Genomic DNA, 42,109 nt, shown 5'->3' with positions numbered 1-42,109 from the left:
GCCATGCATTTTCCCTCGGGCCGGGAAAGTCGGGACGGAACCGGCCTCGAAAAACGAAAGGAAAAGCAATGGCAATTCCAAAGAACACGATCTGCGTCTGGTATGACAAGGACGCCGAGGCTGCCGCCCGCTTCTACGCCGAGACTTTTCCCAACAGTTCGGTGGCTGCCATTCATCGTGCACCCAGCGACTTCCCGTCCGGCAAGGCGGGCGATGTGCTGACCGTCGAATTCACGGTCGCAGGCATTCCCTGCCTCGGCCTCAATGGTGGCCCCATGTTCAAACACAACGAAGCCTTCTCCTTCCAGATTGCCACGGACGACCAGGAGGAAACCGATCGCTACTGGAACGCCATCGTCGGCAATGGCGGCCAGGAAAGTGCATGTGGCTGGTGCAAGGACAAATGGGGCATCTCCTGGCAGATCACCCCGCGCGTATTGACCGAAGCGATGGCTGCTGGCGGCGATGAAGCAAAGCGTGCGTTTGACGCGATGATGGACATGGGAAAGATCGATGTTGCGGCGATCGAGGCTGCTCGCCGCGGTTGACGGCCGGTTTTAGCGCGCCGCCTGCTTCCAGACGTCGCAGATCGCCTCGGTGAAGGGCGCAAGGTCCAGGCGTTCGCGATGGATGGCAAGGGCCGCGGCGCCGAGCCGCGCCCGCAGCGCCGGGTCTTCGATCAGGCGCCGCAGGGCCTCTGTCAGCGCGTCGACATCGCCGGGCGGGACCAGCAGTCCCGACTGCTCATCGACAATGATGTCTTCGACTGCGCCCACCGGGGTCGTCACCACTGCAAGGCCGGCCGCCATGCCCTCGATCACCGAAACCGGAAGGTTTTCGGCGAAGGATGGTAAAGCGAGGATGTCGGCCGACGCGATCAGCGAGGCGACCTCATCCGGACCAACCCAGCCGGGCAGGCTGACCCGTGTGGCAAGCGCCAGCGCCGCCGCCTTAGCCCGCATCGCCTCCACTTCGCCGTCGCCTGCGATCGTCGCCCGCCAGCCTTCGATCGAAGAGAGCTGTGCAAGTGCCTCGATCAGTTGCGGCGTGCCTTTTCGTTCGCCGACGCGGCCGAGGAAAAGGACATGCATCTGCTCGCCCCCACCGCGATGCGGCAGCGACGGCGTCTCCGTTGCATTCGGCACGATGACGATCTTGTCGGCCGTGCCAGGTGCCCTGGCCGTAACGAAATCACGCCAGATGCGCCCGAGCACGATGACGCGGGCGGCATGCTCGAACAGGCTGCGGATGCGCCGGCTGAGGAAGCCGCTTTCGGTCCAGAATGTCTGATATTGCGACCCGTGCAGGTGCAGCACATAGGCCATGCCGAGCATCCGGGCACAGGCGGCGATGACCAGTTTGCGATAAGTGCTGCCATGGCTCGACAGGTTGATATGCACCACATCCACGCGCCCTGCCACACGCGCTGCGACCATGCTTAGGCAGACGCCCGCCATGGCCAAGACCGAAAGCGCGGTCGGCCCGGAACCGCGGCTGACCAGGAATTGCGCCTCGATATCGCGGCCGCTTCGCCGGTCGAGCTCGCGTTTCAGCGCGCCCATGATCCGGTCGATGCCGCCCTGTCCGGATGTGCCAGAGGGGACGGTAACCAGAACATGCAGGGGTCGAGAACTGGAACGGCGTTGCGGCATGGCTGTTTCACTAGCATGCCCCCGGCGCGCGGCAAAGCGGAGTGCAGCGGAAAGCGGGGAGGGCGGCGGCAACTGCGATGACCTCGTTCGTGCGATTTCGAGCCGGATTCGCCCTTCGCCGAGATTCCGCTATATTTCGCGTGGCGGTGAAGCTAAGCAGGATCGACGATCCAAGGATGATCCCTTGCTGCTGCGCTCCACCCTGATCTACGCTCCGGCGATCCTTCTGACGCGCATTTCGGCGCTGCTGCTGCTGGTCGTCGCCACGCGACTGATCGACCAGACGGAATACGGTCTGCTGACGCTGGTGGTCACTGTCGGCGAGATGACCGACGTTGCCGTCACCAACTGGCTGCGCATCGCGCTGCTGAGACTTGGCGGCAAAGGCGATATCAGCCGCGGCAGCCTCGCTTTGGCCGGCCGGGTCCTGATCGGCACGACGGTGCTGGCGCTCGCCATCTCCGTCGCCGCCTCCGCAGTGGTCGTGCCTGAGCGCTGGATTGCCTTTGCGATTGCTGTCTGCGCCTATCTCGTCGCTGGCGCCGTCGGTCGTTTTGCGCTCACCGTGCTGCAGATGCAGCAGCGGCATTCCGCCTATTCCATGTTCGAATTCCTGCGCGCGGTTCTGCAGCTTGTCTTGCCGGTCGCGGCGATCTTCGTCTTCGAAAAATCCTTCCTCGTGATGTCGCTGGGTTCGAGCCTGGGGGCGCTGATCGCCGGCATCCTTGCCGGCGCCATGGCCTCGCGCAGGATCGTCGCCGGTCCGCCGCGCTTCACCCATCGCGAATTCTTTGCGCTGGGTGTGCCGCTGATCCTCATGGCGCTGGTCGGCTTCGGCCTCAACAATGCCGAGCGCATCTTCCTGAAACTGTTTCACGATGCCGGCGCGGTGGCGACCTTCGCCGCGGCCTATGCGCTGGCGCGCCAGCCGATCGACATGGTCGCCAATGCCGTCAACATGGGCGCCTTCCCGGAAGTGGTGAGCCGCTTCGACGACGAGGGGCCTGCCGCAGCAGGCAGGCTGCTGTCGCAACTGATGGCGCTGCTGATCCGCCTCTGCCTGCCGGTGGCGGCGCTCCTTGTGGCGCTGGCCGGCGATATCGCGGCGCTGGTCCTGCCCGCCGGTTATCGAACCGATGTCGACAGACTTTTCCTGATCATCGCTGCGAGCGTCATTGCGGCGAACCTCACCAGCTTCGTCTACGGCACGGTCGTGCACGCGCACAAGCGGCCATGGCTGCTCATCATCGCCAATGCGGTCGGCTCAGCGGCAACGATTGTCCTGTCGCTTATCCTGATTCCATCGATGGCGGCGGTCGGTGCGGCCTTCGCACTTCTCGGCGGCTCGATCGCCAGCCTCATCGCATGCATCACCATCAGCCACCGGCTGACGCCTGTGCCGGTGCCTTGGCGGGATGTCGGCATCTCGCTGCTGATTTCCGCCACGATGGGCGTCGTGGCGATATTCGTTGCCAATGTGATGGGGGCCGCACCCGCTATAGTAAGGTTGGCAGCCGGCGGGATCGCCGGAGGCGTCGTTTTCATCGCGCTGAATGCCGTGTTCCACAGGCAGGCAACGGTCAGGATTGCCGGTACCCTGCGGATGCGGCTCAGACGCTTCGCATCCTGACCAGGAAAGGCTCTATTCAACGCCTCGGTCGCTGCCGCCATTCCTGCCACAACAGAATGGCGTAAGCCGTATTGGTCTCGTAGTAGCGAGGCCAGAGCCGGCGCGGCTCCTGCGCCGCCCGGAAAAGCCATTCGAAGCCTGCATTCTGGACCATTCTCGGCGCCCTGGCGACCTTGCCGCCATAGACATCGAAGCTGCCACCGACGCCCATGACGAAATTCGGTGTCAGCCCATCGCGGTTCTTGCGCAAAAAACGCTCCTTGCGCGGCGTCGGCATGGCGACGAACAGGCAGTCGGCGCCAGATCGATTGATCGCCTCAAGCACCTCCGGTTCGTCCTCGGGCGTGAAATAGCCGTTCCGCATGCCGGCGACGATAAGTTCGGGGTGATCCTGTTTGAGCCGGTGCTGCACGGCCTCCAGCACCACCTGTTCCGCACCCAGCAGATAGGGGCGGAAGCCGCGGGCAGCGCAGAGGCCGAACAGGCTGGTCATGATGTCGATGCCCGCCACCCGTTCTGGAATGGCGAGGCCGCAGAGCCTTGCGCCCCAAACGACGCCGGTGCCGTCTATGTTGATCATATCCGCAGTGGAGACATCGTCGCGAAGCTCGGGATTGCTGCGCATGTTGACGAGCTTGGCGACGTTGACGACCGTATGATGCAGTGGCTGCTTCAACGTCATCGCCTCTTCGGCAATGGCAAGTGTTTCCGCCATCGTCAGTGCATGCATCGGCGCTCCCATGAATTCCAGCCGCCGAGAAGCGAGCAGGACATGCTGCGACCAGCCGATGCTATGGACGTTCATTCCGCCGCCTCCGGCATCGACGAAGCGCGCGACCTGCTGCCTTCGATGCGGGCATCAGGCTTGCGCGCCTTGCGCCAGGTCCAGAGACCGCGCGTGTCGATCAGTTTCTTGTCGCGCAGGGCTTCGGGGTCGATGAGATTGAACTGCCGGTGATCGACCAGCAGCACGACGACATCGGCCTGGTCGATTGCCGACAGTGCGTCGGCGAAGACGATGCCGCGGCCCTCGAGCTCGCGCGGCAGCGCCCGGACATTCGGTTCGGCGGCGACGATCTTGATCTCCGGTACCTCTGAGAGAAGTTTCACCACTTCGACAGCCGGGCTTTCGCGCAGATCGTCAATGTTCGGCTTGAAACTCAGTCCCAGGCAGGCGATGGTCTGCCGGCGATTGCCGCCGAGCAGAGCAAGAATGTCCCGCACCACGGCATGCGGGCGCTCCGAATTGATGTTGCGCGCCAGATTCATCATCGGCGATTTCTCCGGCGCGGCATCGATGATGAAATAGGGGTCGATGGCGATGCAATGGCCGCCGACGCCCGGGCCAGGCTGCAGGATGTTGACGCGCGGATGCCGGTTGGCGAGGTCGATCACCTCCCATACATTCAGCGACAGATGTTGGCAGACGGCTGCGAGTTCGTTGGCAAAGGCGATATTGACATCACGGAACGCGTTTTCGGCGAGCTTTACCAGTTCCGCACTTTCCGCCGAGGTGATGAACAGATCGCCCGCCACGAAGCTGGAATAGAGTTCGGCTGTCCGCTCCGACGACCTGCGGGAAAGCCCGCCGATCGATCGGTCGTTGTTGATCAGCTCGGTCAGCACCTTGCCTGGCAGAACCCGCTCCGGCGAATAGGCGACCGCCACATCCGCTTCGTCGCCATGGGTGAGCGGGAAGCGAAGATCGGGACGCAGTTCGGCAAGCAGCGTGGTCATCAGGCGGGTCGTGCCGACAGGCGAGGTCGATTCCAGCACGACCATGTTGCCCGGCGCCAGGATCGGCGCAATCGCGCGCGCGGCGGCGAAGACATGCGTCACATCCGGCTTGCGATCCTCTGTGATCGGCGTCGGTACGGCGATAATGAAGGCATCGGCCGGTTGCGGCGTGACGAACGCTTGGAGCCTGCCATTCGCCACCACCTTCTGGATCAGGCCGTCGAGATCGGGCTCGACGATGTGAATCTCGCCGCGATTGACCTTCTCGACCACGGCCGGATTGATGTCGACGCCAACCACATCGAAGTCGCGGCTGGCGAAGATGGCGCAGGTCGGCAGGCCGATATATCCCATGCCGATGACGGAGACGGTCCTGATTTCAGGCATGACGCAACAGCTCCTCGACGATCCGGCTGCTCGCCCGGCCGTCGCCATAGGGATTGTGTTGTTCGGCCATGCCGCGATAGACAGCCTGGTCGTCAAGCAGCACATTGACATTGAACAGGATTTTCTCGACATCGGTACCGACCAGGCGCGCCGTGCCGGCCGCCACGCCCTCGGGCCGCTCCGTATTGCCGCGCATGACCAGCACCGGCTTGCCGAGCGACGGCGCCTCCTCCTGCACGCCGCCGCTGTCGGTCAGCACCAGATAGCTCTGCTTCTGCAGGTAGAGGAAAGCCAGATAGTCCTGCGGATCGATCAGGTGGATGTCCTGCAGGCCGCCGAGCTGAGCGTCAACCACGGCGCGAACGCTGGGGTTGGGGTGGACCGGATAGACGATCTGCACGTCGCCCCGCGTCGCCAGCGCCTTCAGCGCCGTACAAATGCGGTCGATGCCGCCGTCGAAATTCTCGCGGCGATGGCCGGTGACGAGAATCAGCTTCTTGCGGCGATCGAGGAAGGGGAACCCGCCCGGCAAGCGCCTCGCTCATCGGCCTGTCGGCGTCGATCTCCGCTGAGAAATGCATGAGCGTATCGATCACCGTGTTGCCGGTGACGAAGATCATATCCGGGTTCTTGCCTTCGGCGACGAGATTGTCGCGGGCCTGCTGCGTCGGGGCAAAATGCCAGGCGGCGATGTCGCCGACGATCCTGCGGTTCAATTCCTCAGGGAAGGGCGAGCCGATATTATGGCTGCGCAGGCCAGCCTCGACATGGGCGACCGGGATGCGCTTGTAGAACGCGGCGAGCGCCGCCGCCATCGCCGTCGTCGTGTCGCCCTGTACGATGACGACATCCGGTTTCGATTTCTCCAACACCTCGCCGACGCCGGTCAGCACGCGGCTCGTCACGTCGAACAGGGTCTGGCCTGACTGCATGATGTCGAGGTCGTAGTCGACCCTCAGGCCGGTGAGCGCGATGACCTGGTCGAGCATGTCCCTGTGTTGGGCGGTAACACAAATTTCGGTTGCAAGCCCCGTTGCGCCAAGTGCTGCGCGTGCGATCGGAAAACACTTCAACGCTTCCGGCCGCGTGCCGAAGACGATCAGCAGCCTTCGCTCTTTCGGAAGCGGGGGGTGCAAATTGAAATGCATGCTTTCGTCCTGCCACTTACAATTCGGTCAAGCTTGACTACTCGTAGATCTTGAAACTGATATTATCGGGCAGGCCGCGGGGCGACGTTCAGAGCTAATATATAGTTAATTTCGCCGGCAACGCGCCTATACGCGAGAATTTCCCCTTTCGCGCGCGTGGGTTAGCAGGAATTGTGGATGTGTTTTGAAATGGGATCGGGCCGAATTTGCACAACCTGACAATCATCAGCAAAGCCGCGGCGGCCCGTCGCTGGGAGGCCTCTCTTCAGGCTCGATTGCATGCCGTTGGCTATACAGTCTCGGTCGTCCATGCGGCACAAGCCGCGGCGGCCGGGCGACATGGATTCGACCATGTTCTGGCCATCGAAAGCCGCCGCTTCGGGCCGTCGCTCGCCAGTCTTGTAGCTCCGCTACAGACTGAGAATCTCGGAGTCGCCGAGCTCGTGATTGATCTCACTGGTTCTACGGCGGAGACAGACATACCGGTGCTGACATTCGAAATCTTCGGCTGCAACGACATTGCCGAAGGCATCACGGAAATGCTCGCCCGGCGGCAATTGCCGGAGCTCGTAACACGCTTAAATGGTGTTGCTGTCGGCCATGCGCGCCCAATGACAATAGACAATCTTTGGTTGTCGAAAATGTCGAATAATTTACTGGCGGCGGCAATTTCCTTGCTTTTGCAAAGTGTGAAGCGCTTTTTCGCCGGTCGGCTCCAGCCGGTCAGTGCTCCCGCCGTCCCGGAACGAAGCGGCGCTGGTTTCTTTTGGCACTACGCGCCCTTTGCCGCCCGAATGCTGGCCGATCGAATCGCTCGGAAGATAAGGCGTCGCAAGCGGCCATTCTACTGGCAGGTGGCCTATCGGCAGACCGGCGCAGCGGGTGTCGCTGAGACCCGCCGGCTCGACGGTTCGCCTTTCACTGTCCTTTCCGACGATGGAGAGAGCTTCTACGCCGATCCGTTCATGTTCGCACACGGCAACCGGTATTATCTGTTCGTCGAGGAATTCCCCTATGCGTCGGGCCGCGGCGTCATCTCGGTTGCGGAATATAGCGCGGACGGGCGTTTCGGTACGCCACGCGTCGTGCTCGAAGAGCCGCATCATCTCTCCTACCCGCAGGTGTTCGAGGAGGGCGGCGAGATTTTCATGATCCCGGAAAGCAGCGCCGCTCGCGAGCTCGTCCTCTACCGCGCCGACGTCTTTCCTGATCGTTGGGCGCGCGACACGGTGCTGCTTGCCGACATCGATATCAATGATGCGACCCTGTTGCGATCAGAACATCGCCATTGGCTGTTCGGCACGGAAAAATTCGGGCCGGGCAGTGCCTCGGACACCTTGATGGTCTACTCCGCTCCGGCTTTGAGGGGACCGTGGCGGCCGMATGCCCTCAACCCGATCGCCATCGATCGCGCCGCGGCCCGGCCTGGTGGCGCCYTCGTCCGGCGCGGCGGCAGGCTGTTCCTGCCGGTGCAGGACGGAACGCATGCCTATGGCGGCGGGCTCGGCCTCATGGAGCTGCTGCGGCTGGACGACGAGGACGTCGCGTTCGGCCCGCCCGCGCCGATCGGTCCGGGCGATGCCTGGGCACGCAACGGCATTCACACGCTCAATCGTGCGGGCAATATGGAAGTGGTCGACAGTGCCGGCTGACTATGCGGTCGCGGACAACGAGGCTGACGGCCGTTCCTTTGCCCCCTTCGGCTCAAGGCCGGAGTCCGGCTGGCGCCGGTAGGCGATCAACAGCACGAACAGCATGGCGATCTCAGGGGTCTTCGAAGACAGCGTGTTGTTGGAGAGCGCGGCGATGATGAAGATGATCGTACCGACCCAGGCGGCGAGGGGCGCCCCGCGCAGCAGGCGCGCAAAAATCCAGACGACCAGGCCTGTGAAGAACAGCGCCATCGGCAGGCCGAACAGCATGGAGATCACCACCGGCGTGCTTTCGATGAAGGGCAGGTGCACCTTGTTGTTGACGATATACATGAGGTCTTTGACCGGCATGCCGAAGATCAGCTGCGACCAACTGGCATAGCCGAACACCCTGTAGATCGTCACGCGCGCCATAAAGTTTTCGTCGAACAGCGTGCTGCCGAAGCGGTCCATCAGGCCTGCAGCGAACATCACCGCCAAAAGCGCTGCCCCGAGCGGGATCGTCAGCAGAATGACGCCGAATTTCGCCTGCCTCTGGTGACGGTGCGACAGGCGCGGCCAGCGGGTGAAAATCAGCAGGATGAAAATCTCGACGCAGGTCAGCAACAGCGCCGTGCGGGCGCCGGAAGCGGCGCAGCCGATGAACAGCACCAGCACCATCAGGAGCCGCACCCACAGCCGCCAGCGCGTCAGTGCGGCGAAGCCGATCGCCGCGGCGCAGAGCGCGCCGAGCGCCAGCGGATGCATTGTCAGGCCGACCGGCCGGAAGACCAGCTCCACCCGGTCATAGGGCATGATGCGATGGTGGGTGACCGCTTCCGTGATGCCGATCACGGCGCTGGCGACCAGCATGATGACGGTGATGTCGCCGAGCAGCCGGCGCATGGACGCGGGCAGCGTCAGCGTGATCAGGCCGGCAGCGCCGGCGACCAGATAAGTATCGATGACGAAGCCGCTCGACCCGGCGCGGCCCGTGACGAACAGATAGGCGATGATGGCGATGAGCAGCAGCATGTAGACGAGCACGGCCTTGAACAGACCGACCTCGCTGCGCTCCAGCCGGAAGGGGCGGCTGAACAGGGCCAGCGGCAGCAGCAGGAAGATCGCATCCGTGCCGAAATGCAGTTTCTGATAAAACGGTCCGCTCTCGCCGGTATAGCCGACGAACATGTTCATCACTTCGGGCGAGACGTTGAACCTCAGCTGGAAGGCGAAGGCGGCGAGCAGGAAGATCGCGAAGGCCAGCGTATCACGCCGGCTCGCGTCGCGAGGCGCCGATCGTTCCGGCATGGCGCTCGAATAGGTCATGTCGTCCCCGGCGAGGCGTTGCAGCGAGACCGGCTCGAAGGGCCGGACTTGTCCACCTCTACTAAAGCGCCAAAGGGGTTTGCAAACAAGAGCGGCTGGGAAACAACGCCGCCGATCGCCCGTTGCAGCCGGTCGGTGGCTCCTATCGTTGCGAATTCGGCGCAGGTTTTCCCGTTCCAGCAAGATGGGTTGCCGTCATCGTTCCAGAACGGCACATCGGCGCCGAATCGTCATGCCTGTTTGCGTCCGCGACCCGGCGGCGCTATCGTCGGGCGGGCGATCCAGATTGGAACAACTGTGATGGTGTTGTGCCTGAATAATGCGGATGGGGGCGAAATCGCATGTCGCATGCCCCAGAATAGAGCGGCGGATCCGCAGTTTAACCAGAGCGGCCGATTTCTTGCGGCATGTGCTACGCAGTGGTGTACAAAACGTTAAAGTCAGCCGTGTAGTGTACGAGGCGTTGATCCCATGGCCCGAGTGTTTTCAGACCAGTCGAACACATCGCAGGCGAATCCGGCGGCTCGGCCGTTTTCCCGTAGCGATTACGATACGGGCTATCGCGATCCCGGTCCGGTCATCATGCCGCGCACCGAGCCGGCATCGGAGGCGGTGACGATCGACAAGGTCGGCGACTTCCTCGAACTGGATTTCCGTCGCCTGTTCGTATGGCTGCGCAAGGGGGTTCGGACGGGTCTGGCGCTGGCATTGCTGGGCGCCGTGGCTGGCGGGGCCTTTGCCGTGCTCAGCAAGCCTCGCTACACGGTCGGCACGGATATCCTGATCAATCCCGCCAACCTGCAAGTGGTCGCCAACGACCTCTATCAGCAGCCTGGCCAGGTCGACGGCCAGGTGCTGGATGCCCGCAGCAAACTGCGCGTGCTCACGTCGGGCAATGTGCTCTCGCGCGTCGTCGATGAGTTGAAGCTGACCAACGATCCCGAATTTTTCGACCCGAAGCCGAGCCTGGTCTCGGAGCTTCTTGGCCGGCCCGCCGCCAAGCCCGATCCCAAGCTCGCGGCACTCGACAGCCTGCAGAACCGGGTCAGCACGCTTGCCGACGATACCTCTTTCGTCGCGACACTGTCGGTATCGGCCGAGACCGTCGACAAAGCCATTGCGATCTCCAAATCCATGGTCAAGGCTTTCCAGGATGAACTGGCGAAAGCCGACGCCGAGGGTGCCAACCGTGCCGCCGCGGCCTTGGATGACCGTCTCGGCCAGCTGAAACGCGACGTGCAGGCCGCCGACGAGAAGGTCGAGGCCTATCGCCGCAGCCACAAACTGGCCTCCAGCGACGGACAGCTCGTGAGCTCCCAGTTCATGACGCAGCTCAACAGCCAGATCGTCGCCGCCCAGTCGCGGCTGATCGCAGCGCAAGCCGCTTATGACGCCGTGGCCGCTGCCGGTCCCAATGCCGGCAGTTCCGATCCGGTCGCAGCTGCGGCCCTGGTCGCGCTGCGCAACAAGGCCGGCAATCTGCAGCAGCAGCTTGATGCCATGTCCATGACCTACGGCAAGCGTCATCCGGCTCTCGTGCAATTGCATGCCGAGCTCAACGCCGCCAATGCCCAGATCAAGGCCGAAGTGAACCGCATCCACGAAGCGGCGAAATCGACGCTCGACAAGGCGAAGTCGGGGCTTGATGGCCTGAACGCCAAGATGGACGATCTCAAGGGCAATGTCTTCAGCGACAGCGAATCCCAGGTGGCGCTGAGGGAGCTGGAGCGCGACGCTTCGTCGAAGACGGCCGTCTACGAGAGTTTTCTCGCGCGTGCACACCAGATCACCGAGCGCGAGCAGATAGACACCACCAATGTCCGGGTGATTTCGACCGCCGTGCCGCCGGCCGGCCGCTCATGGCCTCCGCGCACCAGCATCGTTGTCGGCGTTGGTTTTATCGCGGGCTTCATGCTCGGCTTGCTGTTTGCAGTCATCCGCGGCATTTTCCGTGATCTGCGCGAGCCACCGTTCCGGTCTGGCGAATTTCGCGCGTGACGGCCGAGAGCCGAAAGCGCCTCGTCTTCCACACGCCGAGCCTCAGGGGCGGCGGCGCCGAGCGCGTCTTCGTCCTCATGGCCAATGAAATGGCCGCGCGCGGCCACCACGTGACTTATGTGACCTGGAATGCCGAAGGTCCGAATACCGAGTTGCTATCGGGCCTGGTCAAGCTGGCGGACCTCGGCATGGCGATAAGAGGCGAAGGTTTTGGCAAGCTGCCGACTCTGCGTGGTCTCCTGCGAACTGCCGCATTCCTCAGAAGGGCTCGGTCCGACGCGGTCTACAGCGCGCCGGACTTTGCCAACCTGATCATTGCACTTGCACTGCGGCTTTCGGGGAGCTCGGCAAAATTCTTTCCAAGCTACCACGCTGCCTCGGCCCATCCGCGCATGGCGCTTGGCGCCCATGTTTCGATTTGGCTATCGAGGCTCGTCGCGACCCGTGCCGACAAGGTCATCGCGGTGTCCGAAGGTGTCGGCCGCGATCTGGTCGCCCGCGGTTTTCGATCGGAAAGAATCGTGGTGATCAACAACCCTCTGCCACCACCGACGCCGCATGCCGGTGTCGTCTACTCGTGGCGGATGGCGCTCCTGGCCATGGGGCACGGGCCGGTGATCGCCTGCATCGGCAGGCTGGTGCCGGTCAAGGATCATCGCACATTGTTTCGTGCCTTTGCCCGGCTCTGCGCCACGTGGCCTGCGCGCCTTGTCATCTTCGGCGATGGCCCGCTGGAAGCGGAGCTTCGCGCCTTCGTCGGGGAGCTTGGCATCGCCGACAATGTGCTGTTTGCCGGATATGTCAACGATCCCGCGGCCTGCTATGCGGTTGCTGATCTGGTGGTGCTGTCGTCGCTCACGGAAGGTTTTGGCAATGTGCTCATCGAAGCCATGGCTGCGGGCGTGCCCGTCGTCTCGACCGACGCGCCACATGGGCCGCGCGAAATCCTCGAGAATGGGCGCTATGGTGCGCTGGTGCCTGTCGGCAATGCCGAGGCGCTCGCTGCGGCCATGGACGAGGCGCTTGCCCGGCCGGTGGACGCCGACCTTCTAAAGCGCCGGGCGGCCGATTTTGAGGTGACCGCGATCGGTGACCGCTACGAGGCACTGTTGTAGCGCCTCCGATGGAGTTGCCTCAAATCACCGTTTTGAAATACTCGATCGTCTTCTTCAGCCCTTCGCGCAGCGGGATCTTCGGCTCCCAGTCGAGCACCTGCTTGGCGCGCGAAATGTCGGGGCAGCGCTGCAGCGGATCGTCCTGCGGCAGCGGGCGGTAGACCATCTTTGATTTTGAGCCGGTCAGTTCCAGCACGATCTCCGCCAGTTCCTTCATGGTGAATTCGCCGGGATTGCCGATATTGACCGGATAGGTCACGTCGTCGGGCGCGTCCATCAGCCTCATCATGCCTTCGATCAGGTCGTCGCGGTAGCAGAAGGAGCGGGTCTGGTTGCCGTCGCCGAAAATGGTGATGTCCTCGCCACGTAGCGCCTGGACGATGAAATTGGAGACGACACGGCCGTCGGCCTTGTTCATGCCGGGGCCGAAGGTGTTGAAGATGCGCATGACGCGGATGTTGACGCCGCGGCTGCGGTGATAGTCATACATCAGCGTTTCGGCGCCGCGCTTGCCTTCGTCGTAGCAGGAGCGGATGCCCATCGTGTTGACATTGCCCCAATAGGCTTCCCTCTGCGGATGCACCAGCGGGTCGCCGTAGATTTCCGAGGTCGAGGCCTGCAAGACCTTGGCGCCGGTTTTCGAGGCGAGCTCGAGCAGGTTCATCGTGCCGATAATGCTCGTTTTGAACGTATAGATCGGGTCGCTTTGGTAATGTACCGGCGAAGCCGGGCAGGCGAGATTGAAAATCTCGTCGAACTTGACGTCGACCGGGTCGATCACCGACTGCTCGATGACGGCGAAACTCGGATTGCCGCGCAGATGGATGATATTGTCGACGGCGCCGGTGAAATAATTGTCGAGGCAGGTGACGAAGAAACCGCGTTCGATCAGCCGGGTGCAGAGATGCGAACCCAAAAAGCCCGCGCCGCCGGTAACCAGAATTCTCTTCATGTCAGACCATCCCCCAAAGCCGTGTCCCTTCCGGCCCATAGAACCTGAGTCGGGTTTCTAAATGGTGTCCGCGACGGATTTCGGCGCGCCGGTGATTTTTCACAAGCGCTGACGCAATCACAGCAATATCACTGCTGCTATCGCAACTTCAAACTGGAGGGAAGGGGAAACAGGCGAAGCCTGAACAGCTTGGTCGGAGTGGAGTGATTCGAACACTCGACCCCCTCGTCCCGAACGAGGTGCGCTACCAGGCTGCGCTACACTCCGAACTCAAGTTGGCGCGTTCTATAGACCAGGCTTTTCGTTTCGACAAGCCATATCGGCAAAAAAAAAGAGGAATTCTCGCTCTGATCGTAAGTTTATGAAAAATATGAAAAAACTCTGGCTTGGCGGATATTCCGGCCGAGATCGGACTGCGCAGTAAACCCTGCGCAGCGAGCCTCAAGCGTCCACCAAATTCACCTTGTTGAAATGCGCCAGCGCCTGGTCGACCCGATCATGCAGCGTGAGTTGGCCCTCAAACAGCACGCCCGCCGTCTGGCAATATTTGCTCACCAGGTTCGGTCTTTCGGTAGCGATCAGAAATGTCAGATTGTTCCGATTGTCCTCAAGATACTTGGCGCATTTCCGGCGGAATGTCATGTCGCCGCCATCCATGCTGTTGTCGACCAGGATGAATTCAAAGTCCATGGCGAACAAAAGGCTGATGCCGAGACGCGCTTTCATCTCGCCGTTATAGTTGCGCAACGGGCCGTCGAGATATTTGCCAAGGTCGGCGAATTCGCGAACAAATTCGTGAACCCGGTTGAAATTACGCCCATAGAGATCGCTCAGGAAGCGAATGTTCTGGCGGCCGGACAGTCTGCCGGAAATAACGCTGTTGCTGCCCCAGGGCCAGGAAATTTCGCCGCGGCGGACAATCGAGCCCTCGCTCGGTTTTTCATTGCCGGCAGCCATACTGATGAAGGTCGTCTTCCCCTGGCTGGGAGGCGCTAAAATCCCGAGGCTTTTTCCCGGTTCTACCGCGCCGCTGAAATTGCGAATGAGCCAGTTTATCTCGCCCTTGCGGTTGCGATAGGCTTTGCCGACATTGTCGAAGACGATCATAGTTCTTCCTCGTCGTCTTCGTACCGTGATCTGAGGATTTCCTTGCGCCACACGTGCTCGACAGTGAGTGCAATCAGCATAAACGCTGCGGAAAAGGAGGCGAGATAAGTGGGGCTATAGACAGATGTATAGTCGAGATAGGAATTTTCGCGGATAGCCTCGACGCAATGCAGGAATGGGTTCCACCAAACGAAACTGAGAATGTTCGGCGGCAGTTGCACCGGCACGAAGAAAATGCCGGATGCCAGGTAGAGCGGCAGCGCCATCAATCTCCACAGGCTGCGCCACAGCGGCCACAACGCTCCCACGGTCGCATTGAACATCGACATCGCGATGCAGAAAAAATAAACCATCAGCAGCGCAATAACCATGCGCTGAAAATTGACCACCACCTGCTCGCCGACGATGATCTGGACGGCGGCCAGGAACGTGGTCAGGATGAGCAGCCAGATGGTGAATTCCAATGTGGTTCTCGCCACAACCGCATCCATCGGCCGGATGGCGCCGAATTCGAAAAGCGGCAGGTTGGTGACAATGCCCTTCATGCCTTTGGCAATCGTCGCGCGGATGGCGCGGCAGGCAATGATCCCCGTCAGCAGGAAGAGGATGGAACTGTCGCCGAACATGGGATTGGAGTCCTTCACGACCAGGCGGAAGAACAGATAAATGCCGATAAACGCCGACGGCTCAACCAGTGTCCACACATACTCGAACGGGGTATCGCCGAACCTCAGGGCAGCTTCGCGGAAAATCAACGCCACGATGATACGGGCATTGTTGACCGCTCCGTGCAGAATGTTCACACGAATGGGTGCCGAATCAGACCGATGAGCACTCATCTGAAAGTTATTCCTGTCATGTCGGAGTGATCCGGGCGGCAAGCCGCCCGGCCTGCATTAAGCAGACTTTCGTTGGCAAGCCAACGATTCGTCCGCCTGGAGTCTCTTGTTTTGTCGCAGGTTCTTGTCGGAAAACCGTGGGACACTTTTCCGGAACCTGCTTAGATTGCGTGATCGCGGAACGAGCGGAACAGGAACTGGGCGATCAGCCAGATCGCAAATAGCGTGACGAAGCCGACGAAAGTATTGAGCCACCTCAGCGGATAAAGCGCAATCTCAGGACGGATCGGTTCGACAAAGGTCGCGAAGTACCGCTCCTGCTTCTGTGCTTCTGAAAGCGCTGCTTCGAACGCTGCCAGCGACGTCGTATAGGCCTTTGTGGCGAAGTCCTGGTCGATCGTCAGACCTTCGAACTTGTCGACCACTTCAGTGACGTTCGCGTCATTGGAGTCCGTGGTGGTAACGGCGCCGGTCCTGTTGGACTTGTTGATTCGCCCTTTCTGGAACGCGATCTGGTCCTGGAGAGCATTGATCTGCTTCTGCAGCGTGCGCGCGGACGGTGAATCCTTGCTGACACTTTCAAGCAGGGTCGCGAGCCGGGTTTTCAGGTCGCTCATTTGGTTTTCCAGCTTCTGGGTGAGCTCTGCATTGCTCTTCACCAGGATCGTGGGATCGATGACCTCCACCTTCGCGCGCAGTTTGCTCATCTCGTCACGCACCTTGCGCAGCCGGTTCTCCGAGCGCTCGACCTGCTTCGACGCGACAGACGTCATCTGCTGCCGATTGCTCTCCGAGAGGTCGTTTGTGAGCTTTTCCGAAACCTTCAGCACCGCGTCTGCGACCGCTTTGGCATCGTCGGCGCTAAAGGCATAAGTATAGAGCGTGATGTTTCCCGAAGTCGAGTTGAAGCTCACCTGGATCATGTTGTCCCAGTAGCTGTTGAACTTTTCCAGGGGCATATCGGCTGGGATTCGATAGTAGAAATCGACGTTGTTGCCGGAATAGTATTGCCGAAGATCGATGCCAAGCTGCTCCTTCACGTCGCGGATCAGCTGTATCGAGCTGATATAGCTCGTGACGATATAGGAATCGTTGTTCTGCACCGAACTGCCGAACAGTCCGGAAAGGCCGAAGCTCGCGATCGAAGACTGGTTGGAGCCGCGCACGGAGAAATCAGTCTCGACGACATATTGCGGACTGGCGATGAACAGATAGTAGAAGCCGATGCCGCTGCCGGGGATTGCCACCATCACCAGGAAGGAAAGAAAAGTCCAGGAGAGGTGCAGCCTCTCCGCCAGTGAGCGCCGCTTTTTCTGCGGTTCGTCTCGGAATACCTCAGTCTCAACCGGCTCGGGGGCGATCACATAGTCGTCAGACTCGGAAGGCGCCAGCGGTGCCTCGGCTTCGGCCTCGCCAGGTTTCCGACGCTCAATCCTGCGGCGGATACGCTCTTCACGCCGCTCTTCTTTGGTTGCGGGGAACTTGATTGGTTCTTTTGCGCCGCCCTGATCGACGTCCAACGATTCCACAACTGCCATACTATCTGCCGACTTTCTTAATAGCGCGACTCACTTGATCTTAATGGCCGACGAGCAGAGCTCAGCCTCTTCAAAGCCTCAGATCCTCGCGGATTCCATTGTCGCACGCGCTCAGCGGCATGGTCAATTGCCCGCGTCCACGGTAGCCACCCCCGCGGTAGCCTGAAGCTATTACTTTTTCATTGTGCCAACAATATGGTTTCAAACACATTACGGTTGCCGTCATTAACAGAAAGCGACCGGTCGCATTCCCGGCAACGTATTGTAAGGAACGGCTGAATTGTATATGCGCTTCTCCATAAGCCTTGCTTCGGCCTCGTGCGTCGAAGCCCCGAAAGGAGAATTCAATGACTGAATCCAAGGAAATCAAAGTGATAGCCGAGATCGGCTGCAATCACATGGGCAGCATGGACACCGCCAAGGAATTGATCCGCGTCGCTGCCAAGGTCTGCGGCGCCCATGTGGCCAAGTTCCAGAAGCGTAACAATCGCGAGCTTCTGACGCCGGAAGAGTACAATAAGCCGCACCCTGTGCCGGCCAACGCCTACGGCAACACCTATGGCGAGCATCGCGAATTCCTCGAATTCTCTGTCGGCCAGCACAAGGAACTGCAGGAAGAATGCCGCATGAACGGCATCGACTACTCGACCTCCGTCTGGGACCTGACGTCCGCGCAGGAAATCACCGCGCTCAAGCCCAATCTGATCAAGCTGCCGTCGGCCACCAACCAGCACTATGTGCTGCAGGATTATCTCTGCAAGAATTTTGACGGCGAAATCCACGTCTCGACCGGCATGACCACCCATGATGAGACCGATCGCCTGGTGTCGTTCTATGAAGAGCGCGGCCGCGGCAAAGACCTCGTGCTTTACGCCTGCACCTCCGGCTATCCGGTTGCGTTCCAGGACATCTGCGTGCTCGAAATCAACCGCCTGCAGGAGCATTACGGCGATCGCGTCAAGTCGGTCGGCTTCTCCGGCCATCATCTCGGTATCGCCGCAGATGTCGCAGCCATGACCGCCGGCATTATCGGCCGCAACATCTACGGCAAGGGCGATTTCGAATGGGTTGAGCGCCACTTCACCCTCGACCGTACCTGGAAAGGCACCGACCACGCCGCCAGCCTTGAGCCGGATGGCATGCGCCGCCTGTGCCGCGACCTCAAGAACGTCCGTCTCGCCGTCGCCTACAAGGACACCGAGATGCTCGACGTCGAGCTCGTGCAGCGCAAGAAGCTCAAGTGGACGGAGGAAAAGCACGGCGGTCAGATCCGGCAAGCGTCCTGATGCATGTCGTCGCAGTGATCCCCGCCCGCGGCGGTTCCGTCGGCCTGCCTGGCAAGAACGTCAGGCCGATGAACGGAACGCCTCTGGTGGCCCGAACCATCCAAGCCGCGCTCGACAGTAGAACTGTCGGCGCGGTCTATGTTTCTTCGGATGGCGAGGACATCCTTTCGGTCGCGCGCCAGGCCGGCGCGCAGGCCATCAAGCGTCCCCCTGACATTTCGGGTTCGACCGCAAGTTCCGAATCGGCGCTGATCCATGCGCTCGACGTGATCGCTGCCGCCGACGGCCGCGATCCGGATATCCTCGTCTTCCTGCAATGCACCTCGCCCTTCACCACCGGCGCCGACATCGACAAGGTGGTTGAGACGGTGACGCAGGAGGGCACGGATTGCGCCTTCAGCGCCGTCGAGGATCATGGCTTCATCTGGAAGATCGAGCCGGACGGCACCGCAGCCGGCATCACCCATGATCACCGCCTGCCGCGCCAGCGCCGCCAGGACATGGCCAAGCGTTATCGCGAAAACGGCGCTGTCTATGTCATGCGCGTCGCCCCGTTCCGCGAAAAAGGCAATCGTTTCTGCGGCGTGACGAAAGTCGTGGCAATCGACGCGCCGACGATCGAAATCGACAGCAACGAAGATTGGCTGATTGCGGAAGCCTTTGCCAGGGTGCTTGAAGCGCCGGCGAAACGGGARATCCCCAAAGGCCCGTTCAAGGCATTGGTCACGGATTTCGACGGTGTCCATACCGACGACCGCGTGGTCGTCCACCAGGACGGCACCGAGGCAGTTACCTGCAGTCGCGCCGACGGCATGGGCATCGAGAGGCTGCGCAAGGCCGGCCTGAAGCTGCTGATCTTGACGAAGGAAACCAATCCCGTCGTCCAGGCGCGCGCCGCCAAGCTGAAGATGGAAATCTACGGCAGCGTCGAGGGCAAGCTGGAAAAACTCGATTCCTGGCGCCAGGCAAACGGTCTCGATTGGCGCGATATCGTCTATATCGGCAATGATATCAATGATATGGATTGTCTGAAAGCAGCCGGTCTCGCCGCAGCGCCTGCCGATGCCCGGGCGGAAATCCGCGACCTTGCGCATCTCGTCGTCGACCGTCCCGGCGGCTACGGCGCGCTGCGGGCATTGAGCGACTATCTTCTGGACAATCGCATGATCTGACGGCGCGGCCGTTTTTTCTCCTGAATTGGCAGGAAGGGGCTTGAAAATATTTCATAGTTCCTGCTCCTTTCGCGCCACTCGGCTGTCATGAAATCAATGGATCCTTTCTGTTAGATGCGCGTCCTCGCCCTTGCTTCCTACGATTCCTTCCTGAATTCGGCGCGGCTGATCTCGCCTTATTACGAACAGGCGGGCGCCACGGTGGACTTGGCGCTGGTCAGGGCGCGGGTTGCGACGCAGATAGAAAGCGGCCAGATCGATGCTGCCGGTCTGGACGGCAAGGTGCGCTGGGTCAGCATTGAGGAATTGTGCAGTTCAGGCGAGATCGCTCGCTACGACATTGTGCTTTCCTGCCTCGAAGGGCTTTCGACCCGCCGGTTGCTGCATCGGGTCAAGGCTTTGGGCACGAGCCGCCCGCTCGTCGTGTCGATCTACCCGGGTCTCGTGCTGCGCTTCGGCTATGACGGCTTTTCCATGCGCGCCTCAAGTGATTTCCTCTGGCTCAACAGTCCGGATGACTGCCGGGACTACCAGCTGATGTGCAGGAGCTATGGCAATGACGGCGCCAATGCCCGCGTCTTCGGCGTCGCGCCGGTGCTGCAGACCATCGAGCGCGCGCCCAATGGAGCGGCCGGTCCGGCCGTCTTTTTCGAGCAGGCCATCATTCCCCGCTATGAAGCCGAGCGGATGTTCCTCGCCGAGCAATTGGTAGCACTCGCCCGCCGCTATCCGGCTCAAAAAATCCTCGTCAAGCCGCGCACCGTCGATGGCCAGGCGACGCTGCATCAGACATGGCACCCGATCGCGCCGCTGATCGACAAGGCCGCCCGCAAGGCCGGCGGCTGGCCGGCCAATCTGGAAATCACCTCTGAACGCGCCGACCGGCTGCTTGCGAGCGCGGGCCACTGCATTACGGTCAGCTCGACCGTGGCCGTCGAAGCTGTCTATGCCGGCGTGCCGACGGTGATCATCTCCGATTTCGGCGCCCACGATGATTACGGGCTGCAGTATTTCTACGGCTCAGGCCTGACTGTCTCGTTTGCCGACTTGTCGCTTCCCTTTGCCGGCAGGGCCGATCCAGACTGGCTTGCTTCGCATGCCGCCGATCCGCGGACGACGGTGGCGGCACTGGTCATCGAGACCATCGAGGCGGCGCGCCGTCCTCGGCCGCCGATTGCCGACGAACTGCTGGCGCCGGAACATTCGCCCGCCTTGCGGGACTATCTGATGAAGAAACACGGCACCGACAGCGTTCTCGGCCGGCAATACCAGAAGCCGCCACTCAAGCGGCTTTTGGGGTTGCAAGCGGTGTCGAAGGCGCTCCGTCGCTGGCTGGTGCGCTGACGCAAAGCGTTGCAGCTTTCAGCGATGGATTGCCGGCGCCAGCCTTTGGGCGGCCTCAGAGTTTGACGTCGGGATAGAACAGCCGGAAATCGCGTTCGTAGCGCTTGAACACCTTCTCGCGCAGCTCGTCGGTGTAGAAGGTCTTGACGTCGTCCTTCTTGTCGGTGCGGCGAACGTTGATCGACGGCAGGTCGCCGAAGGGCTTCAAACCGCGCTCTGTCATCACGTCCTTCAGCCTGGCCCAGTCTTCGCCCATCTTCTCGAGATAGCCGACAAACTGTGGGATGACCGAATCATCCCTTCGCGCCAGCATGCCGGCCTGCGAGCGGAGATGCACATCCGACTTCCCGTCAGGCGTTTTCGCAACGATGTTGACGAATTCCTCAAACGGCATGCCCAGTGTCAGGCCCATCTCTTCCATCGCACCCGTCAGCGACGGATTTTCGATGATCTTATTGTTATAGCAGGCCATCAGTCTGTCGAAGGGATTGCGGACGAAAGAAAAGCAGAAGAAATCCTTGTAGAGCTTGCGGAAGTCTTGATAACCGATCAAGTCGGCCTTCTCGGCCTTGCGCCAATAGGCGTCCTTCGTTGTTCCCTTGATCGGTTTATCTTCGGGAACGTCAAGCATACGATGCGCGAGTACGAACTTGATGGAAGAATTGGCAACCTTGGGAATTCTTACATAGGCAATATTGTGTTCTTTAAGAACAATAATATTCTTCTTCACTTTATTCGGATTGGTTGCTTTATTCGAACCATCTGCCACGCGCATACTCCTTGTTTTTTGGCCGCGTGATATAGCAGCAATCCCAGAGGTGGTCCATCGCTCGCAACCGAAATTTCCCGCGGCTTTTCAGCCCGTCGAACTGACCATTGAAGCACCGGACAAATCGGGAATCTTGGTGGAGGGCGACTTGGCCGCTGTCGTGGAACAAGTTGTTCGTCGCCCACTGCCGTCGAAAATGCCGCAGTTTATTCTTCTCGAGATGAAGTAGTTCAAAAACAATCTGCGGTACAGTGAAAATCTGAACAGCCTGGAAAAATCAATGCTTTCAGTTGCATGGCAATACTAAAGTCAATCGATCGTATAGTACGTCTATATCATCAATTTCAATTCCAAAAAACGGCCGGTTATAATGTCGCAAAGGCGATTCATTTCTCGATTCTATAAGACGGGCATCTTGCATTTTTTTTGCACTGCGATATTGGAAAGTTCTGCGCCAAACGTCCCAGTGTTGATCGCTGCTCTTCGTCAGGAGGCGATCGACCTAATATCAGAGCTGATTCTGTCGAATGTGAGGTATCGTGACGTCGCTTCTGYTTTTCTGCGATTCTGACAGTCAGGTTTTTGCCGGTATCGAATATGCGCGAGCGTTTGGGGCTCGGGGTTGGGACACCACGTTCATGGTTCCCAGGAAGTCGGCCTTGGCCGCCAATGCCCAACTGGTTCTGGATTCGCTCGGCGCGCCTGTCGTGGAGGCTGAACGCAATGCGCTCGCCTATCTGGCGCTGGAAAAAGATTTTTCGGCCATCGGTCTGTTCACCAGCGGCAGCATGGTCAAGGCGGCCTGTGATGACCTGAAGAGTATTTCCAAGCTGTTTTCGGTCCGGCGTCCCGTTGTCTTCACGGCCTTCAATGGGCTGGTCTTCGAGAAGTTCGAAGAGGGCCTGTTCTGGCGGCTCGGCTGCGACATTATCGGCCTCAACGGACGGCGCGACAAAATCCTTTTCGATGAGTTCCTGCTCGGCCGCGAGAAGGAGGCGCCCAAGGCGGTCCTGACCGGCCTCCACCGCGGCAAGCCGGGCGAGCGGGTGGTGACCGAGCGTCGCAAGATGGTGTTCTGCGAGCAAATCATCGTGCCGGGCATCCGCAAGGACCGCTCGCACATGTTTTCGCTGCTGGCCAAACTGGCGGAAGCCAATCCCGAATGGGATGTCGCGATCAAGCCTCGCATCGCCAAAGGCGAAAAATCCTTCCACGCCTCGATCTATCATCCCGCCGATTATTTCGACAAACTGTCGATCCCCAACCTGACGGTCGACTATCGGCCGCTCGACATGCAACTCGCCGAAGCCTCGCTGCTTGGTACCGTCTCGTCGACGGCCGTGTTCGACGGCCTCAATCACGGTGTTCCCTTCTTCACCATCGGCAATTTCGGTGTCTCCAACAAATATGGCACGCATGTCTTCGTGCCGAGCGGGGTCATGGTCAACCTGCGTCCCGACCATAGTCTCGACAGGCTCCTGGAAATGCAGGTCTCGCCCGCCTGGCTCGACTGGGTCGGCTATTCACCCGCCTATACGTTCGATGCCATGGTCGATGCGGTCGAACAGCAGCGCGACAAGCCGCTGAGCCAGCGCAGGGCGCTGTTGTCGGAACTCGATCATACCGATGCCGTGCTCAAGCGTACCAACAAGGACGTACTCGCAGCACGGCTGGCCACCGCCGAGAAGACCCGCCAGGTTGGAGCCCTCGTCGACTATGCGCTCGCCGCGACCACCGACCAGGCGCATCTCAAGGCCATCCAGGCACTTGAACTCGCGCATGCAGATGCGCCGCGCGTGCCTTTGATCGTTCGTACACTGGCTTTGATGCTGATCGAGGCCGGCGAGCAGGAGAAGGCGCTGACGGTGATTCGCGGCGGGCTGGAACTCCTGCCGAAGAACTATTCCTTCCAACTGATCGAGGAGCGGCTGTCCGGCCGGCGTAGGCCACCCCATCAACGGCTGATGCGCTATCTCCATATCATCGCCCGCAAGTCCAAACTGGTTAAGAACTGAGCCTTCTCACGTAAAGCTTGGTGCCCGCAGACCTGTCCGAATATCGAACGGACAGGCCTGTGGTTGCGCGCCTGCGTCAAATTTCGTTGTTGCCGGCAGGACTTTGTGCCAAAGGACGGGGAGGGAGTGCGGATCCGCGCCCGGCAGGTACAGTTTCCAAAAACCGGATTGCGGAATGAGAATTCACCTTCATCTGGGAGCGCATAAGACCGCGACCACATTCGTGCAGAGCCAGCTCAGGCGCAATCTTGGTGTGCTGCAGAAGGCGGGCGTTGTMTTTCCGCCGCAAAAAACCTTCCAGGAAGGTTTTGGCCGCTATTTCAACACGCTCATCCATGCCTATCCGTTTCTGTCGGTGGCCGTTGCTCCCATGCTCGAACACCGTATGGATGCATTCCTCGCCAGGGAAAAAGCCACGTCTCTGGCGATCCTCTCGGACGAGAACCTCGCCGGCATGCTCGTCTTCAACCACCGGCAGGGCGGCCTCTATCGCAATATCGGCAATCGCATGCGGCTGATGACCTCGGTGCTCAGGAAGCACGAGGTACACTATTTCTTTGCCATCCGCTCCTATAAGGATTTCCTGCCCTCGGCCTACTTGCAGCTCGCCACCAACGGCCGGGAGCCGGACTACCAGAAATACCTGCGGAGCTTCGATGTCGAGAAGCGTGGCTGGACCGAGGCGGTCGGCGCCGTTGCGGAGGCCGTCGGCCGCGAAAATCTGACCGTCTGGACCTATGAAGCTTTCTCGCGCGATGCCCGCAGGGTCTTCGAACGGCTTGCGCCAGGTGTCGGTCTCGATCTCGAAATCGACGATTCCAACCGGGTCGTCCTGCCGTCGATGACGGTCAAGGGATTGAAGGTGATGCAGGCCCTGGAGGGCAAGTTCAGCCGCCAGGAATTGTCGAAGATCAGCAAGATGATGCGGCGCGTGAAATTCGACGAGCCCAATCCGCGGCTCGCGATCGAAGATGCCGATATGATTGCGCGTCTCCAGGCTGTCTATGGCCGCGACATCGAGGCGATCGGCCGCATGGGCATCAATTTCATCGCCTGAAGCGGCGTCTTTATCATTCCAACAAGCTCTTGATTTTGATCAAGACGGCCCGATGCGGACTCTGGAACATACGTGCAGACAGACAATCTCTGCGCGGATTTTTGGAGGCTTGATATGTATAGCAAGATCATCGTTCCCGTGGACATGGCGCAAATCGAAAAGGGCGAAAGAATTCTCAGGAAAGCAATGATGCTTAGAGGCGAGGGTGGCCGCATCGTGCTGCTCAACGTCACCGAAAATCTTCCCGGCTATCTGACCATCGAAGTGCCGGCCGACTTCACCGACCAGAATGTCACCGAAGCGACAGCGCGCCTCAAGGCGCTCGACGCAGCTTGCGGCGCCAATGCGGAAATTTCCGTCAAGGTCGGCGCGCCGGCCGATCAGATCCTGCTGCTTGCCGATGAGATCGGCGCCGACCTGATCATGATCGCTTCGCACAGGCCGAATTTCTCCAATTACCTGCTCGGCGCCACGGCCGACCGCGTCGTCCGCCACGCCAAATGCTCGGTGCTGGTGGATCGGTGATTTGCGTGGGCGCAACTGTCCCATTTTGGCGCGCCGGCCCGCAGATCGTTTACCATTCACACAGAAGTGTGGCGTGCCTGCGTCAATGGACGGGTTGATCGATCCGAGTTACCATGGTTTTCTGGATGCCCTGACTGGTACGAAACGGCATGGCGGCGATGTACGGTGTTTCCTGGCGCTATAACCGTGATGAGGTCATCGCCGATGGCATCGTCAACGGCATCGGTGTGGTTGCTGCCCTGATCGCGGTAACCGTGCTGATCTTCTACGTCACCGTCTGGGGTACGGTAGGCTCGCTTCTGGCTGCCTGGGTCTATGGTATCGGGCTGGTCGCTTCTCTCGGCTTCTCCTTCGCCTATAATCTCTGGCCGGTTGGCAAGGTGAAATGGATTCTGCGCCGGTTCGACCATTCGGCGATCTATCTGCTGATTGCGGCCACCTATACCCCGTTCCTCGAAATGGGCTTGCCCGATCCGTTGATCCTGGCCAATCTGATCGGCATATGGTGCGTCGCCATCTTCGGCATCTTTCTGAAATTCGCTTTTCCCGGGCGCTTCGACAGGCTGTCGTTGGTGCTCTATCTCGCCATGGGCTGGAGCGGCGTGATGCTTGGAGCGCGGCTTTCCAGCGTTCTGTCGCTGGCGACGATGATCCTCATCGTGACGGGTGGCGTCATCTACACGCTGGGTGTCATCTTCCACGTTTGGGAGAAGCTGCGTTTCAACGCGGTTATCTGGCATGGTTTCGTTCTTGCCGCCGCCGGCGTACATTATGCGGCCGTTCTGGTCTGTTTCACCGGCGCCCAAACCTGATTGGCGCCCGGCGCCTTGCATTCGATTTTCTTGCAGAACCTCGATTCCGGCTGGAACGGGGGCGTTTTCGCCTTTATGTCTCGAAACCCACAGCACGTCGCGCGAATGTAGCCCTCGGCTTGGGGCGACATGCGCAAAGATGTCGGCGCGGAGCGAGCGGAAGGAAAGCACTTGGCGGCGGATAGCCTGATCACGGCCAGTCTGTTCCTGCCCTTGATTGGAGCGGCATTGGCGCCGGTGCTCGTGGCCCGCCTCGGCCACCGGGCAGCATGGCTATTGGCGCTTTCGCTCGCCGCGCCTTTCGTGCTCTGCCTGGCCCAAATTCCGGAAATCGCGGCGGGCACCGTGATACGCGGCGGCTTTTCCTGGGTGCCGAGCCTGGGGGCGGATTTCACCTGGCGGCTCGATGGCCTTTCCGAAGCCTTCGCGCTGCTGATCGCCGGCATCGGCGTGCTGATCGTCCTCTATTCCGGCTTCTATCTCAAAGGTCATCCGCAACAGGGGCGGTTCTTTTCCTTCATCCTGATGTTCTCGGCTTCGATGCTCGGCCTGGTGATGGCGGACAATCTGCTGATGCTGTTCATCTATTGGGAGCTGACCTCGATCACCTCCTTTCTGCTGATCGGCTTCGACCATGAACGAAAGGCCGCCCGGCGCGCGGCATTTCAGGCGCTGCTGGTCACCGGTGGGGGAGGGCTTTGCCTGCTGGCCGGCCTGATGCTGACCGGCACGCTTGCCGGTATTGTTGATCTCTCCAGCCTGCTCGCGAAGCCCGCAGCCCTGAGTGATCAGCCGCTGATGCCCTTGGCGCTTGTCCTCGTGCTCGCCGGCGCTTTCACCAAGTCGGCGCAATTTCCCTTCCACTTCTGGCTGCCGAACGCCATGGAAGCGCCAACGCCCGTCTCCGCCTATCTGCATTCCGCCACCATGGTGAAAGCCGGCGTCTATCTTCTGATGCGGCTTTACCCGGTCTTTGGCGCAACCGGGCTCTGGCAGGTGCTCCTGCCGCTGTTCGGCGGCGTCACGCTTCTGGTGGGTGGCTCGCTAGCGCTCCGGCAGACAGATCTCAAGCTGATGCTGGCGCAGACGACGGTCGCCTCGCTCGGCCTGCTGGTCATGCTGACCGGCATCGGCAGCGAGCAGGCGGTCGAGGCTGCGGCGCTCTATCTAGTCGCGCATGCGCTCTTCAAGGGGGCACTGTTCATGATTGCCGGTGTCATCGACCATGAGGCCGGCACGCGCGACATCACCCGTCTCGGTGGCTTGCGGCACGCCATGCCGCTCACCTTCGCCGCGGCATTGCTGGCGGCCGCCTCGATGGGCGGCATGCCGCTGTTCGCCGGCTTCGTCGCCAAGGAGGAGATCTATGCGGCGCTCACGGGTGGCGGTGCGCACCTGTTTCTGCTTGCCGCCGCCATCCTCGGCAATGCGATGATGTTTGCCATCGGTTTTGCTGTCGCTCTGCCCCCATTTCTCGGCAGCCGTGTCGAAACCCCGAGGCCTGCCCATGACGGACCTCTGCTCCTGATGGCCGGCCCGATGCTGCTGGCGCTCGGCGGGCTGTTCGCGGCGCTCATCGCCGCGCCCTGGCATGCGGGCCTCATCTCGCCAATGGCCTCCGCCATTGTCGGACATGCCGTGATCCTCGACGCATCGGCGATACCACATCTCAGCCTCGCCTTCGGCCTGTCGCTGGCGACCATGCTCCTCGGCGGCGCCATCCTTGCATGTCTGGCGCCTGCGCGCGCTTTCATCGATTGGCTGCTGCAGGTGATCGGCTGGGGACCCGATCGTGGTTTTGATCAAGCCGTTGCCGGCCTTGTCCGCTTCAGCCATCGTCTGCGCCAGGCGCTGCAGCCGGGAAGCCTGGAGATCTATCTCACGACGATCTTTGCCGTGGTCGCGCTCAGCCTGTTCTGGCCAATGCTGTTGCACGGCGAATTGCCCCATTGGCCTGCCTGGCCGGTGGGCATGAAATATCGCGAAACCGGCTTCTTGCTGATTGCGGTGATTGGCCTGATCACGGTACTCCTTGCCAGAAGCCGGCTGACGGCCATCGTCGCGCTCGGCATTCAGGGATTTGCGGTCGCGGTACTTTACCTGCTGTTTGGCGCGCCTGATCTTTCCTTCACCCAGTTCATCGTCGAGACGCTGTCTGTCGTCATTCTGGCGCTGATCATGACGCGGCTCAGACTCGATATCGAGGACCGGCGCGCGCTGCCCGAGGCCGTCAAGGATGCCGGGATTGCCATTGCCTGTGGCCTTGGCTTCACGCTCTTCCTACTGAGGGCGCTGGAAGTGCCGTTCAATACCAAGCTCTCGGATTTCTTTGGCCGTACATCGAAGGTGCTGGCGCATGGCGCCAATGTTGTCAACGTCATCATCGTCGATTTCCGCGGCACTGATACGCTGGGTGAGATCGCGGTTGTGATGATCACCGGCATCGCCATCCTCGCGCTGGTGCGCCTGCGTCCGCCCAAGCCGAGCCACGCGTTCAATGATCCGGATGCCGAAGAGCGGGAACGGGAGGCAATATGAACTCGCTGATTCTGCGTACCATGGCGCCGCTGCTGACCGGGCTGATGCTGGTCTTTTCGCTGTTCGTCCTGCTTCGCGGCCACAATGCGCCGGGCGGCGGCTTCATCGGCGGTCTGCTTGCAGCGTCTGCCCTGGCGCTCTATGCGCTCGCCTTCGGCGTCGAACCCACCCGCCGGCTTCTTCGGCTGCACCCGCTGGCATTGGCGGGCACCGGGCTCGCGCTATCGGCATTTTCCGGCCTTGTTTCGGCTTTTTACGGCGTGCCGTTCATGACCGGTCTGTGGTTCCATGTCGCCGGGCTCGACCTTTCCACCGTGATGTCCTTCGATCTCGGTGTCTATCTCGTCGTGCTCGGCGCCTTCGCCAGCATCTTGCTGGCACTCGAGGAAAGAGAGGACGGTTGATGTCGGCGGTCGTCGCGGTCCTCTCCGGCCTGTTCTTCGCGGCCGCCATCTACCTCATGCTGGCACGGCACGTGGTGCGGATCATGATCGGCACCGTGCTGCTCGGGAATGCGGTGAATCTCCTGCTTTTCGCGGCAGGGCGGGTCACACGCGAAATCCCGCCGGTCATCGTCTCCGGCAAGGTGCTTGCTGCCGATGCCGCCAATCCGCTGCCGCAGGCGCTGATCCTGACTGCGATCGTCATCTCTTTCTCCTTCTTCGCCTTCCTCATGGTGCTGGCTTACCGCGCCTGGCAGACGCTCGGCACGGACGATGGCAACGACATGCGCGTCGCCGAGCCGCGTGAAGAAGCGATGCCGCCGGTGGAGTATTGAGGAGAATGGCGTCGATCATCTTGTCCACGACACCCCCCTCTGCCAGGATGAGCCGTAATACCCCCAAGATCGGCCGCCGCCGATGATCCCGGACATCGCCGCCTACACCGCCTCAACACCATCCGCCGCCTGGCTGACCATCCTGCCGGTGGCGCTGATGATCGCCGCCGGCGCAATACTCGCCACGATCCGCACGCGTCTCAGATGGCATGCTCCACTTGCCCTCGGCGCCTTGTCGCTCCTCGTCCTTCTCGATTCCATGCTCCTCCACCGTGTCGCCACCGAGGGCCCGCTGACCATGGTCATGGGCCGCTGGCTGCCACCCTTCGGTATTGCCTTCACCGTCGACGTGCTCGGTGCGTTGATGGCGCTCGCCGCTGCCATGGTCGCACTGCTGGCCGGCCTGTTTTCCCTCGCCGACATCGACACCAACCGCCGCCGCTACGGCTTCTATCCGATGCTGATGTTCCTGATGGCGGGCGTGACGGGCGCCTTTCTGACCGGCGATGTCTTCAATCTCTACGTCTGGTTCGAAGTGCTGCTGATCTCGTCCTTCGGGCTCTTGGTGCTCGGTGGTGAACCGGGGCAGCTCGATGGCGCGATAAAATACGGCCTGCTCAATCTCGTCGGCACGACGCTTTTTCTCATCGCCACCGGCTATCTTTATGCGATCTTCGGCACGCTCAACATGGCCGATATCGCCATCAAAGTCGCCAAATCAGGCAGCGTCCTGCCGCTCGGCACGCTGGCCATGCTCTATTTCGCTGCCTTCGCGATGAAAGCCGGCGCGTTCCCGGTGAATTTCTGGCTGCCCGCAGCCTATCACACCCCCGCCACCACCGTTTCGGCGCTGTTTGCCGGTCTGCTGACCAAGGTCGGCATCTATGCCATGCTGCGCATACTCCTGATGCTGATGCCGGTCGAGGCGGAGCGTCTTGGGCCTGTGATCGGCATCGTCGCCATCCTCACCATGTTGACTGGCGGTTTTGGCGCCATCGGCGTCTCGGATCTCCGCCGCATGCTCGGCTACTGGGTGATCGCCGGCATTGGCGTCATGCTGGCTGGATTGGCGCTGGGCGGGGAAGTGCCTGTTTCCGCCGCGATATTCTACATGCTGCATTCGATGATGGTCATGACTGCGCTCTATTTTCTCGCCGGGATGATCGGCCGGGCCTGTGGCAGTCTCGATGTTGCCGGCCTCGGCGGAATTTACGCCAGTGCGCCGCGGCTCTCGGCACTCGCGCTGCTCCTGCTGCTCAGCATTGCCGGCCTGCCGCCGCTTTCCGGCTTCTGGCCGAAGGCGTTGCTGGTACGCGCCGCATTGGCCTCGGGTCACAGCCTGCTTGCCGCCACGATCCTGGTATCCGGCTTCCTCATCACCTTCGCTGCGGGGCGAACCTTCCTGCTCGCCTTCTGGCGGCCGGGCTCCGCCGCAGCCGGAGCGCAGCCACGTATTCAGATTGTCGTCATTGCCATCCTCACGGTATTCTCTCTGACGACCGGCCTCTGGCCGGAGCCCTTGATCGGGGTTGCGAACCGCGCCGCCGCCGGGTTGGTCCGGCCTTCAGCCTATATCGGCTCGGTGTTTCCCGAGAGGCATCCATGAACCCTGTCATCCGCGCGTGGCGCATTTTGCGCCTGATCCTCGCTTTCTTCAGCGAATTCACTCTGTCGGTGATTCGGGTCTGCCAGCTTGTACTGTCGCCGCGTATGAGAATCCGGCCGGCAGTCATCGCTTTCCCGCTCACTGTCCGGCGTGATTTCGAGATCACCCTGCTTGCCAACCTGATCACGCTCACACCCGGCACCCTAGCGATCGATGTCAGCGATGACCGCAGCACGCTCTATGTGCATGTCATCGACTGCCCCGATCCGGCCGTTGCAGCGCGTGAGATCGCTGACGGTTTTGAACGGCTGATCCTGGAGGCTTTCGCATGAACAGCGCCGTCATCCTCGCCACCGCCATCGATATTGCGATCGTCCTTCTCATTTGCGCCATGCTGGTCACCACACTGCGCGTGGTTCTCGGTCCGACGCTCGCCGACCGGGTTCTGGCGCTCGACCAGCTCGTGGCAATCGTCATCGGATTTATTGCCGTTATTGCAGTCAGGACCGGCTTTGGTCTTTACATAGACATTGCGCTGGCGCTCGGCCTCGTCGGATTTCTCGCGACCGCCGCTTTCGCGCGCTACATCCAGGTCACGCATAATCCAGGTAAAAAGGAGGGGAAAAATGACCGGCACTGACGTCGCGACACTTCTCTCGGCGCTACTGCTGGTGGCAGGGTCGGCCTTCGCTCTGATTGCCGCCCTCGGTCTGGTGAGGCTGCCCGACCTTTTGACCCGCATGCATGCGGCATCCAAGGCGGGGACGGCAGGCTCAGGCCTTCTTCTGATTGCCGCCGCGATTCATCTCGACGATTGGCAGACCTGGGTCAAAGCATTTGCGGCCATTGCCTTTTTCGTGCTGACCGCACCGGTTTCAGCACATCTGTTGGCAAAAGCATCGCGCACGCCTGCTGCGCGATCCGATGGGGATGGCGCCTGACGTCCGTTTGGCGTGGTACCGGGGTGTGTCTTTCCGACATACTTGTCAGGGTTGTCAGTACAATATCCAGGACTCTAAGAAATTACCCCTAAAAATCCAGGGGTATTTTGATGCATCTGTGTGTAATGCAGTTAAGGCTTAGGACAAATTCTATCGGCCTGTAAAATATTTCCTTCGCAACTGTGGGCATTCCAGCGGATTAGCTCAGGTCTGTGTGATATTGCTGGGCAAACAGTGAAAAAATATATTGGACATTCAGTCGAAAAATGTTAATCCAGCCGCATAGAGCCTCAATGTTGATTCAATTCCGGAGTGTATACAAGAATCAAGGTCGGGAACTGGGCTTTTGCTCATGCAATAGAAGGATTGCCGACCCGATGAAAGTATATTTGTTTGGAATGGTTTGAGAGCGGTCAAGCAAGACGGGTACGAAGCTAGGGGTAGCGACTCGCCCGCCGGTACTGTCTCTTTGCATTGGGTTCTGTGTTTGATCGCTTCGACGGTCTCGACCGGCGAAGCAGGGCAAGTTGATCATTCAGGAGAAACAAATGAACGATGCCACCACCGCCACAGGCAACCGCGAATTGCTTGTTGAATTGACGGCAGAGATCGTCGCAGCTTACGTCGGCAATCATGTCGTACAGGCAAACGACCTCGCCTCCCTCATCTCAGACGTGCATTCCGCGCTGTCCAACACGTCGTCGCAGGAAGCTCCTGTGCCGGCTGTCGAAAAGCCGAAGCCGCCCGTACCGGTCAAGAAGTCCGTCCACAACGACTATATCATCTGCCTCGAAGACGGCATGAAGTTCAAGTCGCTGAAGCGCCACTTGATGACCCATTACGGCATGACGCCTGAAGAATATCGCGAAAAGTGGGAACTGCCGGCCGATTATCCAATGGTTGCGCCCGCCTATGCCGAAGCGCGCTCGCGCCTCGCCAAGGAAATGGGTCTCGGCCAGGGCCGCAAGAAGCGGACGACGACGGCCGCTCCCACCAACGCCGCCGCCTGACCCAAGACGGGCGATAGGATCAAAGGCAGCTCGCGGGCTGCCTTTCTTTTGTGATGATATAGGAAAAATTCCTTTATTGAATTCGTTCGCATCGGTCGAGATTCCGAACCATTTCATCGGCCGTCTTTCGGGGGCCATGCGATCCGGTCACATGAATCGGAATATAGAAGCTGTCTCGTTGACAGCGCCCTCGTCGGAGGAAGAAGGTGGTCGAGGCAGGTTATGCCATTACCTTCGCGCGCGCTTCGCTCTGAATGCGGTTGACCATCGAGCGCAGGCCATTCGCGCGCTGGGCGGAAAGATGTTCGATCATGCCGATCGATCGGAACGTGTCGAGCGCGTCGAGATTTGCGATCTCCGAAGCATGCTTGCCGGAATAGATGGCGAGCACGATCGCTACCAGACCTCTGACGATATGGGCATCGCTGTCGCCGCGAAAGGTCAGCACGGGGTCCGGGCTGCCGCTCAGCTCACTGACGAGCCAGACCTGGCTGGCGCAGCCGCGCACCTTGTTCTCAGCCGTTTTGTCGGCGTCGGGCAGGTCGGGCAGCGCCTTGCCGAGCTCGATCACATAGCGATAACGATCCTCCCATTCTTCCAAATAGGAAAAATCCTCAAGAATCTGATCGAGCGATGCCATGCTTTGGTCCTTTTCTTTATTGCCCATATAGGCGTTTGGACCGTTTTTTGAAAGCGGCAAGAAAAAAAGCGCCGCAAAGCTCTGCTTTGCGGCGTGTCGAAGGTGACGAGTTGGGCAGGGAACCTCCAGGCAGGGGAGGCGGTCGTCCAGGATCCGGCCTCAGATGTCCTTGGGGCGCGGAACCGGAATGGGGATATGACGCGGCAGATCGTCCTTGGTTTGCACCGAACCGGTCAGAACTTTGTCGGCGGCGGCGGTTTTGCCGTCGTCGGAAAATTGCGTGTCGAGATAGCTGTAGGCAACACGGGCGCCCTCCTTGGCGCGGTTGCCAAGCGTGGAAATGGTTTCCGCACCCTTGACGCAGACATCGGGCTTTTCGCTGCACATCGAGCCCATATAGGAAATGGCGCCGGCCGCAGCGCCGAGCGCGTCGGTCAGCTCGACGCCCTTTTCCTTCTGCAGCCGGTCGGATGCGCCCTGGTCAAAGATCGGCAGCAAAACCAGAACCAGCGAAAACCAGAATGCGCCGCGGATGAGAAGCCCAAACATGTTGATCGTCCTTGACCGTCTTGCCGGATCGTTCAGCCCGGTCTGTTTGCCGGGCAGATGCCGGCTTGCTTGTGGCCACACTATGACCGGCCGGCAAACAGCGCCTTCCGCCAATCACGGCAATTCGACTCGAATTCGCGGAAAATTTGAGATAACCGCATTTGAATTCAATTTTGCGTGGTTTTGATTCAAATCCGAGACGATCTTGTTAAGGAAGATGGCGGCGCCGGTCGAGGAGTCCATGGTGTTGACCCGCAAGGGGTCGCCACAATCGTTAAACTCACCCCAAAAGTTGCGAATTATTAAGCAATTACACCCCGTTAACCACGATCTCAAGAGTTCGGAAAACCTGTCTCTTTTCTGGACTTTTGGCCCTGGAACGACGGTTTCGACCGGTGTTTTTTAGCCTTTCCTTAAGCCGGCAATGCGATTTTCCGATGTGCTGAAATCAGGTTTCGGAATGAAGGCCGAGCGCATTGACACGATGGAATGACATGGCCGCAAAGGCGCTTGCCAAATGGACGGATGACCGCGGTCAAAGCGGTGCGCGTCGTCTGCCGGGCCGCGGCCAGACCAGGCTGATGCCGCTTCATGTCGCGCTCTCCGCCGCTGCAGCCTCTCTGTCGCTGGCAKCGATGATGTTCTCCGGCGTCGCCTTTCCGCTGGCTTTGCCGGCCGTTGCCGCCGTGTTTGCCACCATGCTGACGCTCTGCCTTGCCGCGCGCGAATTCGGCCTGACGCGCCACAGCCGCAGGCGCTCAGCGCCGGCTTGTCGCGCTGCCACGGGCCTCGAAACGCTCAATCTCGTGGCCGGCCTCGTCACCCGCCATGACGCGGCGGGCCTTCTGCTCTCCGCGCACGGCGCGGATCGCAAGGCGTTCGGCTTTTCCGTCGAACAGTTCGATTCGTCTGCCTATCTCGATGCGATCCATGTCGGCGGCCGCATCGCCTATCTGAGCGCCGTCGATGAATTGCGCCAGGGCGCCCGGCGGGCCACGGCCGAATTCCTGTTTGCCTTCGGCGTGGGCGAGGGAGCCTATCGCCCTGTTCGCGCCGAATTGGTTGCCGAGCCCTGCGATGGCGCCTTTGCCGGCTTCGTTGCCCATACGACCGACATTTCGGGCGAGGCGGCGCTCAAGAACGATGCGCAGGTCTGGCAGGTCGAGGCACGCTCGGCCAATGATGCGAAGACGCGTTTCCTCGCCGCCGTCAGCCATGAATTGCGCACGCCGCTTAACGCCATCCTCGGCTTCTCCGACATCCTGATCGGCGAATATTTCGGCAAGTTCGAGAACGAGCGGCAGAAGGAATATGTCACGTTGATCAACCAGTCGGGCCATCATCTGCTCGACGTGGTCAACAGCATGCTCGACATGTCGAAGATCGAAGCCGGTCGCTATGAACTGATCAAGGAGCCATTCCATATCGCCGAGGCGATCCGCGCCGTCGACGATATGCTGGCGCTGCAGGCCCGCGCCAAGGGCGTGGTGCTGACGACCCGTGTCGCCCGCGGCGTCGATGATGTCGTGGCCGACCGTCGCGCCGTCCAGCAAATCCTGATCAATCTGGCCAACAATGCCATCAAATTCACGGCCGAAGGCGGCGTGGTCGCGATCGACGCCAATTCGGACGGCCGCAATCTGATGCTCTGCGTCAGCGACACCGGGATCGGCATTCCTACGGAAAAGCTGGCGCTGATCGGCCGGCCATTCATGCAGGTGCAGAGCGATTATGCGCGCCAATACGAGGGCACCGGCCTCGGGCTTGCTCTCGTCAAGGGCCTGGTGGCACTGCATGGCGGCACATTTGACATCGCTAGCCAGGAAGGCGCCGGCACCATCATCACCGTCACCGTCCCGATGAACGGCGAGGGCGACGCCGGTGCAGAGACCTTCGAGTTTCCACCGCGGCTCAAAGAAAAGACCAACGACACCCTGACAGGAGAGAAGCGCCATGGCAGCTCAGCCCAAGCGAAAATCGCCTGACCGGAAACCCGCCGCCAAGGCGCCGGCCCGCAAAGGCCCATCGGTGGCGATGCGCGCTTTGCATTCGACGGCCGCTGGTATCGCCCGCTATCCCCGGATGATCGGCGGCACTGCCATTTTCGGCGTCGTCTTCTGCTTCGTCGCCGCCAATGCGCTCTGGTACCAGCCGCATCATCATCCCAACCCGATGCTTGCCACGCGCATGTTCGAGAGCCAGAAGAGCAAATCGGCGAGCAAGACGAGCGATGTCGCCCCTGAACCGGGTGTCACCGTCTTCCGCATCGAGCGACAGAAGGACATCGACGCCAAGGCCCAGGCCGAGAAAGAGGCAAAGCCCATGGCATCGCCGCTGGTCAGGCAGATCCAGCAGGCGCTCGCGCAGAAAGGTCTCTATGACGGTCCCGCCGATGGCATGACAGGTCCGAAGACCACGGCGGCGATTCTGTTCTTCCAGGAGACGGAAGGGCTCGACCAGACGGGCGAGGCGACGCCGGCGCTTCTCGCGAAGATCAAGGCCGGCAGCAAGAACAACGATGTCGCCGTCATCCCGGACGAACGCCCGTCCACGGATGAAGTAACGTCCAGCACCAAGGCGACCCCCGCCAAGGCCGACGGCGACGACGTCGCCGACCTGATCCGCTCCGCCGAACCCGACGCCAAGCCGGCAGCCAAGACAATCAAGGCATCGGTCAGCAAGGCGGACGCCGAGAGCATCTCGCCGGCCGCGATCATGCAGATCCAGCGGGCACTGACCAAATTCGCCTATGCCGACATCAAGGCCGACGGCGTGGTCGGCGAAGCGACGCGTTCGGCGATCCGCGCCTTCGAGAAGAGCTACAACATGCCCGTCACGGGCGAACCGTCCGAGCGTATCGTCAAGAAGCTGAAGTCGATCGGGGCGCTCTGACTTCGGTCGCCCAGCGGGAATCTCATTTCGGTTCCCAGACCTCCGATAAAGCTGACGCCATCCGAGACCTCGCAGCAAAGTCCGCGGCGACAGACGGATCATCAATCATCTCCTGTCGGCGATTTGTGCGCCCCTCTATCGGTCGGGCGTCGCCATACCTCCGAGAAGAATCAGCCCTCTTGTGCCCTCCAGCGCGAAGGCAAGCTTCACCGGATTGCTGTCCGTGAACGCACTCAAATCGGTCTTGACGGTCCGGCACACGCTGGCTTGCGAAATGTTGGGTAACGAAGGAAACTCAAAAAATGAAATGCCAGCAAAGAATTTCACAAAAATAGAATTTTTGGCTTCCGTGACTTCATCCGGAAATAATCCGGGATGACGGCCGAACACAACGTTAATTTCGGATAAAGGGCAAATTGCTGCAATTGAAACGAACGAGTTTCGCGACAAAATTCGAAATAAATTTGGGTTTCTGAATTTTCTTCCGAATAAAAATTGGGAACCCATCGTTAGATCAAGCAAATGAGCCGCACGTCAACCGCGGCCGGAGATAATGAAAGTCATGAGCTGCTGCCAGGCAGGTGCAAGCAGTCGATTGAACACGTGGAATACTTCATCCGCGGCGATGTCCTGACGCTCAGGCGTGTCGCGCTTGATGAACTCACGTTCCTGAATATCGAAATCAACAGCACCGGTCTGCCCAGAAGGAGGCGACGATGGCACACAAAATCACAACGGATCAATTCAACGGCTACGAGATCGACTCCAGCAATCAAAAATGGGTGCTCRAACCCGGCGTGAAAGTCTCCAACAATGTCGATTTCGCTTTTGTCGAAAGCGTCCTTTCGACCGGCAATACGATCGTGCTCGCGGGGCAGATCACGAATCCGTCCAATGTGGCGGTTGGACTAGAGGGCAGCAACACGACGCTGACCATTGCCGCCGGCGGTTTTCTCGACGGCGCCTTTGGCGGCTTGTCTTCGGATGGTGCCGGCCAGCAGATCACCAATGATGGCATTGTCCACGGCGGCTCCCAAGGGGTCTATTTTTCCGGCAAAGACTTCCATTTCGACAACAACGCGACTGTGTCGAGCGGTGACTACGCCATCGAAGTCCATGAAGCTGGCCACGGCCAGTTGGTCAATTCCAAGGGTGCGCAGATGTCGGGCGGGATCAGCGGCATCTTCCTGGAAACCCATGGGTCCCAGAAGACAGCCATCGTCAATGACGGCACGATCACCGGCGGCAATTTCTCGATCTACAGCGGCGGCGCAAGCGAACATGTTACCAATCACGGTCTGCTATATGGCGACGTGAGCTTGGGCCGCGGCAACGACATTCTCGATGGGCGAGGGGGCGCTATTGCCGGCATGATCGATCTCGGCGGTGGCGATGACCGCATCGATCTGCGCGAGCAAAGCGCATATCCCGCTGATGGCAACGGTCTGACCATATTCGGCGGCAAAGGCAACGACACTTACCTGGTCGACTCCTCCGACGTTCACGTCATCGAGGCAAAGAATGGCGGCACGCAAGACCAGGTCCGGTCAGCCACTTCCTACACGCTAGGTGCCTTTGTCGAGAAGCTGCAGCTGATCGGTAGCGCCGATCTGAACGGCAAAGGCAGTGACGGCTACAATGTGCTCGAGGGCAACAGTGGCAACAATCATCTGAATGGCATGGCTGGCGGCGACGATCTCGACGGCGGGCGTGGCAATGACGTGCTGACCGGCGGCGCCGACAGTGATCTGTTCATCTTCACCCAGCACGGCGGTCATGACCGTGTCACCGATTTTTCCAGCGGGGTCGACGCCATCGACCTCACGGATTTCGGTGTCGCCGATTTCGCCACCCTCAAGCAGGACCATATGCATGACGGCAAAGCCGGGTTGATGATCACCTTTGGAGCGGATCATCTGCTGCTGCAGGGCGTGCATATCGGCGATGTCGCCGCCGGCGATTTCCATCTTTGACAGGGGCCGTGGCTTCGCATAAGGCGAGGCCATGCGTGTCACGTCCGAGTTTTTCGTTTCCGCCTTGATCCGCCGGGTGTTCTCGTCCGGCGGCTTTGCCGCTGTCGAGCGCAAGGGCGCGACCGAGGCGGGCGCCATATTCATCCGCCTGCGTTCTCGCGACGGGCTGGAGCGACTCTATGCGCCCGCGCCGCAAACCGTCTTCGACGAGACCGACAGTGGCGAGCGGCGCTTCGAACTCCGTCTCGATCATGTGGACGCCGGCAAGGTCGAGGCGCTCCTCACCCGAGAGGCGAGATTCGATTCCGACCTCTGGGTGGTCGAGCTGGAAGCCGACGAGATCGGTGACCTGATCAGCCTCGTTGCCTGATTTCGGCCGCCGGTGCGGCTTCTGCCACGGCATGGTTAAGCAATAGTAAAAATGCATTGCTGCTGTTCGCCGTCGCTTGGCAATCCAGCTTGAAATGGGAGTGTATATTGAGCTTGCAGCGTTTAGGTTGTTTCAATTTGGAGCATGTAAAGCTTAATATCCACTAAGATAATCTCGGCCATTGCTTCTCGCTTCTGCATGTGAAAGCTTCCCGGCCTGTAGTTTTGCGTATTGGGAGGCGGTGTACCGCTGTCATGAAGAAGACCGTGCCGATCAATAAGAACCGGACGACGACGCTTGTCGCCGACCAGGCGGACGTTTCCTATGTCATCAACGCAAAGATCGAGACACCCGGGCTTGCCATCAATGCATCGCAAGCGCTGACGGGGCGGGAGATCCACATCAACGGCGTGGTCAAGGCCGCCAGCGATGTCGCTATCCTTATTGGTGACGGCACGCTTGCGGACAGTGATACCTATGTAAAGATCGAGCAAAACGGTTCCCTGACCAGCAGTGGCRAAGGACTGGTGGCGACCAGCGGCGGCGTGACGGTCACTGTCGTCGGAGCATTCACGTCTGACTTGATCGGCGTCACTCTCGCTATCGGTGACAATATATTCGAGAACGACGGCAAATTTACTGCGACCGAGGCTTCCGCGATCGTCAGCAGCGGCATCGGCGACAAAATTCACAATGCCGGCGACGGTACGCTGACTGCAGGGGATGATGCCATCGCCTCGACCGGCGACAACACGTCGATCACCAATGACGGTACCGCAACAATCACTGCGACCGCCGGGTCAGCGATCGTGGCTCGCGGCGCGGGCGACACGATCTACAATACGAGCGGCATCAGCGGCATCGACAATGCCATCGTCTCCTCAGGCGCCAACGCCAACATTACCAATGAGGGCAACGGCTCGATTTCCTCCAATGCCGGTCGCGGCATCTCGTCTTCGGGCGCCGGCGCCCATATCACCAACAACAACTCGATCAGCACCAAGCGCGATGGCATCTTCTCCTCCGGCTCCGATGCCGTGATTGCCAACACGTCTTCCATCGGCAGCTGGAACGCCGTGGGCATCCACTCGACCGGCAGTCATGCGACGATCACCAATTCGAGCAATCTGAACGGCGGCACCGTCGGTGTGCTTTCGACCGGTGATCGCGCCACGATCGCGAACTACGGCAATCTCAACGGCAACGATATTGGCGTCGAGATCGCCGGCAAACATAGTTCCCTTGTCACGACGGCATCGATCACCGGCGATACCGCCATCGCCATCTCCGGCAACGACGCGCATGTGACGATCAAGAACGAGATTTCCGGCGGCGGCGCGCACTCGGCGACGATCGACGTCACCGCATCAGGCGTAACGCATATCCGGAATTTCGGCGCGGTGAATTCGTCACTCTCCGGCATCGTCATGCAAGGCGGCAAGGGCAGCGAGCACATCGTCAATACCGGCTCGCTCAACGGCGATGTCAACCTTGGTGCTGGCAACGACGTGTTCAGTTCACTGACAGGTGCCGTCAGCGGCAAGGTCTCCGGTGGCAGCGGCAACGACACCTATATTACCGGCATCGATCTCGATATCCATGAGACGAAGCATAGCGGCACCGACACGGTCGAATCCAGATATAGCTACACGCTCGGCGCCAATCTTGAAAACCTGCTCCTGCTTGGCAAGGGCACGATGGACGCCACCGGCAACAATATTGCCAACCATATCGAGGGCAATGCCGGCAACAATCATCTGACCGGCGCCGGCGGCAACGATGTCTTCGTCTTCGAGACGGGCTGCCGGCAGGACATCATCACCGATTTCACCGACCACGCCGACCGGATCGACCTCAGCGGCTACCAGGGCATCGGTGATTTCTCGGATCTCAAGGGCAAGATCCATCAGGCCGGCGACGATGTTACGATCACGCTCAGCGGCAGCGACACGATCACGGTCGATCACATGCGCGTCTCGCATCTGTCGGCCGACGACTTCGTCTTCTGAGGGCTGAAAGCAAACGACCGGCCCACATTCGCGAGGGCCGGTCGTTCGGTAGGCACTTCAGTCATGCACTGCACTTATAAATAGGGGCACATCCACTTCCGCATTCCGGACATCGTGATCGCTACAGATTTCGCGCGGGTCGCTCCAGCCTGTTTGTCCCGGCCTTTGCCGGTAGCCTGGTCTTCTCGTCAACGAGTTACGCCGATCAGCATGTCGAGCATATTTATAGGCCCGGCAAACCCCGGTTGCATTGATTTGTCTCAAAATTGTCGGAAATTTCGGCCGGCTCGATCCTCGGACAAAAACGAGGTGCCGCCGTCTTTCAACGACAAGCTGCCGGCCGTGCTTGCCGCACCCGGTCACAAGGCCTCGCTATATCGAAATGCGCGGCCGGTTCCGCCGTCCGGCCGCGCATGGCAACCTGCCTGGATCACTTTAGAGGGTTCTGCTTCGGGCCGCCACTCCCGGCTCGCGCCGGAGCCGAAGCTGAAGGCCAAGGATCCTGGCTGTCGCGGAAGCGTGGTAGCAAGATTCGTCCGGCCGCAACTTGATATGCCGCAAATCTCGTTATTTTACTACGAAGACCGCAATGCGAGTGAAATCGCTCGGTTTTCGCGAACAGATCGCGGCGGCTCAGGCATCTGGTCCCCGCGGGGGATGGCCCTGGGCGACCCGCTCTTCGAAGACGAAGAGGCCGGCGTGCTTGTCGCACAGCCGGCCCTTGCCTCGTTCTGAATAAGGGGCGCAGCCGGTTCCGCCA

Annotated in this window: 41 protein-coding genes and 1 tRNA gene; 26 read left to right on the top strand and 16 right to left on the bottom strand. The window is 60.3% G+C overall.

What is annotated here, in order from left to right:
* Window positions 1-74: 74 nt before the first annotated feature.
* Window positions 75-548 (top strand): VOC family protein, encoded by a 474-nt coding sequence (locus AC1D06_RS16430; protein WP_477987038.1) that lies wholly within the window; start codon window positions 75-77, stop codon window positions 546-548.
* Window positions 549-557: 9 nt separating this feature from the next.
* Here AC1D06_RS16430 and AC1D06_RS16425 read toward each other — a convergent pair whose 3' ends face one another.
* A complete protein-coding gene (locus AC1D06_RS16425; RefSeq protein ID WP_477874026.1) occupies window positions 558-1,652 on the bottom strand; it encodes a glycosyltransferase family 4 protein in 1,095 nt (364 codons plus the stop codon).
* A gap of 184 nt (window positions 1,653-1,836) precedes the next feature.
* On the opposite strand from AC1D06_RS16425, the gene AC1D06_RS16420 reads away from it, so the two are divergent.
* On the top strand, window positions 1,837-3,282 hold the full coding sequence (locus AC1D06_RS16420; protein WP_477987033.1) for a lipopolysaccharide biosynthesis protein: 1,446 nt from the start codon (window positions 1,837-1,839) through the stop codon (window positions 3,280-3,282).
* 16 nt (window positions 3,283-3,298) lie between these two features.
* Here the strand turns inward: AC1D06_RS16420 and AC1D06_RS16415 are convergent, their stop codons facing one another.
* From AC1D06_RS16415 to wecB, 4 genes are read right to left on the bottom strand one after another with little or no spacing between them, the layout of a single operon-like run.
* Window positions 3,299-4,087 carry a WecB/TagA/CpsF family glycosyltransferase gene (locus AC1D06_RS16415; protein WP_477987032.1) on the bottom strand — a complete coding sequence of 263 codons (789 nt, stop codon included), beginning with the start codon at window positions 4,085-4,087 and terminating at the stop codon, window positions 3,299-3,301.
* The gene (gene wecC, locus AC1D06_RS16410) at window positions 4,084-5,406 is read right to left on the bottom strand and encodes a UDP-N-acetyl-D-mannosamine dehydrogenase (RefSeq protein ID WP_477874032.1); all 1,323 of its coding nucleotides are present in this window, start codon (window positions 5,404-5,406) and stop codon (window positions 4,084-4,086) included. Before wecC ends, AC1D06_RS16415 begins: the two co-directional genes overlap by 4 nt.
* Window positions 5,399-5,854, bottom strand: coding sequence for a UDP-N-acetyl glucosamine 2-epimerase (locus AC1D06_RS16405; protein WP_477987036.1), 456 nt, complete (start codon window positions 5,852-5,854; stop codon window positions 5,399-5,401). Before AC1D06_RS16405 ends, wecC begins: the two co-directional genes overlap by 8 nt.
* Window positions 5,754-6,554 (bottom strand): non-hydrolyzing UDP-N-acetylglucosamine 2-epimerase, encoded by an 801-nt coding sequence (gene wecB, locus AC1D06_RS16400; RefSeq protein ID WP_477987031.1) that lies wholly within the window; start codon window positions 6,552-6,554, stop codon window positions 5,754-5,756. The genes AC1D06_RS16405 and wecB overlap by 101 nt, the downstream gene beginning before the upstream one ends.
* 206 nt (window positions 6,555-6,760) lie before the next feature.
* On the opposite strand from wecB, the gene AC1D06_RS16395 reads away from it, so the two are divergent.
* Window positions 6,761-8,206, top strand: coding sequence for a glucosamine inositolphosphorylceramide transferase family protein (locus AC1D06_RS16395; protein WP_477987029.1), 1,446 nt, complete (start codon window positions 6,761-6,763; stop codon window positions 8,204-8,206).
* On the opposite strand, the gene AC1D06_RS16390 is transcribed toward AC1D06_RS16395, so the two are convergent.
* Complete coding sequence (locus AC1D06_RS16390) at window positions 8,207-9,514, bottom strand: VpsF family polysaccharide biosynthesis protein (protein WP_477874038.1); 1,308 nt, start codon at window positions 9,512-9,514, stop codon at window positions 8,207-8,209.
* A 471-nt stretch (window positions 9,515-9,985) separates the two neighbouring features.
* Between AC1D06_RS16390 and AC1D06_RS16385 the strand changes: the two genes are divergently transcribed.
* Both AC1D06_RS16385 and AC1D06_RS16380 read left to right on the top strand, forming a co-directional pair.
* On the top strand, window positions 9,986-11,512 hold the full coding sequence (locus AC1D06_RS16385) for a GumC family protein (protein ID WP_477874040.1): 1,527 nt from the start codon (window positions 9,986-9,988) through the stop codon (window positions 11,510-11,512).
* The gene (locus AC1D06_RS16380; RefSeq protein WP_477874042.1) at window positions 11,509-12,627 is read left to right on the top strand and encodes a glycosyltransferase; all 1,119 of its coding nucleotides are present in this window, start codon (window positions 11,509-11,511) and stop codon (window positions 12,625-12,627) included. The genes AC1D06_RS16385 and AC1D06_RS16380 overlap by 4 nt, the downstream gene beginning before the upstream one ends.
* A gap of 19 nt (window positions 12,628-12,646) precedes the next feature.
* On the opposite strand, the gene AC1D06_RS16375 is transcribed toward AC1D06_RS16380, so the two are convergent.
* The 5 genes from AC1D06_RS16375 to AC1D06_RS16355 form a co-directional block, all read right to left on the bottom strand.
* Window positions 12,647-13,579: a UDP-glucuronic acid decarboxylase family protein gene (locus AC1D06_RS16375; RefSeq protein ID WP_477874044.1), complete on the bottom strand. Its 933-nt coding sequence runs from the start codon at window positions 13,577-13,579 to the stop codon at window positions 12,647-12,649.
* A 190-nt stretch (window positions 13,580-13,769) separates the two neighbouring features.
* Window positions 13,770-13,846 (bottom strand) — tRNA-Pro (locus tag AC1D06_RS16370).
* A gap of 174 nt (window positions 13,847-14,020) precedes the next feature.
* Complete coding sequence (locus AC1D06_RS16365) at window positions 14,021-14,686, bottom strand: ABC transporter ATP-binding protein (protein WP_477874229.1); 666 nt, start codon at window positions 14,684-14,686, stop codon at window positions 14,021-14,023.
* Window positions 14,683-15,489 (bottom strand): ABC transporter permease, encoded by an 807-nt coding sequence (locus tag AC1D06_RS16360; RefSeq protein ID WP_477874231.1) that lies wholly within the window; start codon window positions 15,487-15,489, stop codon window positions 14,683-14,685. The genes AC1D06_RS16365 and AC1D06_RS16360 overlap by 4 nt, the downstream gene beginning before the upstream one ends.
* A gap of 197 nt (window positions 15,490-15,686) precedes the next feature.
* Window positions 15,687-17,063: a KpsE/RkpR family capsule polysaccharide export protein gene (locus tag AC1D06_RS16355; RefSeq protein ID WP_477874233.1), complete on the bottom strand. Its 1,377-nt coding sequence runs from the start codon at window positions 17,061-17,063 to the stop codon at window positions 15,687-15,689.
* A gap of 347 nt (window positions 17,064-17,410) precedes the next feature.
* Here AC1D06_RS16355 and AC1D06_RS16350 point away from each other — a divergent pair, with 347 nt between their 5' ends.
* The 3 genes from AC1D06_RS16350 to AC1D06_RS16340 all read left to right on the top strand — a co-directional run bounded on the left by AC1D06_RS16350 (window position 17,411) and on the right by AC1D06_RS16340 (window position 20,865).
* Complete coding sequence (locus AC1D06_RS16350) at window positions 17,411-18,349, top strand: N-acetylneuraminate synthase family protein (protein ID WP_477874235.1); 939 nt, start codon at window positions 17,411-17,413, stop codon at window positions 18,347-18,349.
* Window positions 18,349-19,521: a cytidylyltransferase domain-containing protein gene (locus AC1D06_RS16345; protein WP_477987027.1), complete on the top strand. Its 1,173-nt coding sequence runs from the start codon at window positions 18,349-18,351 to the stop codon at window positions 19,519-19,521. Before AC1D06_RS16350 ends, AC1D06_RS16345 begins: the two co-directional genes overlap by 1 nt.
* A gap of 114 nt (window positions 19,522-19,635) precedes the next feature.
* Window positions 19,636-20,865: a DUF6716 putative glycosyltransferase gene (locus AC1D06_RS16340; protein ID WP_477987026.1), complete on the top strand. Its 1,230-nt coding sequence runs from the start codon at window positions 19,636-19,638 to the stop codon at window positions 20,863-20,865.
* Window positions 20,866-20,920: 55 nt separating this feature from the next.
* On the opposite strand, the gene AC1D06_RS16335 is transcribed toward AC1D06_RS16340, so the two are convergent.
* Window positions 20,921-21,640, bottom strand: coding sequence for a sulfotransferase family protein (locus AC1D06_RS16335; protein ID WP_477874241.1), 720 nt, complete (start codon window positions 21,638-21,640; stop codon window positions 20,921-20,923).
* A gap of 533 nt (window positions 21,641-22,173) precedes the next feature.
* Here AC1D06_RS16335 and AC1D06_RS16330 point away from each other — a divergent pair.
* The 12 genes from AC1D06_RS16330 (at window position 22,174) to AC1D06_RS16275 (ending at window position 32,916) form a co-directional block, all read left to right on the top strand.
* On the top strand, window positions 22,174-23,649 hold the full coding sequence (locus AC1D06_RS16330) for a DUF6716 putative glycosyltransferase (protein WP_477987024.1): 1,476 nt from the start codon (window positions 22,174-22,176) through the stop codon (window positions 23,647-23,649).
* 175 nt (window positions 23,650-23,824) lie between these two features.
* Window positions 23,825-24,706, top strand: coding sequence for a hypothetical protein (locus tag AC1D06_RS16325; protein ID WP_477987023.1), 882 nt, complete (start codon window positions 23,825-23,827; stop codon window positions 24,704-24,706).
* 114 nt (window positions 24,707-24,820) lie between these two features.
* Window positions 24,821-25,231, top strand: coding sequence for a universal stress protein (locus AC1D06_RS16320; RefSeq protein WP_477874247.1), 411 nt, complete (start codon window positions 24,821-24,823; stop codon window positions 25,229-25,231).
* 149 nt (window positions 25,232-25,380) lie between these two features.
* Entirely contained in the window at window positions 25,381-26,043 is a 663-nt protein-coding gene (gene trhA, locus AC1D06_RS16315; protein ID WP_477987022.1) for a PAQR family membrane homeostasis protein TrhA, read from the top strand.
* Window positions 26,044-26,214: 171 nt separating this feature from the next.
* The gene (locus tag AC1D06_RS16310; RefSeq protein ID WP_477874251.1) at window positions 26,215-28,581 is read left to right on the top strand and encodes a putative monovalent cation/H+ antiporter subunit A; all 2,367 of its coding nucleotides are present in this window, start codon (window positions 26,215-26,217) and stop codon (window positions 28,579-28,581) included.
* Entirely contained in the window at window positions 28,578-28,985 is a 408-nt protein-coding gene (locus AC1D06_RS16305; protein WP_477874253.1) for a Na+/H+ antiporter subunit B, read from the top strand. Before AC1D06_RS16310 ends, AC1D06_RS16305 begins: the two co-directional genes overlap by 4 nt.
* Entirely contained in the window at window positions 28,985-29,359 is a 375-nt protein-coding gene (locus AC1D06_RS16300; RefSeq protein WP_477874255.1) for a Na+/H+ antiporter subunit C, read from the top strand. The genes AC1D06_RS16305 and AC1D06_RS16300 overlap by 1 nt, the downstream gene beginning before the upstream one ends.
* 82 nt (window positions 29,360-29,441) lie before the next feature.
* Window positions 29,442-30,965, top strand: coding sequence for a Na+/H+ antiporter subunit D (locus tag AC1D06_RS16295; protein ID WP_477987021.1), 1,524 nt, complete (start codon window positions 29,442-29,444; stop codon window positions 30,963-30,965).
* The gene (locus AC1D06_RS16290; RefSeq protein ID WP_477987035.1) at window positions 30,866-31,297 is read left to right on the top strand and encodes a Na+/H+ antiporter subunit E; all 432 of its coding nucleotides are present in this window, start codon (window positions 30,866-30,868) and stop codon (window positions 31,295-31,297) included. Before AC1D06_RS16295 ends, AC1D06_RS16290 begins: the two co-directional genes overlap by 100 nt.
* Window positions 31,294-31,605 carry a cation:proton antiporter gene (locus AC1D06_RS16285; RefSeq protein WP_477987019.1) on the top strand — a complete coding sequence of 104 codons (312 nt, stop codon included), beginning with the start codon at window positions 31,294-31,296 and terminating at the stop codon, window positions 31,603-31,605. The genes AC1D06_RS16290 and AC1D06_RS16285 overlap by 4 nt, the downstream gene beginning before the upstream one ends.
* On the top strand, window positions 31,592-31,906 hold the full coding sequence (gene mnhG / locus AC1D06_RS16280) for a monovalent cation/H(+) antiporter subunit G (RefSeq protein WP_477987018.1): 315 nt from the start codon (window positions 31,592-31,594) through the stop codon (window positions 31,904-31,906). The genes AC1D06_RS16285 and mnhG overlap by 14 nt, the downstream gene beginning before the upstream one ends.
* 548 nt (window positions 31,907-32,454) lie before the next feature.
* Window positions 32,455-32,916: a Ros/MucR family transcriptional regulator gene (locus AC1D06_RS16275; RefSeq protein ID WP_477874265.1), complete on the top strand. Its 462-nt coding sequence runs from the start codon at window positions 32,455-32,457 to the stop codon at window positions 32,914-32,916.
* A 220-nt stretch (window positions 32,917-33,136) separates the two neighbouring features.
* Here the strand turns inward: AC1D06_RS16275 and AC1D06_RS16270 are convergent, their stop codons facing one another.
* The gene (locus tag AC1D06_RS16270; protein WP_477874267.1) at window positions 33,137-33,556 is read right to left on the bottom strand and encodes a SufE family protein; all 420 of its coding nucleotides are present in this window, start codon (window positions 33,554-33,556) and stop codon (window positions 33,137-33,139) included.
* A 159-nt stretch (window positions 33,557-33,715) separates the two neighbouring features.
* On the bottom strand, window positions 33,716-34,105 hold the full coding sequence (locus AC1D06_RS16265) for a DUF5330 domain-containing protein (RefSeq protein WP_477987017.1): 390 nt from the start codon (window positions 34,103-34,105) through the stop codon (window positions 33,716-33,718).
* Between the two features lie 494 nt (window positions 34,106-34,599).
* Here AC1D06_RS16265 and AC1D06_RS16260 point away from each other — a divergent pair, with 494 nt between their 5' ends.
* Both AC1D06_RS16260 and AC1D06_RS16255 read left to right on the top strand, forming a co-directional pair.
* On the top strand, window positions 34,600-36,090 hold the full coding sequence (locus tag AC1D06_RS16260) for a sensor histidine kinase (protein ID WP_477987016.1): 1,491 nt from the start codon (window positions 34,600-34,602) through the stop codon (window positions 36,088-36,090).
* Entirely contained in the window at window positions 36,059-36,997 is a 939-nt protein-coding gene (locus tag AC1D06_RS16255; RefSeq protein ID WP_477987015.1) for a peptidoglycan-binding domain-containing protein, read from the top strand. The genes AC1D06_RS16260 and AC1D06_RS16255 overlap by 32 nt, the downstream gene beginning before the upstream one ends.
* A gap of 135 nt (window positions 36,998-37,132) precedes the next feature.
* Here the strand turns inward: AC1D06_RS16255 and AC1D06_RS16250 are convergent, their stop codons facing one another.
* Both AC1D06_RS16250 and AC1D06_RS16245 read right to left on the bottom strand, forming a co-directional pair.
* On the bottom strand, window positions 37,133-37,504 hold the full coding sequence (locus AC1D06_RS16250) for a hypothetical protein (RefSeq protein ID WP_477987014.1): 372 nt from the start codon (window positions 37,502-37,504) through the stop codon (window positions 37,133-37,135).
* Window positions 37,505-37,531: 27 nt separating this feature from the next.
* The gene (locus AC1D06_RS16245; RefSeq protein WP_477987013.1) at window positions 37,532-37,720 is read right to left on the bottom strand and encodes a hypothetical protein; all 189 of its coding nucleotides are present in this window, start codon (window positions 37,718-37,720) and stop codon (window positions 37,532-37,534) included.
* Between AC1D06_RS16245 and AC1D06_RS16240 the strand changes: the two genes are divergently transcribed.
* The 4 genes from AC1D06_RS16240 to AC1D06_RS16225 all read left to right on the top strand — a co-directional run bounded on the left by AC1D06_RS16240 (window position 37,714) and on the right by AC1D06_RS16225 (window position 42,084).
* Window positions 37,714-38,970 carry a hypothetical protein gene (locus AC1D06_RS16240; protein ID WP_477987012.1) on the top strand — a complete coding sequence of 419 codons (1,257 nt, stop codon included), beginning with the start codon at window positions 37,714-37,716 and terminating at the stop codon, window positions 38,968-38,970. The two genes, AC1D06_RS16245 and AC1D06_RS16240, sit on opposite strands and share 7 nt — an antisense overlap.
* Before the next feature lie 31 nt (window positions 38,971-39,001).
* Window positions 39,002-39,340: a DUF1491 family protein gene (locus AC1D06_RS16235; protein ID WP_477987011.1), complete on the top strand. Its 339-nt coding sequence runs from the start codon at window positions 39,002-39,004 to the stop codon at window positions 39,338-39,340.
* Between the two features lie 254 nt (window positions 39,341-39,594).
* Window positions 39,595-41,349, top strand: a complete 1,755-nt coding sequence (locus AC1D06_RS16230; protein ID WP_477987010.1) for a beta strand repeat-containing protein — start codon at window positions 39,595-39,597, stop codon at window positions 41,347-41,349.
* A 309-nt stretch (window positions 41,350-41,658) separates the two neighbouring features.
* Window positions 41,659-42,084, top strand: coding sequence for a hypothetical protein (locus AC1D06_RS16225; protein WP_477874281.1), 426 nt, complete (start codon window positions 41,659-41,661; stop codon window positions 42,082-42,084).
* Window positions 42,085-42,109 lie beyond the last annotated feature (25 nt).

The sequence above is a fragment of the Rhizobium sp. P2_G2 genome (assembly GCF_056403555.1).
This window is presented reverse-complemented; position numbering and strand designations above follow the sequence as displayed.

Excerpts from the sequence above, each read along its gene's own strand:
- AC1D06_RS16390 (WP_477874038.1), bottom strand. The coding sequence starts at position 9,514 with ATGACCTATTCGAGCGCCATGCCGGAACGATCGGCGCCTCGCGACGCG.
- AC1D06_RS16275 (WP_477874265.1), top strand. The coding sequence starts at position 32,455 with ATGAACGATGCCACCACCGCCACAGGCAACCGCGAATTGCTTGTTGAA.
- AC1D06_RS16285 (WP_477987019.1), top strand. The coding sequence starts at position 31,294 with ATGAACAGCGCCGTCATCCTCGCCACCGCCATCGATATTGCGATCGTC.
- AC1D06_RS16265 (WP_477987017.1), bottom strand. The coding sequence starts at position 34,105 with ATGTTTGGGCTTCTCATCCGCGGCGCATTCTGGTTTTCGCTGGTTCTG.
- AC1D06_RS16365 (WP_477874229.1), bottom strand. The coding sequence starts at position 14,686 with ATGATCGTCTTCGACAATGTCGGCAAAGCCTATCGCAACCGCAAGGGC.
- AC1D06_RS16335 (WP_477874241.1), bottom strand. The coding sequence starts at position 21,640 with ATGCGCGTGGCAGATGGTTCGAATAAAGCAACCAATCCGAATAAAGTG.
- AC1D06_RS16250 (WP_477987014.1), bottom strand. The coding sequence starts at position 37,504 with ATGGGTTCCCAATTTTTATTCGGAAGAAAATTCAGAAACCCAAATTTA.
- AC1D06_RS16340 (WP_477987026.1), top strand. The coding sequence starts at position 19,636 with ATGCGCGTCCTCGCCCTTGCTTCCTACGATTCCTTCCTGAATTCGGCG.
- AC1D06_RS16235 (WP_477987011.1), top strand. The coding sequence starts at position 39,002 with ATGCGTGTCACGTCCGAGTTTTTCGTTTCCGCCTTGATCCGCCGGGTG.
- AC1D06_RS16255 (WP_477987015.1), top strand. The coding sequence starts at position 36,059 with ATGGCAGCTCAGCCCAAGCGAAAATCGCCTGACCGGAAACCCGCCGCC.
- AC1D06_RS16305 (WP_477874253.1), top strand. The coding sequence starts at position 28,578 with ATGAACTCGCTGATTCTGCGTACCATGGCGCCGCTGCTGACCGGGCTG.
- AC1D06_RS16320 (WP_477874247.1), top strand. The coding sequence starts at position 24,821 with ATGTATAGCAAGATCATCGTTCCCGTGGACATGGCGCAAATCGAAAAG.
- AC1D06_RS16425 (WP_477874026.1), bottom strand. The coding sequence starts at position 1,652 with ATGCCGCAACGCCGTTCCAGTTCTCGACCCCTGCATGTTCTGGTTACC.
- AC1D06_RS16415 (WP_477987032.1), bottom strand. The coding sequence starts at position 4,087 with ATGAACGTCCATAGCATCGGCTGGTCGCAGCATGTCCTGCTCGCTTCT.
- AC1D06_RS16270 (WP_477874267.1), bottom strand. The coding sequence starts at position 33,556 with ATGGCATCGCTCGATCAGATTCTTGAGGATTTTTCCTATTTGGAAGAA.
- trhA (WP_477987022.1), top strand. The coding sequence starts at position 25,381 with ATGGCGGCGATGTACGGTGTTTCCTGGCGCTATAACCGTGATGAGGTC.
- AC1D06_RS16355 (WP_477874233.1), bottom strand. The coding sequence starts at position 17,063 with ATGGCAGTTGTGGAATCGTTGGACGTCGATCAGGGCGGCGCAAAAGAA.
- AC1D06_RS16375 (WP_477874044.1), bottom strand. The coding sequence starts at position 13,579 with ATGAAGAGAATTCTGGTTACCGGCGGCGCGGGCTTTTTGGGTTCGCAT.
- wecB (WP_477987031.1), bottom strand. The coding sequence starts at position 6,554 with ATGCATTTCAATTTGCACCCCCCGCTTCCGAAAGAGCGAAGGCTGCTG.
- AC1D06_RS16295 (WP_477987021.1), top strand. The coding sequence starts at position 29,442 with ATGATCCCGGACATCGCCGCCTACACCGCCTCAACACCATCCGCCGCC.
- AC1D06_RS16300 (WP_477874255.1), top strand. The coding sequence starts at position 28,985 with ATGTCGGCGGTCGTCGCGGTCCTCTCCGGCCTGTTCTTCGCGGCCGCC.
- wecC (WP_477874032.1), bottom strand. The coding sequence starts at position 5,406 with ATGCCTGAAATCAGGACCGTCTCCGTCATCGGCATGGGATATATCGGC.
- AC1D06_RS16350 (WP_477874235.1), top strand. The coding sequence starts at position 17,411 with ATGACTGAATCCAAGGAAATCAAAGTGATAGCCGAGATCGGCTGCAAT.
- AC1D06_RS16385 (WP_477874040.1), top strand. The coding sequence starts at position 9,986 with ATGGCCCGAGTGTTTTCAGACCAGTCGAACACATCGCAGGCGAATCCG.
- mnhG (WP_477987018.1), top strand. The coding sequence starts at position 31,592 with ATGACCGGCACTGACGTCGCGACACTTCTCTCGGCGCTACTGCTGGTG.